Here is a 57258-nt window from a genome sequence, read left to right on the forward strand (position 1 = left end):
GCAGCGCGGCAACAACCGGCTCCTCGCCGCCGTCACCCCGCCGCGCCCCTGACCCCGCCCTGCTGGCCACCGCGGGTGCGGGCCAGGGCGAGGGCGGCGCCCACGAGGGCGAACAGCGCGGCCAGTGCGAAGATGGCCGGCGGGCCCCCCTGCTCGCCCGCGCCGCCCGCCACGGCGGCTCCGGCCGCTCCACCGCCCGCGACCGCCGTGGACAGCCAGCCGAACGCCTCCGCGCGGGACGCCGGGGCCAGTTCGTCCACCAGGAGCGATGTCGAGGTGAGCGCCGGGGTGAGCGTGAGGCCCGCGGCCAGCAGCAGGACCCCGGCGGGCAGCAGCGAATCGAGCAGGGCCAGCGGGGCCAGGGCCACCCCCATCCAGGCGAGCAGCCAGATCAGCCGGACCGCCGGTGGCGAGGTCCAGCTCCGCGCGCTGTACACCACGGTGCCGATGATCCCACCGGCCGACAGCATCGCGACCAGCACACCCGCCACGGCGGGCCGCCCCTGCGCCGACGCCAGCGCGGGCATCCCCACCTCCAGCGCGCCGATCGCGCCGCCCAGCAGCAGGACCACGCCGAGCAGGGTCGGCATGCCGGGCAGCCGCAGCACCCGGCCCCTGCCCTCGTCATGTGCGGCGGGCCGGGGCGATCGCAGCACCCGGGCCAGCGCCAGCGTGCCCGCCCCGGCCAGCGCGGCGACCCAGCCCAGCGCGACCGACGCCGACGCCGCCGCGACGAGCGCCCCGAACAGCAGCGGCCCGGTCAAGATCGCCAGTTCCTGCACCAGGAAGACCAGGCTGTAGGCGGCGGTACGGCCCTCCGGGCCGATCCGCGCGCCCCAGTCCATGCGCATGCTCACCGAGACCGGCGGCAGCCCGACCCCGGCCGCCAGCGCCAGGCCGACCAGCAGCCACCCGGGCGCGCCCCGCGCGGCCAGGAACACCAGCCCGAGCAGCGCGCCGAGGTGCAGCAGCGCGGTCACGACCAGCACGCCCCCGACGCCGCGCCGGTCGATGATCCGTCCCTGCACCGGCCGGGCCAGCCCCGCCCCGGCCGATATCGCGGCGGCGGCCAGCCCGCCCAGCGCCAGCGAGCCGGTGGACTCCTTGACCACGAGTACCACCCCGATCGGCCCGACCTGCTGGGTGACCTGGGCTAACAGCCCGCACACCGCCTGCGGGGCCACTCCGGGCAACCGCAGGAACGCCCGGACCGGGGAGGGGGAGGTCTCGTCGCTCACCCGTCGAGGGTAACGATCTTCCGTTCCCCGGGGCAGGATGGAGGGCGAGGTACCACTCCGGCATGCTCGGACGAGGCGCGATGTGACTGCTGACGGACCGGACGAGCGGATGCGCGCGATACTGGCCGAGGCGGGCGTCCGGTTCGGCGTCCCGGTCGGCGACGCCGAGCTTCTCTGGTCGCACAGCAACGCGCTGTACGCCGTCCCGGCGGAGTCCCTGGTGATCCGGATCGCCACGAACCCCCACGCGCTCCCCCGGGTGATCTCCTCGGTCGCGGTGACCCGGTGGCTCGACGGCCAGGGCTACCCGTGCGTGGTCCCCGCCGACCTCCCCGGTCACCCCCGCGTGATCAGGGGACACGTGGTGTCCTTATGGCGCTACGTGGAGACGGTCACCGCCCCGGAGCCGGGCGGGGACGACCTCGGGCGGCTCCTGCACCGCCTGCACCACCTCGACCCGCGGCCGGTGCGCGACCTGGGCGAGTTCACCGACCCGCTGGCCGGGGTCGCCGCCGCGGTCACCCGCTCTAACCTCCCCGGACGCGACCGGACCTGGCTGGAGGGCAGGATCGGCGACCTGCGGGCGGCCTGGAACGGCCTCGCGCCCCCGCATCCGCCGACGCTGATCCACGGGGACGCGCATCCGGCCAACCTGATGCGCGCCGCCTCCGGCCGGGTCATCCTCGGCGACTGGGATCACGTCGCCCTCGGCAGCCGCGAATGGGACCTCGCCCAGATCCACTACACCCGGCGCCGCTTCGACCACCCCGGCGCGGCCGAGGTGGAGGCGTTCACCCGCGCGTACCGGTGGGACGTACGGGAGTGGCCCGGCCTGGAGACCCTGATCGCCATACGTGAGATCAGCGGCCTCAGCGCCTTCATCCGCGCGGCGGCGGTCAGGGAGCCGGCCCGCCGGGAGGTGGCCCACCGCCTGGCCGCCCTGCGCGACGGCGACACCGAGGCCCGCTGGCACCCGCCCGGCGGCTGAGGTCAGGGCCTGGCCTTGCTGGGCTGGACCCGCTTGGGCTCGCCGGGCATCTTGGGGTAGTTCGGGGGGTAGGGCATGTCGCCGCGCTCGTCGGCGTGGAACCATTCGAGCAGTGGGGCCAGGGAGTACGCCTCGTCGTCCAGGCCGGCGTGGACGTCGCCGAGTTCGGCGTAGCGGGCCGGGACGGTGCGGATGTCGAAGGCGGCCGGGTCGACCTCGGAAAGTTCGTCCCAGGTGACCGGGGTGGAGACCGGGGCGTGCGGCCTGGCGCGGATGGAGTAGGCGGCGGCCACGGTGCGGTCCAGGGCGTTCTGGTTGAAGTCGATGAAGACGCGCTCGCCGCGTTCCTCCTTCCACCAGGCGGTGGTGGCGAGGTCGGGGGCGCGGCGTTCGACCTCGCGGGCCAGGGCGATGGCCGCGTACCGGACCTGGACGAAGTCCCATTCGGGGCGGACGCGCACGGCGATGTGGACGCCCCGGCTGCCGGAGGTCTTCGGAAAACCGGTGATGCCGAGTTCGCCGAGCACGTCGCGCACCACGAAGGCGACCTCGCGGGCCTGGCCGAAGCCGGTGCCCGGCTGCGGGTCGATGTCGATCCGCAGCTCGTCGGGGTGGGCGAGGTCGGCGGCACGGGCCTGCCAGGGGTGGAAGTCGATGGTGCCCAGGTTGGCGCACCAGGCGAGGTCGGCCACCTCGGTGACCAGCAGCGTCTCGGCGGTACGCCCGCTGGGGAAGCGCACGGTCACGCCCTGGACCCACTCGGGCCGCTTGGCGGGCAGCCGCTTCTGGTAGATGGCGTCGTTGAGCACGCCGTCCGGGTGGCGCTTGATGTACGTCGGCCGGTCGCGGAGCCCGCGCAGCGCGCCCTCGCCCACACTGACGTAGTACTCCACGAGTTCCCGCTTGGTCGCCCCGATCTCCGGGAAATACACCTTGTCGGGATTGGTGACTTTGACAGTGCGCTGCCCGACTTCGAGTTCTATGTACGGCGAGGCCATGCTCCCGACCGTACCCCCGCTGACCTGCCCGGGTGTAGGGCGGGCCCGTCCCGGAGCCGCCCGATGGCGGGATCGGGCGCTCGACGGGACGGACCACGACGACCATCCGCCGCGCCGGTGACTTCGCCGGGCGCTGGCGCATCGCCCGGCCGCCGGCGGCGGTCGGCCTCCCGGTCAGGGCGCCCAGCACGGGCGAGGGCCGGCGCCATCCGGGGCAGGCCGCGGACGGTCTCCCCATTCATCGATGGAAGGTGACACACCTCCCACACATACAAAGACGCCAAATCTCCCCCGAAAGGATGCTTCCACCCGCAACTCGCTCCGATGGAGCGTCCCGCGCGCCGCGATCGTAGGCTGGAGACATGGAAAAAGTGGTCAAGAGCGACGCCGAGTGGCGAGTGCAGCTCTCGCCCGAGGAGTTCAGGGTGCTGCGCCAGGCGGGCACCGAGCGCCCCTTCACCGGAGAGTACGTCGACACCAAGGCGATCGGCGTCTACTCCTGCCGCGCCTGCGGCGCGGAGTTGTTCCGCTCCGAAACCAAGTTCGACTCCCACTGCGGCTGGCCGTCCTTCTTCGAGCCGTCCGGCTCGGACGCCGTGGTGCTCATCGAGGACCGTTCGCTCGGCATGGTGCGCACCGAGGTCCGCTGCGCCCGGTGCGACTCCCACCTCGGACACGTGTTCCACGGTGAGGGCTACGCGACCCCGACGGATGACCGCTACTGCATCAATTCGATCGCCTTGCGACTGGAGCCCGCCCAGCAGCCCGCCAAATAGCCATATCCGGTCAGGTTTAGGTCTTGCGCGTCCCTTGCCACCGCCAGGAAGCTAATGGCGATCGGCGACAGAGGGGGCGCTCAATGCCAGGGGGAACGCGTGCCGGCGGATCGGAGGCGGACATCATCGGCGGCCCCGCCGGCGGGCGGGCGGCCGTCCTGACGCACATCGTGCCGGCACGCGGCCCGGGCTGAAGCGGGAGGGTCCGATCAGCGGCTTCCGGATGGCGAGGGCGGAGATCGTGCTGATGACGGCCCGATCCCTGCTACCGGTGTTGCGGGACCGCCTGCACCTGCGGCACAGGTGGCAGACCATCGAGACCATCGGCAGGGTGCTCACCCAGCGGTGCGTCAAGTGCGGCAAGACCAGGGTCCGGATCAGATGAGCCCGGCGGCCGTCAGTCCTTCGGCTTGGGATGGGTGACCCGGCAGTTGGCGTCGTCGGGGCCGAGGATGTTGGCGAGCACCGGGTTGCCGTTCTCCCCGAACTCCGCCTGCACGAAGACGATCGGGTCGGCGACGCCCTGCTCCTCGATCAGGTAGCGCAGGCCGCGCTGGCACAGTTCGAGCGCGGCGCGGGAGTTGTCCGCCGACTGCGGCAGGTCGGTGTAGATGCGCAGGTAGCCGCCGACCGAGCGGACGTCGGTGATGCGCTTGGCGGGCGCGTCCTTCTTGCTGCGGAGAAACTCCACCGCCCGCGTGTCGGTGTGCTCGGACGGGCCGGACGCGCGGTCGGCGGTCTTGCGCTCGCGCTTCTTGCCGTCGCTCTTCTTCTCGTCCGGCTTCTTGTCGCCCGGCTTCTCGCCGTCCGGCTTCTTGGGGTCCTCGGGCTTCTGCTCGGTCTTCCCGGCGTCCGCGGCGACGACCGGCCCCTCCGAGGGGACGCGGGCGGGTGCGGCGTACGGCGGGCCGCCGGTGGCCGCGGGCGCCGCGGTGCCCGAAGGCGCGGCGACGACCGCCGGAGCCTCGTCGCCCCTGGTCAGCGCGTATCCCGCCGCGACCGCTCCGAACACGCCGAGCGCGGCCAGATAGGCCACCGCCCGCCGCGCGCTCGTCCCGCCCTGCCCTCCGCGGCGATGCCGCCCGCCGCGACCACTGGAACGCGCCACCCCGTTACCGCCCGTTGCCACGCTTCGCCTCACTCAGCCGGAGAGATCTGCATTGAGTATGACAAATCATGGACGTGTCAGCCTACGCTTCGGCAAAGCGGATATTTCGCCCGTTACGGCAGGGCGGCGACCAGCTCGGTGACGGGCTTGCGCACCCCGGTGTAGAAGGGGATCTCCACGCGGGTGTGCCTGCGGGCCTTCGCGGCGCGCAGGTGGCGCATCAGGTCGACGATCCGGTGCAGCTCGTCCGCCTCGAACGCGAGCATCCACTCGTAGTCGTTCAGGGAGAAGCAGGCGACCGTGTTGGCCCGCACGTCGGGGTAGTCGCGCGCCATCTTGCCGTGCTCGGCCAGCATGCTCCGGCGCTCGGCGTCGTCCAGCAGGTACCACTCCAGCGAGCGGACGAACGGGTAGACGCTCACGTAGGCACGCGGCTCCTCCTCGGCGAGGAAGGCCGGAATGTGCGACTTGTTGAACTCCGCGGGCCGGTGCAGCGCCATCGCCGACCACTCCGGCGTGCAACGCCGCCCGAGCGCGGTGCGGCGGAAGCGGGAGTAGACCTCCTGGAGGTCCTCAGAGGTGGGGGCGTGCCACCAGAACATGAAATCGGCATCGGCGCGGAAACCGCTGACGTCGTAACAGCCCCTGGTCACCACGTCCTTGCCGGCCACCTGGGCGAGCAGGTCGGCGACCTCGGCGGCCATGTCCTTCCGCTCACCCTCGCACGACTCGCGCACCTTGAACACCGACCACATGGTGTAGCGGATCACGTTGTTGAGGTCGCGGGCCTTGGGCCGCGCGCCTTCCTGCGTCGTCATATCGGCACACCCTCTTCAAGCCGCCATGGAACCGCGCCGTGATCCCGCCTCACGCGGAACCGGCCGACTGCCATTCTCTCGCGGGGTCCAGGTGGTCTAGTACCCGGGCCGCCGCCGTACGGGCCGTGGCGACGCACGCGGGGACGCCCAGGCCGTCGTAGGCCGCGCCGCAGACCGCGAGGCCGGGGGCGGCGGCGACGGCCGCGCGGATGCGCGCCACGCGGTCGAGGTGGCCCACCTCGTACTGCGGCAGCGCGCCGCCCCACCGGGTGACGCGGCTGTCCAGCGGCAGCCCGCGCACGCCCATGACCTCCGACATCTCGGCCATGGCCAGGGCGACCAGCTCCCCGTCGTCGCGCTGCAGCACCCGCTCCTCCCCCAGGCGGCCGATCGAGCAGCGCAGCACGATCGTGTTGGGGTCGGCCTCGGCCAGGTGCGGCCACTTCACCGAGCTGAACGTGGCCGCCTTGACCGGGCGGCCCTCGACCGGCGGCACCAGGTAGCCGCTGCCGGAAGGCACCGTGGGGAAGGCGGCCCGGGGGTAGGCCAGGGTGACGATGGCCATGCTCGCGTACTCGATCGCGGCCAGCTCGGCGGCGGCCGCGGGGACCTCCTCCGCGAGCAGGCGTCCGGCCGGGGCGGCGGGCACGGCCAGCACCACCGCGTCGGCCTCCACGACCTCCGGCTCGGGCACCGGCCCGGTGACCAGCCGCCAGCCGCCGGGCGTACGGCGCAGCTCGCGAACTGTCACGCCGGTCCTGATGGTGGCGCCCGAACCGGCGGCCACGGCCTGGGGCAGGCCGCCCATGCCGCCGCGCAGTGTGGTGAACACCGGCCCCGCGCCCGCGGGGGCCTCGGCGACGATCTGCCGCGCGGCCCCGGCCAGCGAGCGGGCCGACCGCGCCACCGCCGCGACCCTCGGCATGGTCGCCGCGAGCGACAGCGCCTCCGCGCGCCCGGCGTACACGCCGCCCAGGATCGGCTCGATCAGCCGCTCGACCACCTCCGCGCCCATCCGCGCGCGGACGTAGGCGGCGACCGACACGTCCCCGGTGACCGGCGTGGCGGGCAGCACCTCGTCCAGCAGCGCGCGGGCCAGACCGGACGGCGTCAGCACGCCCGACCTGCCGAGCCCCGTCAGGTCCGAGGGCACGCCCATGACCTGCCCCGGCGGCATCGGCCGCAGCGCGCCCCTGGTCAGGATCGACGCCTGCGTCGTGCCGGGATAGACCAGCTCGTCACCGAGGCCGGCCATCCGGGCGAGCTCCTTGCCCTCGGGCCGCCTGGCCAGCATGGCCTCCGCGCCCGCGTCGACCGCGACGCCCGCCACCTCGCTCACGTGCAGCTTGCCGCCGATCCGCGGCGAACCCTCCAGCACGGTCACCCGGACCGCGTCACCCGCCTGCCGCCGCAGGAACCAGGCCGCGGCCAGACCCGCGATCCCGCCCCCGACGACCACCACATGCCGCCCGTCGCCCTTCATGTCTCCAGACGGTACCGGCACCCGAACGTGACTTCATCGTGACGCCCTCGGTTAAACCGCGCGATGGCCGCGGCCGTGAATGAGACCATGAGCAGAATTCAGCACGGCCTGCGACTGAGCGTGCCCTTGGCGGCCCTCCTGCTGCTCGGCACCGCGTGCGGCGGCAGTGGCGGCGGCACCGCGCAGAGCACCTCCGATCGCGCCGAGGCCCCCGCCATCGGCCTCACCGAGGAGGGCCGGTACAACAAGACCGAATCGGACGCGCAGGTCAAGCAGCCGCAGTCCGCCAGGGCAAAGATGTCCGGACGCGACACCTCGGCCGCGATCGAGCTGGTCAAGGACGAGCGGGCGATCATCTACGTCTCGGAGATGGGCGTCAAGGTCAAGGACGTGCCCGCGGCGAGCGAGAAGGCCAAGCAGATCGTCACCGCCGCGCAGGGCCATCTGTCCAAGGAGGAGAGCGACTCCTTCGGCAAGCGCGACGCGTCGGCCCGGCTGGAGTTCAAGGTGCCGCCCCCGGCCTACCCCGGGGTGCTCGCCCGGCTCGGCAAGGAGCTCGGCGACCGCGAATCACTGCGGCAGGGCACCGAGGACGTCACCGAGGAGGTCGCCGACGTCGAGAGCCGGCTGAAGTCCTCGAAGTCGGCCCTTGAGTCGCTGCGCGCGCTGCTCAAGCGGGCCGACACCATCGGTGAGGTCCTCCAGGTCGAACGGGAGATCAACGAGCGCGAGGCCGACCTGGAGTCGTTGCAGGCCAGGCAGAAGTCACTGGCCGAGCGGACCGGCATGGGCACCATCACGCTGAATCTGTTCGGGCCCTCCGCCGCGCCGAAGCGGACCGACGACTCCAGCGGGTTCGCCGCCGGGCTGCGTTCGGGCTGGCACGGGCTGGTGGACTTCGCGAAGGTCGTGCTGACCGTGGTGGGCGTGCTGGTGCCGTGGCTGATCCTGATCGTCCCGCTGACGGCCGGTCTGGTGTACCTCGTGCGGCGGGGCCGCAGGCGGCGCACCCCGCCCCCGGCCGCCGAGACGGGCGAACCGGCGGTCAGCTGACCGGGAAGGCGTGGACGAACTCGGTGAGCCGGGTGAGCGCGCCGGGATCGGTCGAGGGCAGCACCCCGTGCCCGAGGTTGAACACGTGGCCCTCGGCCGCGCGGCCGCGCTCCAGCGCGTCGCGGGCCCGCGACTCGATGACCTCCCACGGGGCGAGCAGCACCGCGGGGTCGAGGTTGCCCTGCACCGCGCGTCCCGGGCCGATCCGCTCGGCGGCCCGGTCGAGCGGCACCCGCCAGTCGACCCCCACCACATCGGCCCCGGCCTCGCCGAGCAGGCCCAGCAGCTCGCCGGTGCCGACGCCGAAGTGGATGCGCGGCACGTCGAGGTCGGCCAGCGCGGCGAAGATCCGGCTGGTGTGCGGCAGCACGAACGCCCGGTAGTCGTCGGGGGCCACGGCCCCCACCCAGGAGTCGAACAGCTGCAGGGCCGAGGCCCCGGCCTCGGCCTGGATGCGCAGGTAGCCGATGGTGATGTCGGTGAGGCGGTCCATCAGGTCGTGCCAGAGCGCGGGCTCGCCGTACATCATGGCCTTGGTGTGGTCGTGGTTCTTGGACGGCCCGCCCTCGATCAGGTAGGACGCGAGCGTGAACGGCGCCCCGGCGAAGCCGATCAGCGGCACCGGCCCCAGCTCCTTGACCAGCCCGCGCACGGCCTCGCCGACGTAGGGCACGTCGTCGGGCTCGATGGGGCGCAGCGCGCCGAGCGCGTCCGTCGACCTGATGGGGTCGGCCACCACCGGGCCGACGCCCGGCTTGATGTCCAGGTCCACGCCGATGGCCTTGAGCGGCACCACGATGTCGCTGAAGAAGATCGCCGCGTCCACGCCGTGGCGGCGCACCGGCTGCATCGTGATCTCCACGATCAGGTCGGGCGTGGCGCAGGCGGTGAGCATCGGCACGCCCTCGCGCAGCGCGCGGTACTCCGGCAGCGAGCGGCCCGCCTGGCGCATGTACCACACCGGGGTGTGCGGGACGGGCAGGCGCCGGCAGGCGCGGACGAACGGGGACTCGGCTGGATTCACCCTCACAGGGTGCCATGCGGCACCCGCGGTCCGCGCACGGACGCGGCGGCGCGATGAGGGGGAATGCGGCATGGCGCGGCCAAGCCGGTCTTTTGTGCCGGCCGTCACATGCCACCCTCACCAGGCGCGTCCGGGCGGCGGGCCGCCGCGCCACGAGCGCCCGGCGGCCATTGAATGCGGCTTGAACGCCGCATGAAGGGTACAGTGCGCGTTATGGGAGAGCCGTGACGAGCTATCGGCTGGTTCAAATGTTCGTCAAGTCACCGCGCGGCATCGATTCGGGTACCACTTTCGGGACACGCCGAGTGCGTTGCGCGGAATTGTCGGTCGGGCGTGCCAACGTTCGGAGCACGACCCGACGAAAGGCCCGTGAGATGACCGCGATGTGGAGTTCCCCCGAGCGCCGCACTGAGCGCTGTGCCTCGTGTGCCGAAGAGCGGGTCTTCGAGCAGCCGCCATGCCCCGACGGGCATGATCCCGGCGAGTGCCCGGAGTGGGCCTGCGTCCGGTGCGGGCACGCGCTGTTCATCGGCGGCCCGCTCCCCGCGGCTACGGCCCGCGAGCGGCGGATCCCGGTAGCGGCTTGATCGATTCCCATGGCTCCTACATCTACCCCCGTGGTCCCCATGCGCCTGACTTCGACCTACTCTTCGACTATGACCATCGGTGACACGCCCGACGCTCCCGCCGCCTTCCGGCGCGCGGTGGAGAGTCTGCGCGGCACGGAGGTCAGACCGGAGATCGAGCTGGAGGACATCCCGGCGCCGCAGCGGCTGGCCCCCTACTCCGCCGCGATCGGCGCGTCGGTCTACCGCGACGGCGACGAGCTGGCCATCGGCAGGCTGATCCTGCTCTACGACCCTGAACAACAGCGCGGCTGGGACGGCCCGTTCCGGCTGGTGGCCTACGTCCGGGCGGACATGGAGCCGGAGATCACCTCCGACCCGCTGCTCGGGCCGGTGGCCTGGAGCTGGCTGACCGACGCCCTTGAGGCCCACCAGGCCGGTTACGCCGAGGCCGGCGGCACGGTGACCCGGGCCGTGTCGGAGGGGTTCGGCAACAAGGCGGACGACCCCGTCACCACCGAGCTGGAACTTCGCGCCTCCTGGTCGCCCAGGGACGACGACCTTTCCGGCCATGTCGCCGCATGGTGCGATCTGATGTGCCTCGCGGCGGGTATGCCTCCGCTACCACCCGACGTGGCGTCCCTGTCGCCGCGCCGCCGCGAAGATCCGGAGTCCTTCAGGAAGTGACCGACGAGAAGACCATTCCGGAGCGGGAGGCCGTACCGCTACTGGAACCGCGCGAGGGCATCCCCGCGGTGATCGACGCCTCCGGCGAGCTGGCCGCGGCGGTGGCGGCGTTCGCCGCGGGACACGGACCGGTGGCGGTCGACGCGGAGCGCGCCTCGGGCTACCGCTACAGCGGCAGGGCCTACCTGGTCCAGTTGCGCCGGGCGGGCGCGGGCACCGTGCTCATCGACCCGGTCTGCTGCCCCGACCTGACCGCGCTCGACACGGCGCTGGCCGACGCCGAGATCGTGCTGCACGCCGCCTCCCAGGACCTCCCCTGCCTGGCCGAGCTGGGGCTGCGCCCCCGGCTGCTGTTCGACACCGAGCTGGCCGGCCGGCTGCTCGGCTATGAGCGGGTCGGGCTCGGCACCATGGTGGAGACCGTGCTCGGGCTGCGCCTGGAGAAGGGCCACTCCGCGGCCGACTGGTCCACCCGGCCGCTGCCGGAAGACTGGCTGCGCTACGCGGCGCTCGACGTCGAGGTGCTGGTGGAGCTGCGCGACGCGCTGCGCGGCGAGCTGGCCGAGGCGGGCAAGCTGGAGTGGGCCGAGGAGGAGTTCTCCGCGGTGCTCGCCACCCCGCTGCCGGTGCCGAGGGCCGACCCGTGGCGACGTACGTCGGGCATCCACAAGGTCCGCTCGCTGCGCGGCCTCGCCGTCGTACGCGAGCTGTGGACCCTCCGCGACCGGCTGGCCAGGGAGGCCGACCTCGCACCCGGGCGGGTGCTGCCCGACTCGGCCATCGTGACCGCCGCCCTGGAGATCCCGCGCACGACCAAGGGGCTCACCGAGATCGCGCCGTTCACCGGCCGCAGCGCCCGGCGGCACCTGCGCGAGTGGCTGGCCGCGATCGGCAGGGCCCGCGGGCTGCCGGAGACGCAGCTCCCACAGCCGAGCACGCCGGGCGACGGCCCGCCGCCCGCCAACCGCTGGGCCGACCGCGACCCGGCCGCCGCCCGGCGGCTCGCCGCGGCGCGCGCGGTGGTCGCGGCGCTGGCCGACGAGCATCGCATGCCGACGGAGAACCTGCTGCAGCCCGACGCGGTGCGCCGGTTGACCTGGGAGCCGCCGGAGGTGATCGATGACGAGTCGATCGCGGACCGGCTGCGCGGGCTCGGCGCCCGTTCCTGGCAGATCCGGCTGACCGCGCACCCGATGGCCAAGGCGTTAACCAGGTTGGAGACCAAGGGAGAAGTCTGACCGGTTTGCGCGGAAATATGATGCTTTAGAGCATTTTTTCGCTATTTACTGGCTGCTGACAGGACAAGTTATTGATTCACACCCTGGCCTCGTGATTCGCCGCGCACAGCCGGGTGAGCTTTCTGCGGTGCGCGCGATACGCGCGGGCGACATCGTCCAGGAAGTCGGTGTCGCTCTCCAGGTCGCCGCCGCCCGGCACCGCGGGCGCGTCGGCGGGGAGGCGGGGCCGCCGCCCGCGTTCCTTGTCCTGCATCGCGGCGGCGAGCATCGCCGCCTCGGCCAGGACCTCCACGTCCCGGCCGGTCATGCCCTTGCGCCCGGCCAGCTTGCGGGCCGCCGCCGCGACGTCCGGGTCGAAGTACGGCAGCAGCGCCAGCCGGGCGTCCCTGATCTCGATCACCCGCCGGTAGAGCCGCAGCCGCAGGTCCACCGGGGACAACTCGGAGAGCGCCGCCGCCGGGGGGACGAGCGCGATCTCCGGTACCGCGCGGTAGAGCGCCAGCCACAGCGGGCGCAGCCGGCGGTAGGCCAGGTACCGGCCGGACCACTCCAGCATCTCGGGGACCTTCAGCCGCGGCCCCCAGCCGGGCATGGTGGTGCCGATCACCAGCAGGAGCAGCGAGAGCGGCGGGAGCAGCGCGTCCAGGTTCAGAGGCACCGGCGGATAGGCGAACTCCAGCCGCCGCGCGGCGAAGTAGAGCGTCTTGTGGAGCTGGTACAGCGTGGCGATGGCGGCCCCGGCGACCACCAGGCGCAGCCCGGCCCGCAGGGTCGCCGTGGCGGCCAGGCGGGCGCAGCGCAGCGCCTCGCGGGTCACGCCGAGCAGGGCGGGCACGATGGCCGCCCCGTAGACGAGCCAGTATTCGAGGACCCACGGGCTCGCGCCGTACCTGGCCGCGAAGCGCACGTCATCGACGGGGGTGGGGGCGGCGGCGAACAGCACCGCCATGGCCACCAGGGCGGCGACCAGGTAGCAGGCGTAGCGCACGATGCCCGGACGGGGGTTCCTGCCGGGGTCGTCCATGAGGTGGAAGAACGCGTGGCCCGCCCAGGCCACGCCCAGCATCCCGGCGTGCCCGAGCAGCCTGGCGACGTTGGGGATGCCGGTCAGGTCGCCGATCAGGCCGTAGACGAGCGGCGTGTTGACGGTGGTGGAGACGGCCAGGCCGCTCAGCACCAGCCCGACCATGCGCCGCGACGGATCGGCCTGGCGGCGGCGGCCGTGCGGGGCGAGCAGGAGCAGGAGCCATGCGACGGCCGACGGCCCGTACATGCGGACCCACTCCGGCATCCGGTTCCCCCGTTCAAAAGGGCCGGGCGGGGGGGCCGCCCGGCGACCAGTCCAGCGCGGTCATGAGACGACGGGCCAGCGAGCCGGGGCGGACGCCCCGGCGGGGCCGGCGGGCGCGCTGCTGGATGAGCGTGGCCAGCAGCTCCGCCTCCTGTTCCTCGAAGGCCGTGTAGGAGGTGCGGCCGAGCATCCGGATCACCATGCCGGGGTCGAGGTCGGGCAGCAGCGCCCGGGCCAGCTCCGCCGCGGGGTCCGCGGCCCGGTAGTGATCGCACAGCAGGTGGCTCAGCTCGTGCAGGATGATGTGCTCTTGGTGCGGCGGCGTGGTCGCGTCCTCGTAGAAGATCACGTCGGCCGACTCCGTCGCCACCCACAGTCCCTGCAACCCGGGGTTGCCGGTCATCGGCAGCAGGTGGATCGGGCGGCCCCGCTCCTCGGCCAGCGTGGCGCACAGGGCGCGCACGTCGAAGGGCGTGGGGAGGGTGAGGACGTCCAGCCGGGCCTCGCAGCGCAGCCGGAGGCGTTTCAGCGACGCCCGTCCCGCCCTGCGGGGCCGATCACCGTCGCCGTGGCCCGGGTCAGGGGGCGGCGCCCCGCCGTGCGGTCCGTGCCGGGAGGAGTACGGCGGCCCGTCCGGCGCGGTCCGGCGGAGGCGAACGCGGCCGATCGCGGAGCGAATCCAGCGAAAACAGCGTGCGAGTGCGTGGACAGTTATTGCGAGGTCGCGCGGCATAGCGTCCCCGTCCCGAATTGAGCGGCCCCCCCGTAGGTCCGCCTGAGCAGATACTAGCGCGGGTGTCCAGCCCGCTTTCAAGGGTCTGCCCGTTTATTCAGGGCGCGCGCGATCGGTTTGTTCGCCGGTCTCGCCCAATCCTTCCAGTTCGCGGACGCGTTCCAGCATCTCGGTGATGGCGTCCAGGCTCTTTGTGGAAAGGCCGGACGCGCGCAGCGCGATCTGCCGGATCGAAGAATCGCGCAGTGCGGTGAGCAGCGCGAGTTCGGCGTCGATGCGCTCGGCCGCCGCGTCGTCGAAGAAGTAGGCGGGCGGCACGCCGAAGAAGCCGGCCAGCGCCTCCAGGTGGCGCATGGTGGGGTTGTCCCGCAGGCCCTTGCGGAGCTGCCAGATGTAGGTGCCGGAGATCGTGGGGCCGCCGCGCGCCTTCAGCGTGTCGGAGACCTCTTCAAAGGAGTATTCACCGCCGCCTTTCGGTCGCACGGTGCGAAACAGGTGGTCCAGCTTTGCGGCAAGGCTCTTCCCCGCCTGCCGCGGCGTGTCCGGCACCTCACACCCCCGGGTGGGCTGACCTCGGTGTGCTGCACATGGAGGCAGTCTACACGCATCAACTGGCGTAGAGGAGTTTAGGAAACTTTGTTTTCCACAGTTGACGAGGTGTGGGCGCCGGTTTATGTTCAACGCATATCCGCCGGCTGAGGCCGATAGACCGTTCCAGAGCGCGCCCGAGCAGCCCCTGCTTCTTTTCGCGGGGATTTCCACGAAGGCGATCGAAAGCATCCCGTCCCTCTGGAGGCCCGTTTCCTGGACCCCGGCCATCGCCACATGCGCACCCCGTACGCGACGCGGGGGGCAAGAGCCGCCCCCGGGCGGGAAGCGGCATCCCGTCCGGGGGCGCCCGCGTGCCGCGCGTGCCAGGCTTGTTACTCATGAGTAGCATGGAGGCGTAGCCAACCAGCCGCAAGGAGCGAGCCCGTGCCATCCACTCGTGACGTCGTGTTCGTCGACGGCGTGCGCACGCCGTTCGGCAAGTCAGGGCCCAACGGCCTGTACGCCGAGACCCGCGCGGACGACCTGGTCGTCCGGGTGATCCGCGAGTTGCTGCGCCGCAACCCCGGCCTGCCGCCCGAGCGCGTGGACGAGGTCGCCATCGCGGCCACCACGCAGACCGGCGACCAGGGCCTGACCATCGGCCGGTCCGCCGCCGTGCTGGCCGGGCTGCCGAAGAGCGTGCCGGGGTACGCGATCGACCGGATGTGCGCGGGCGCGATGACGGCCGTCACCACCGTCGCGGGCGGCATCGCGTTCGGCGCCTACGACGTCGCGGTCGCCGGAGGCGTGGAGCACATGGGCAGGCACCCGATGGGCGACGGCGTCGATCCCAACCCGCGCTTCCTGTCCGAGCGTCTGGTGGACCCCTCCGCACTGGTGATGGGCATGACCGCGGAGAACCTGCACGACCGCTACCCCGCGATCACCAGGCAGCGCGCCGACGCCTATGCGGTCGCCTCCCAGGACAAGGCCGCCAAGGCGTACGCGGACGAGAAGATCCAGCCCGACCTCGTCGAGATGGCCACCCGGTCGGCCGAGCGCGGCTGGGGGCTGGCCACCGCGGACGAGGCGCCCCGCCCCGGCACCACGCTGGACAAGCTGGGCACGCTGAAGACGCCGTTCCGCCCGCACGGGCGGGTCACCGCGGGCAACTCCTCCGGCATCAACGACGGCGCCACCGGCTGCCTGGTCGCCGCCGCCGACACCGCCGCCGAACTCGGCCTCCCGGCCAGGATGCGGCTGGTCTCCTACGCGTTCGCCGGGGTGGACCCCGAGGTGATGGGGATCGGCCCGATCCCGGCCACCGAGCGGGCGCTGCGGCTGGCCGATCTGTCCATCGGCGACATCGGCCTGTTCGAGATCAACGAGGCGTTCGCCGTGCAGGTCCTGGCGTTCCTCGACCACTACGGGATCGCCGACGACGACCCGCGCGTCAACCCCTACGGCGGGGCCATCGCCTACGGCCACCCGCTGGCGGCCTCGGGCGTGCGGCTGATGATCCAGCTCGCCCGGCGGTTCGCCGAGCGGCCCGACATCAGGTACGGCATGACCACCATGTGCGTCGGCCTGGGCATGGGCGGAACGGTGATCTGGGAGAACCTGAACGAGGAGGCCAAGTGAGCCTGTCCACCTGGCGGTCCGTGCTGCTCGCGCGGACCACCGACGAGATCGTCACCCAGGCGCTGGTGCGCGACGTGGCGCTGCCGTACGGCGCGGGCACCATGGCCCTGATCACGCTGGACAACGGCTTCGACCACACCAGGCCCAGCACCCTCGGCGCGCAGGGCCTGCTGGCGCTCAACGGGGCCCTGGACGGCATCGCCGCCCGGACCGACATCGCCGCGGTCGGCGTGACCGGCAAGCCGTTCATCTTCGCGGCGGGCGCCGACCTGAAGGGCGCCACCACCCTTTCGACCCGCGAGGAGGCCGGGGCCATCGCCGCGCTCGGCCACCACGTGATGCGCCGGCTGGGCGAGCTGGACGTGCCGTCGTTCGCGTTCGTCAACGGCGCGGCGCTCGGCGGCGGCCTGGAGATCGCGCTGCACTGCACGTACCGGACGGTCTCCTCCGGGGTCACCGCGATCGCGCTGCCTGAGTGCTTCCTCGGCCTGGTGCCCGGCTGGGGCGGCTCACAGCTCCTCCCCCGGCTGACCGGCCCGGACACCGCGGTGAAGCTGATCATCGAGAACCCGCTCGCCCAGAACCGGATGATCAAGGGGCCGGAGGCCGCCGCACTGGGCATCGCCGACGCGCTGCTGGAGCCCGCCGACTTCCTTGAGGAGTCGCTGCGCTGGGCGGCCCGCGTGCTGCGCGGCGAGGTCGTCCCGCCGCGTACCGATCACACCTCCGCCGACTGGGAACCGGCCCTGCGGCGGGCGCGCGACCTGGTGGCGCTGAAGGTGCGGGGCGCGGCCCCGGCTCCCTACCGGGCGCTGGACCTGATCGAGCTGGCCCGTACGGCCGGCCGCGACGAGGGCTTCGCCGCCGAGGACGCCGCGCTGACCGACCTGCTGACCGGCGAGGAGCTGCGCGCCGGGCTGTACGCCTTCGACCTGGTCCAGCACCGGGCCAAGCGGCCCGCGGGCGCCCCCGACAAGTCGCTGGCCAGGAAGATCGGCAAGGTCGGCGTCGTCGGGGCCGGGCTGATGGCCGCCCAGCTCGCGCTGCTGTTCGCCCGGCGGCTGGAGGTCCCGGTGGTGCTCACCGACCTGGACGCCGAGCGCCTGGACAAGGGCGTCGGCCACGCGCACGCCGAGATCGCCAAGCTGCGCGAGCGCGGCCGGGTGAGCGCCGACCAGGCCAACCGGCTCACCGGGCTGATCACCGGTTCGCTGGACAAGGCCGCGTTCGCCGACGCCGACCTGGTGATCGAGGCGGTCTTCGAGGATCTCGGCGTCAAGCAGAAGGTCCTCGCCGAGGTCGAGTCGGTCGTCACCGACGAGTGCGTGCTGGCCACCAACACCTCCTCGCTGTCGGTGAGCGAGATGGCCGCCGGGCTGCGCCACCCCGAGCGGGTGGTGGGCATCCACTTCTTCAACCCGGTCGCGGTGCTGCCGCTGGTGGAGGTGATCAGGGGCGAGCGTACCGACGACGCCACCCTGGCCACCGCGTTCGCGCTCGGCGCGGGGCTGCGCAAGAACTGCGTGCTGGTCAAGGACACGCCCGCGTTCGTGGTCAACCGGCTGCTGACCCGGTTCATGGGCGAGGTGGTCGCCGCCGTGGACGAGGGCACCCCGATCGAGGTGGCCGACCACGCGTTGGACGACCTGGGCCTGCCGATGACCCCGTTCACGCTGCTCCAGCTCGTCGGCCCGGCGGTCGGCCTGCACGTGGCCGAGACGCTGCACGCGGCCTTCCCCGGCCGCTTCGAGGTACCGGCCGGGCTGACCGCCCTGGTCGCGGCGGGCAAGCCCGGCGTCTACCGGCCGGACCTTTCGTTCGATCCGGAGGCCGTCGCGCTCTTCGCCGGTGGCGACGCGCCCTCGACGCCGGAGCAGGTCCGCGAGCGGGTGCTGCGCGCCCTGGCCGAGGAGATCCGGATCATGCTCGACGAGGGCGTGGTCGCCGACGCCAGGGACATCGACCTGTGCATGGTGCTCGGCGCGGGCTGGCCGTTCCACCTGGGCGGGATCACCCCGTACCTGGACCGCACCGGCCACGCCGAGCCGCGGTTCCTGGCCAGGGGCGTCGCCTCGATGCCCGCGGCCTGAGCGCTCAGCCCCTGGGCGCGTCCTGCGCGCCCAGGTGGCGTCGCGCGATCCGGCTGTGCCCCCTGCCGTACGCGAAGTAGACGACGATCCCGATCGCCATCCAGATCAGGAACCGCAGCCAGGTCTCGACCGGCAGGTTGGCCATCAGGTAGATGGACGCCAGCACGGCCAGGATCGGCACCAGCGGCATCAGCGGCGTACGGAAGGCCCGGGGCAGGTCGGGCCGGGTACGGCGGAGCACGATCACCGCGATGGACACCACCACGAACGCGAACAGCGTGCCGATGTTCACCAGCTCGGCGAGCGCCGACAGCGGGATGAACCCGGCGAGCAGCGCGGTGACCGTGCCGATGATGATCGTCACCCGGGCGGGCGTGCCGTATGTGGGATGGACCGTGGCGAGGGCCTTGGGCAGCAGGTTGTCGCGGCTCATCACGAACAGCACCCGGCTCTGCCCGAGCATCATGATCAGTACGACCGTGGTCAGCCCGGCGATCGCGCCGATGCTGATCACGGTCGCCAGCCAGGGCTGGCCGACCTCACGGAACGCGTCGGCCAGCGGCGCGGCCGAGCTGAGCCGGGAGTAGGGCACCATGCCGACCACGACCAGTGAGACCGCCACGTACAGCGTGGTGCAGACGACCAGCGAGCCGATGATGCCGATCGGCATGTCCCGCCGCGGGTTCCTCGTCTCCTCCGCGGCGGTGGCGACGATGTCGAACCCGATGTAGGCGAAGAAGACGATGGCGGCGGCCGAGAAGATGCCCGCCACGCCGTACGCGGTGGGGGTGACCCCGAAGAGCACCTGGATGAGCGGCGCGCCGAGCCCCGACACCTCGGGGGTGGCGCGGGCGGGCGGGATGAACGGCGTGTAGTTGGCGGCGCGTACGAAGAACAGGCCGGCCACGATGACCAGCAGCACGACCGCCACCTTGAGGATCACCAGCGCCAGGTTGGTGCGCGCGGAGACCTTGATCCCGGCGACCAGGATCGCGGTGAGGATCAGCACGATGACCATGGCCGGGATGTTGATCACGGCGTCCTCCCCGGCGAGCGCCGGGGGCAGGCCGATGCCCAGTGTGGACATCAGCGAGGCGAAGTAGCCCGACCAGCCGACCGACACCACCGCCGCGCCCAGCGCCAGCTCCAGCACCAGGTCCCAGCCGATCACCCAGGCCGGGAACTCGCCCAGGGTCGCGTAGGCGAAGGTGTAGGCCGATCCGGCCACGGGCACGGTGGAGGCGAACTCGGCGTAGCACAGCGCGGCCAGCCCGCACACGATCGCGGCCACCACGAACGACAGCGCCACGGCCGGGCCCGCGTTGTCGCGGGCGACCCGTCCGGTGAGCACGAAGATGCCGGTGCCGACGATCACGCCGACACCGAAGACGGTGAGATCGAGCGCGCTGAGCCGCTTTCGCAGCCGGTGTTCCGGCGCCTCGGTGTCGCGGATCGACTCCTCAACGGTCTTCGTGCGCGCCGTTTTCATCACGAACCCCCAGATCAACGCTGATCGAGGGGTCTGTTCCCCGCAAGTCCGCCATCATTCGCGCAGGGCGCGTTTCGCCCGGCCCATCGGGGACCGGGCGAAGGCGGCGGGCTGCTCTATCGGGTGGTGTGCGGGGCGAGCACCGGGCTGCGCTTGGCCACCGCCTCGGTGATCTCACGGGCCAGGCCCTGGGCGGTCAGCCCGGCCTCGGAAAGGATCTTGGCGCGCTTGGCGTGGGCGAGGAAGGTCTGCGGGACGCCGTACGTGCGCACCGGCACATCGACGTCGGCGTCGCGCAGCGCGCGGGCCACCGCGTCACCGACCGCGCCCACCCGGCCGTTGTCCTCCACCACCGCGACCAGCTTGTGCGCGGCGGCGGCCAGCGGCAGCGCGTCGTCCAGCGGCATGACCCAGCGGGGGTCGACGACCGTGGCGGAGATGCCCTGGGCGTCGAGCAGCCGGGCGGCCGCAAGGCAGGTCTCGGCCATGCAGCCGACCGCCACCAGCAGGACGTCGGGGTCGGCGGCGCGCAGGACGTCCATCTCGCCGAGCTTGCCGACCGCCTCGATGTCGGTGGCGACCGGCCCCTTGGGATAACGGACCACGGTCGGGCCGTCGGACACCTCGACCGCCTCGCTCAGCAGCTCGCGCAGCCGCGCGCCGTCGCGCGGCGCGGCCAACCTCAGCCCCGGCACGACCTGGAGGATCGACATGTCCCACATGCCGTTGTGGCTCGGCCCGTCGTCGCCGGTGACACCGGCCCGGTCGAGCACCACGGTGACCGGCAGCCGGTGCAGCGCGACGTCCATCAGCAACTGGTCGAAGGCGCGGTTGAGGAAGGTGGAGTAGACGGCCACCACCGGGTGCAGGCCGCCCAGGGCCAGCCCGGCCGCGGAGGTCAGCGCGTGCTGCTCGGCGATCCCCACGTCGTGGATGCGGTCGGGGTAGGCCTCGGCGAACGCGGCGAGGCCCACCGGGTGCAGCATGGCCGCGGTGATCGCCACGACGTCGGCGCGCTCGCCGCCGATGCGGACGATCTCCTCGCTGAACACGTCGGTCCAGCCGCGCGCCCGGGGCCGCTCCTCGCCGGTGGCCGGGTCGAACGGCTGCGGGGCGTGGAAGCAGTCCTCGTCGTGGTTCTCCGCGGGGCTGTAGCCGTGCCCCTTGTGGGTGATCACGTGCACGATGACCGGACCGCGGAAGCCGCGTGCCTTGCGCAGCGCGGTCTCCACGGCCTGCTCGTCGTGGCCGTCGATCGGCCCGACGTACTTCAGCCCAAGGTCCTCGAACATCGCCTGCGGCGCCAGGATGTCCTTCAGGCCCTTCTTGACGCCGTGCAGGGTCTCATAGAAGGGCGAGCCCAGGACCGGCACCTTGGACAGGGAGTCCTTCACGAACTCCAGCGCGTGCTCGTACCCCTGGGTCATCCGCAGCGAGCCCAGGTGCCTGGCCAGACCGCCGATGGTCGGCGAGTAGGACCGGCCGTTGTCGTTGACCACGATGATCAGCGGCAGGTCGCGCTCGGCGGCGATGTTGTTCAGCGCCTCCCAGGCCATGCCGCCGGTGAGCGCGCCGTCGCCGATCACCGCCACGACCGTGCGCTCGGCCTCGCCGCGCAGCCGGAACGCCTTGGCCAGCCCGTCGGCGTAGGACAGCGCGGTGGAGGCGTGCGAATTCTCGATCAGGTCGTGCTCGGACTCCTCCTGGCTCGGGTAGCCGGAGAGGCCGCCCTCCTGGCGCAGCGAGCCGAAGGCGTCGGCGCGGCCGGTGAGCATCTTGTGGACGTACGCCTGGTGCCCGGTGTCCCACAGCACCTTGTCGTGCGGGGAGTCGAAGACCCGGTGCAGCGCGATCGTGAGCTCCACCACCCCGAGGTTGGGGCCGAGGTGACCGCCGGCCTTCGACTCGGCCACCGAGTTGATCAGAAGGTCACGGATCTCCTCGGCGAGCCGGGGCAGGTCAGCCACCTCCACTTCCTTGAGGTCGCCAGGCCCCTCGATGGTCTTCAGGAGTCCAGGCCGCTCGCCCACGGAACCATCCCCTCTGTTCGCCCTCGCCGCCAATAGGACGAGTCTAGTTCGCTTGTCCGACCCCTCAGCCGAATCCTTCAAAGGATGCCGAAACTGCACCGATATACGACGGATTGGTCTAATCTCTGCATCATTATGAACACCCTCCCCATCAGGAAACTCTCGACCCTAGCCGCAGCGGCCACGGTGCTCGCGCTCTTCGGAACGGGCACCGCTCAGGCGACGGCACCCGCCGCGCCGGCCGCGGTCAAGGAGGCCAGTAAGGCGCAGCACTCCCAGGCGGCCGCGGCGGTGCCGTACGGCAAGCGCGCCGCCACGCACAACCCGCTCTACCGCACCGGGCGCATCAGCGTGTCCAACTGCTCTGCGGGCCAGATCCGCTCGGGCAGCGCGGCGTCGTACCGCAGGTTCATGACCAAGATCAACACCTGCCTGAACAACTCGTGGGCCCGCCAGTTCCGCAAGGCGCGCCTGCCGTACGCCAAGCCGCGGCTGCGCTTCGTCACCGGCAAGGTGAGCAGCCCGTGTGGAAGGTGGCCGACGGGGGCCGGCGGCTACTACTGCTCGTCGAACAAGACCATGTACATCGGGGTGACCAGGAAGGTCGTCCGTGACGCGTTCGAGCTGGGCTCGGCCCAGTTCATGGCGCACGAGTACGCCCACCACGTGCAGACGATCAGCAAGATCGGGCCGAACTACTACTTCCCCACGCACAACCGGTCGCGTGGGTCCGCCAAGCTGCTGCTGTCGCGGCGCTTCGAGCTGCAGGCCGACTGCCTGGCCTCGGCGTTCCTGCGCAGTGTGCAGAGCTCGCTGCCGGTCAACTCCATGGAGTGGCGCAGCATGAACGACTGGACCCGCAAGAACGGCCACAAGGCCTGGCCGACGAACGACCACGGCAAGGGTTACAGCCAGGCGTACTGGGCGCAGCGGGGCTTCGACTCCGGCGGTCCGGGCGGCTGCAACACCTGGGCCGCGTCCTCGGGCCGCGTCGCCTGACCCGAACGTTCCACCGACCCACCGCACGGCCGCGCCTCCGGCGCGGCCGTGCGTCTTTTCACGTTCGGTTTCACGTTCGGTCAGAAGAGACTCTGGACGATCAGCGCGAGCGCGGACACCGCGGCCAGTACCAGTACGCCCGCCCGCACCCGCCCCCGGTCCAGGAAGCGGCGCAGCGGGCCGGAGGCCAGGAAACCGGCGACCATGCACGGGACCAGCAGCGCGCCGAAGCGCAGCGAGTGCCAGGTCAGCTCGCCCGCCCACCACAGGAAGAACAACGACTGGGCCGCGCCGAGCGCGAAGAACATGGCCAGCGTCGCCCGGATCTGCGGGCCTCTGGCGCTCTGGAAGACCAACGCCATCGGCGGGCCGCCGATACCGGTCGCGGTACCGGCGACACCGGACACCAGGCCGGCCGTCACGACCGTGCCCGCGTTGCGCGGCACCTCTGCGGCCCGCCAGGTGAGCAACACGGCGATCAGCACCATCGCCCCGACGGCCAGACCCAGCGTGCTCGCCGACAGATAACCGACGACGATCGCCCCCACCGCACTGCCGGGGAACCGCCCGACGACCCCCCAGCCCACGCCCCGCCAGTCCACTTTGCGCCACTCCAACGCCACGGTGAACAGCGCCAGCGTGAGGTTCACCACATGCAAGGCCCCGGGAACCACTTCGGGCGCCATGATCGTCACCACGGGCGCGGCCACCAGCCCCAGCCCGAACCCCACTCCACCCTGCACAAGCGACCCGACAAATACGGCTAAAGCAGCAATTAGCAGCACCAAAGCCCCATGGTCCATGCGGGCGATCCAATCACGCCACCCCCACACCGCCCCCAAGGGGCCTCAAGCCCCCGAACCCCGCCAAAGGCACGATCCCTTCAACAGGCCACCGCCCCCCAATCGACCTCGCTCCGCTCGGACGCTCTTCCCCATGTCGGGCTCCGCCCGACGTACGGCAAGCCCACTCCCGCCCCCCACCGTGCTCAAGAACGGCCCGATCCCGGCCTTTCACATGCTGCATGGCACCTCGCCGTTCCAGCACCGGCTACCAAGGCACTTTCCAGATCATCGCGCCGCTTGTCGCTGTCCCCCTCGCCTGCGCCCCCAGCAGATCGATGCACGCCACACGCTCAAGCGACCTCGCTCCGCTCGGACGATCTCCCCATGTCGGGCTCCGGCCGACGTACGGCGAGCCACCTCTCGACGACCACCGTCGCCGGCCTCGGCCCAGGACCGGGCACTTCGGGAGCAATCCTGGCCTCGACCCCACAAGATCCACTGTTGTCGAGAGCCGCCCAGAACAGCCAGGCCGAAGTTCGCCATTCGGCGCCACGCATCGGCCGCGATCAGGTTAAGGCAAAAGAAGGAACAGAGGCTCGCTCGACCTTGGAATAATGCAACGAAGTGGGTCGGCTCAGCGGCATCTGAGCATGGCGCGTAACCAACTAGCGCGGGGAGAAACCGTTCACGGGCAGATCGCCTGTAAGTGCAGGCCACTTCCTGCCCGTAAATAAACAGCCGGCCCGGCCTTACCCCACGAGTGGCGTCACGACAAGCGGCCGGGATCGAGATTGCCAGCCTTTAGATCGCGTACGAAGGTGCTCCACTCGCTCGCAGAGAAAACCAACCTGGGTCCGTTAGGGTCCTTAGAGTCCCGGACCGCGATCGTCTCAGAGATATGGGCAACCTCTACACAATTGTCAGTGATCCCTCCGCTTCGCGAACTCTTACGCCATACGACGTCCATTGGTCCTCACCCCAGCCTGTCGACCATCTCAGATAGGTAGGATACCGACGCATCGGGCATGAGTGCCATAGCGCGAAGGTGGTTGAAAACCAGGGTATACCGGTCAACTTCCTCGCTCTTCTCCAAGTAGAGACCATCGGTACCGGTCTCGATGTGGACAAGGAGAGGATCCTCCGGAAACTCCATGAGGACGAACGGCCCGGCGACTCCCGGATGCATGCCGACGTTGAGCGGCATGACCTGGACAGTGACGTTGGGGAGGGACGCAGCGTTAATGATCGCTTGCAACTGGTCACGATGGGCGGCAACCGATCCCAAAGGGCGAATCAGGGCTGTCTCATCGATGATGGCATGGCACCGCAGTGGATCGTCTTTTGTAAGTAGGCGCTGCCGTTCCAAACGCAATTCGACCCTGCGCGAGATGTCGCTTGGATCTCGCGGGAGAGCTGTCCGCGTGACGGTTTCGATATAGGCGGCAGTCTGAAGCAGGCCGGGAACGATGAGCGGTTCATAGGTCCGGATGACCGAAGCCTCCGCTTCGAGATCCACGTAGCTGCCGGCGAGCACGTCCCTATAGGCGGTCCACCAGCCGCGCTGTCGAGAGTCCTTTGCGAGTTGGATCAGTGCGGCGCGCTGCACATCGTCCGTGACGCCGTAAAGGTCAAGGAGGTCTTGTACGTCGCGCGGGTTGGGGCGCTGCCACTGCGCGTTCTCGATGCGACTCAGCTTTCCACGCGACCATCCAAGGCTCTCAGCCACCTCGGTGGAGGTCATCCGAGCCTGGTCACGAAGACGGCGCAGTTCGGCCGACAGGCGACGACGGCGAACCGTTGGACTCTGTCTGTCACTGGTCATGGCGGGCCCAACGCTATCGGTTCCACACCCGGATGATCGCGCGAGAGCGGACATTCACTCCCTTAATGGAACAGTCAAGGTTTGACATTGCGAGATGGACTGTCAAGGCCCATCATAGGCGGTGGGTAACGCGAGTGGCGGGCTGGTCGCCCGCCACGGTGACCGGGAGGTCAAACATGCCTGTACTCGTTTACCTGCCGCCGGGGAGGGGCTGATGTCACGCTTCCTCGGCGCGGTGACGCTGCCAGGAATGGACACGTCGGTACCGCTGGTACGAGCGTTCGCGCGGGCACTGCTTTCCATCCACGGACACGCCGGGGACGCCTACCCGGTACTACTCGTGGTCAGCGAACTCGTCGGAAACTCGGTCCAGCACTCCGATTCCGGGCAAGTGCCGGACGGACGGCTGTGGGTCACCTTCGAGCTGGCCGGCCCGGTACTGCACGTCACCGTGACCGACCACGGCGCGAGAGTGAGCGTGCCGAGGATGCGTGATGCGGACGGCGACGGTGAGAACGGCCGGGGGCTGGCCCTGGTGGACGAGTACGCGGCCAAGTGGGGTGTGGAAGAGATCGCGGCGGGTCGTTCGGTGTGGGCCGACCTGGAGTTGAAGTGGCCGGCGTGAGCGGCACCGATGAAGGGCGTCGCTGGTGGTCGGAGGGTGAGGTCGCCGTTGAGTGGGCCGAGCCCGGTGATGGCGGGTGGCTGCTGGTGGGTGACACCTCGCCGGTGGGGACGGCGGTGTGGGTGAGCCGGGCCCGCTGGGATCTGTTTCTGGCGCGGGTGAAGTCGGGCGGGATCGTGCCGGAGGTGGCGGTCGATGGTACGGACCTGATCGCGGTGCGGGTCGGGGACGCGGTGCCGGGGGTGTGGCTGCCGGTACTGACGACCTGGGATCACTGGCGGAAGTTCGAGGACGCGGTCAGAGGCGGCCGCTTTGACCATCTGTAGTCGCGCTCGCGCGCGAGGCGGGAGGGAGGGGCATGGACGTGATGGGAGCGGGCCTGGAGGTGGAGCCGTCCAGGCTTGGCGCTGGATGGCTGCGGTTCCGGGAGAAGGCCGACAGCACCAGTTCCGGGGTACTGGTGTCCCGGCTGGAGTTCGCGGGGTTCGTCAGAGAGGTACGGGCCGGGCACCTGGTACCGGTGGCGCGCGGAGGGTTGATCATCTTGACGGTGGGCGATGCCGATCCGGAACGTCCCGGGCGGGTGGTGACCACACCGGACTCCTGGCGGGCCTTCCTCACCCGTGTGTACGCCGGGGACTTCGATCGATTCTGCCGAATGTGAGTCGGCCAGCGGGACGAGGCGCCTGCCAGGGAGGACGGGGTGTCGATAGGACTCATGCGGCCAGGTACACACCCCTTTGAGTCCACACCGACATGGCCCCCTACGGTGAGATCCGGCTGCGCACCGACCGGCGCCTGGACCTCACCGGCCTGCCGACTGGGGCATCGGCGATACTGGGAGCGTGGAGTACGTGTCCAGAGTGCCGCGACCGCCGCTGGACGAGCTGATCGACGACCTCTACTACCTGGAGGGCGCGCCGCCGTACGCCCGGCTGATGCTGCCGCCGATGCCGTCGGCGCTGCTCATCGTCAACCTCGGGGCACCGTTCCGCATCCGCGCCGGCACCGACATCCAGACGGCCGAGTACGCCGACGGCTGCGTGGTCACCACGCCCACCCGCGCCTTCGAGTTCGGCTACCCACCCCGGACCCGGTCCGTCGGCGTGCACTTCAAACCGTGGGGGCCGGCGCCGTTCCTGCCGATGCCCGTGGCCGAGCTGTGTGACCGGCCGGTGACGCTAGAGCAGGTCTGGGGGCGGCCCGCCATCGCCGAGTTGCGAGACCGGCTGGCCACGGCGGACGGACCGCACGAAATGCTGACCCTGCTCGAAGAGGAACTGATGCGACGGCTGCGTGAGACCGCCGGCCTGGGGCTGGTCCGCCACACGAGCACTGTCATCGCGGCGACCGGCGGGGCGGTGGCGATCGGCGACCTGAGCCAGGCGGCCGGTGTCAGCGGCACTCATCTGGCACAGCGGTTCAAGCAGCTCATCGGCGTCACCCCGAAGCGGCTGGCCCGCACCTACCGCTTCACCGCCACCGTGTTCGCGATCAACCCCGCCGGACCGGTCGACTGGGGCGACCTCGCCAGTGGCGCAGGCTACTTCGACCAGGCCCACTTCGGCCACGAGTTCCAGGCGTTCACCGGGCTCACGCCGACCCGGTACCTCGAAGTCCGGCGGCGGTTCCTGCGCGAACATCCCGGCCACGTGCTGGACGGCTGGCCACTGCCGGCCGATTGATTTCTTACAAGAGCCACAGCTCACGACACGCTATTTTGGGGCACCCCAAAACAGAGGAGAGCCCCATGGGCAAAGTGATCATGTACAGCTCGGTGTCGGTGGACGGCTTCATCGCCGACGATAATGACCGGCCCGGACCACTGTTCGACTGGTTGACCAGCGGTGACGTCCCGTTGGACGAGAGCGGCGTGCTGAAGGTGTCGCAGACGTCCTACGACCACACCCGGTCGTACTGGGACCAGATCGGAGTCACGATCGCCGGCCGCCACGTCTTCGACATGACGGACGGCTGGGACGGGAAGCCTCCGGGCGGGATCGACCACGTGGTCGTCGTGACGCACCGGCCGGCGCCCGAGGGCTGGGACGCCGAGGCACCGTTTCACTTCGTCGACGGCGTCGAGGCGGCCATGGCCAAGGCGCAGGAGCTCGCGGACGATCGCGTGGTCGAGGTCGCCGCCGGCGACGTCGGTGGCCAGGTGCTCGCCGCGGGCCTGGTCGACGAGGTGCGCATGGACGTCGTTCCCGTCGTGTTCGGGTCCGGCAAGCGCTACTTCGGGTCGGTGAACGCGCAGCACCTGTTGGAGGACCCTGACGTGGTGATTCAGGGCAACCGGGTGCTTCACCTGCGCTATCGGATGCGCCGTTGACCGAGTAGGCGAAGAAGTCCGCTGCGAACGGTGACACAAGATCGGGCCTCTCGGCTGCGTTTGCGCACCGCTGTCCCTTGACGAGGCAGCCGACGCCGATCCGCCCCGGCACCGCACCTACGGCAAGCTCAACTCAAGATCCCTGGCCGCCGGTTTCCGCCGTATCCCGGCCGATCCCCGAACGGACGTGGCCCGAGCGTGACCTCGGGACATCCATGGACCGCATGCACAGACCTGGAGTGCCCTGAAACCTCTGATCAGCCTTCGGGAGACATTCTCTGAGGCTTGGATGATCCAGGTACATCGTCGTTCCCGGCGCTGTGTCGGGCCCACGCGTGAATGGTCTGGGCCGACTCCGGGGTCAGGTCGCTGTCGTGTACGTCGGCCGGGTCGATCCAGCGATGGCCGGTGTGTTCGCCCGACAATGTGACTGCGCGATCGGGGGCGGCGACGGCAAAGGTGAGCTGGCGGGCGGCGCGGCCCGAGCCGCTGGTGTAATCGAAGCCGGCGACGAAGCCTGGCTCGATGGTCAGTGGGCGGCACCAGCCGATCTCTTCTGCCAGTTCGCGCGAGAGTGCCTGCAGCAGGCCCTCGCCGGGCTCGACGCCGCCGGACGGCAATTCCTCGATGCCGCCCATGAAGTCGCCCGCGCTGCGGCGCAGGATGAGGACCCGGCCGCTGGAGTGGACGACGGCGCCGACCACGAGCTTGTCGATCCCGTCGCGGTCGGCGTCATCGACCAACTGTTGCAGGTGGGTCACGATGCCAGCCTAGCCTCGGCGGTAGGCCCAGATGGTGCCGTTGCCGCCGGAGGGGGCTGTGCCGATTGCCCAGGCGAGGCCGCCGCTTTCGAGTTGGGTGGCGAGGTCGCGGACGGATGGGCGCTGGTTCGGTGGGGCCGGGAAGGTGCCAGGCTCGACGGTTTCGGGGCCGATGTGCAGGTAGGCGCTGCCTCCGGCCTTGGCGTCGTAGGCGATCCAGGCTCCGCCTCTGCCGTCGGGCTCCGCCTGGGCGCGCGGCTGGAGGCCGGGTTCGTTACGGACCTCGTACTTGAAGCTGCCCAGGTAGCCGGACAGCAGCAGCGTCTCACCGCAGAAGCGCTTCGCGCCGCCGCATGGCCAGGCGGCCCAGCCGACGGCCATGACCCGGCCGGTCTCGCCGTCCATCGCGACGTCCGTCAGTTCCGAGATCTGGCCCGGGCGCGTGGACGGAACCGCGGGGAGGGCGACCGTTCGCCAGGTCTTGCCGGTCCAGCGGGCCAGGGCCGCCGTGCCCCGTACCGAACCCGCCGCCCACATGCCGTCGAGCCCCTTGACCACGATCGGCGTGGGGACCTTGCGCCACTCCGACCCGGTCAGGCGCCGCAGCGTGGACCGCGCCTTCCACCCGGCCTTACCGGCCGACGGGAACGTGTTGGAGTTCTCGATGACCCACAGGTTCGCGCCGATGGAGTACGCCCGATCCACCCGGCCGTGCCGCCATGGCTTGACCTGCCAGCGCTTGCCGTTCCACCGGGCGTACCGGGACGCGCCGAACGCCCAGACCCGGGTGTCGGACGCCGACGCCAGCCGCTTCACCCGGAAGCCCGGCCCTGCGACGCGCTTGAACGCGGACCGCCCGCCCCTCAATAGGAACGACTCGGTACGCCTGGTCCCGGCGACCCAGACCGCCCCGCCCGGCGTCACCGTCAGCGCGTCGTAGGAGTCGCGGCGGTCGTTATGGACGACGCTCCACTGACCGCCCGGCGTCGCGGCATCGGCGGTGGCCGGCCCCGTGATGACGACGAAGGCGGCGACAGCGGCGATACCGCGAGACAATATGCCCATAAGGGTAAGACGCGCCTTTCGGAGGAAAAGTTGGCATGCCTGCGGACATGAGCCGACGAGATCCCCGCAAGTCCGCGCCGGCCAGGTTCGCCGCCGAGGATCGCGCTGGCGAGGTCGGTATCGGTCGGGTTCGCCTGGTCTAGGAGGGCAGACCAAGTACGCCGGAATAGTGAAAGGGGCCGGTGAGGCGACGTTCCGCGCGGGGGCGACGGCCCTTGGCCGGGTAAACCGGCCTGCGGGAATCCGGCGGCCGACGCCCGGCCTTTCGATGCCCGTGGCAGGGACGCCGAATCCTTGTACGGTCGAGTTCAGGCAGGTGCGACGACCTGTGCCTCGCAGGCGACGCACATCAGTGTGAGCTCCACCACCTGGCCCTGCTCGAACCGCTCACCCAACTCGACGGTGTACCCGTCGCACTCAGGGCACATCCAAGGGCCGCACTCGCCCTCCTTCGCCTCATCCATGATGTCGTTCCACTCATCGTCATTCATCCTGGGATCCTACGGCTCGGGGGCCTCGGCTGAGGCCGAGATGCCGACTCCCATGAGCGACGGCCTCATGTACGTCGATCTGGCGGGCGATCCCTGCGGTGGCGGGGCGGCAAGCCTGCCATGGGCTGCCATGGCCACCGCAGTACTCGCTTCCACGGCGGCCATCAGCCGCCTGGACCGGCATGACCGTCTCTCCCCGATCAGCCAGGTGTCCACCACCACGACCACTTGATTCGACCGGCACGGCTCAGCCCCGGAAAGGTGGCTGAGCCGTCGCCGACCACGAGCTTGAGGCCACATCGAGCCGGACAACAAGACCGCCGCTACGTGATCAACCGTCCGTGCGGCTGGCGAGTGCGCCCACTATCGTCCGGGAGCCGGCCCGCCTGCGTGCTTTTTCCAGGCTTTTCCGTCCTCCGAAAGGGATGACGTGGATCGCTCCATGAACTCAATACTATATATTGTTATTTCAGTGTTCTTCCACTTATCCGACTCAAGTCTGAGATAATCGTACGGCTCATGCTTGATCACATGCCAGCCGCGACTTTTCAGAAAGGCCACTACCTTGCTGAAGGATCGCACGGAGTCGGAGGCGTCCACCGCGATGGTGCGCGACTGGATCACGGTATTATAGTAGTCCCCGAAGGCGGCGTTGAGCGTTTTCTTTTGCAGGACCACCCCGATACTCTCCATATCCTTTATGACACCAGGCGCTACATGCAGATCCGGCATCATCAGGCAGGCGGATGTCAGGAGCGGCACTAAAAGTGCGGCGGCAAGGCGAACCGCAATTCTCGGCAAATCAGTCACGCTGTACACCATTTCTCCAGTAACTCCGGGATAAACGCTACAGCCGATCCACCAAGGCCCAGCACGGGTTCAGCGCAACCGCGGCCCCATCTCGGAGGCCGCCGCCATGGCCAGTACGTCCGCGCAGCGGAATTTCCATTCATCCTTGGATCGGCTGTCCCTTCATCCTCCGTTGTGGCGGTCGATCGTCGGTTTCGCTGAGCCGGCGCAGGCCCGGGATCGGGAGTACGGCGACGATCGAGATGGCCAGGGCGATACCGGCGAACCCGGCCAGCGTGGTGGTGCCGAGGTCGGCGAGCAGCCACCCTGCGACCACATAGCCGACCGGGCTCAGCCCGGCCGTGGCCAGTCCGTCTACGGAGAACACCCGGCCCAGGTAGCCGGCGGGTACCCCGGTCTGGAGGGCGGTCGTCCACAGTACGGCGAACACCGAGAGTCCGGCACCGGTCAGCGCCGAGGCCGCCAGGATCATCGGCGGATGCGCCTGCAGCATGAGGGTCACCGTCTGGGGCGCCTGCGCCAGCAGGGCGAGCATGGCGATCCAGCCCCGGGAGCGGGATCGGATGGTGGCCGCCAGACTCGCCCCCAGGAACGCGCCGGCGGCCTCCGCCGCCACGATCCAGCCGTACCACGCGCCCTCACGTCCGGTGAGCATCGGCAGGATCAGCGCGACCGGTGCGGCGACCAGTGCCATCTGGACGGTCCCCTGGATCATCACCGCGGCCATCCAGGGCCGCGACGAGACGTAACGCAGGCCGGCGGCGATCTCGGCGGCGAGCGACGGCCGGTGTTCCGGTGCCTCGTGTACCGCCTCGGACACTCGAACAAGCGTGAGGATGCTGACGGTGAAGGTCATGACGTTGACACCGAGCGCCCACTGCGGCGACGTCATCACCGACAGGGCGCCTCCGAGGGCGGCCCCGACCAGGGTCGTCAGCCGGTTCGTTATCGAGCGCAGCGCGTTGGCGCCGGACAACCGATCGGGCGGCACCAGGCTCGGCAGTACCGCCATGTACGCCGGGCGGTACAGGCCCATCCCGACGCCCAGCAGCCCGGACAGCGATCCCAGCAGCCACAGCGGCGCCAAGGGCCCGGCGACGAGGATCCCGGCGACGGCGGCGGCGCGCAGCAGGTCGGAGACGATGATAATTCGGGCCCGGCGGTGCCGGTCGGCCAGCGCGCCTCCCACGAGAATGGAGACGATCCCGCCGAGTGCGGCCATACCGAGCACCGTGCCCAGCGCACGGGGCGCGTCCTCGCGCGGTAGCAGCAACAGCGCCACCGATACTCCGTATGCGGCGTCCCCGGTCAGGTTCGTCGCCTGGCCTATCCACACCCACCGGAAGACGGGGATGGAGAGTGGGGCGAACATGGCCCTCATCGACCGTTCTCCTCCGACTCGGCGAAAACGCGGACCATCTCCCCGGGGTTCGTAAGGCCCTTCATTTCGTTCGCGTACACGCGCGGTGGCGCTGTTCCAGCACGCATGGACCCGGGACGCGGTTCGAGATTAGCGGTCAGCAGGTGCCGGAGAACTCCGCTACCGATAGCGGAGTTCCAGTCGGCATCCTCAAGAGCGGACCTGACCCGATGCGCCCCGACTGGCTATTGAGATACGGGTTCGTGGTGACGAGGCGCAACTCGGTTTGGACTGCATCAGCGGCGGGGCCATCGCGTTCGGCTCGGCCGGCAGGTTGATGAGGAGGTGGTGGTGGTGGTGTGGCTTCTACGGCCGCTTGCGGACGAACCATTGGCTGCGGACGGGGGCCGCCGGATCAGGCGGCGATCAGCACTGGCCCCAGATACCGTGCGCTGCGATGGGGGGCGATGGTGCGGTCATGGGTTTCGACGTTGTACTGGCGCATGAGGTATCTGGAATGGTTCGAGATCGGATGGGAAACGCGGCTGAGCGAAGCGAAGGCTTGGGGCATGCGGCAGCGCGCATCGCCTCGGAGGGGTGGCGGGTAGGTACGGTGACCCGCCTGGGCAACGGCGCAATGGGCTGGAAGGGCTTCCGTAGGAGCCGATGCTGGGCACGGTGAGAGAGCACGATTCTCGTTATCGCCGGACACAAAGGCGGTAGTAAGTGGAATGGGTAGGTGATCCACTTCTCCCAGCGTTTTCATATCGCCCCTGGAATGGCTCGGGATCGGGGTGCATGGAGGCCGGCCGATGGCGCAAGCGTCGGGCGGAGCCCGGCAGAGAAAACGGCTGAGCGAAGCGAAGGCCATTTGAGGGCGGGGCCGACGCGGACGACAGAAAAAACATGGCTGAGCGAAGCGAAGGCGATTGAGGGCCTGGCTTGCCGGACCTGAAGCGGGGATGGCGAAGGCCGCCCGCTGGCGGCGGGCGGCCTTGGGATGCCGGGGTTAGTTCTTGGCGAGCAGGGAGCGCAGGACGTACTGCATGATGCCGCCGTGGCGGTAGTAGTCGGCCTCGCCCGGGGTGTCGATGCGGACCACCGCGTCGAACTCGACGTCGCCCGCGCGGACCTTGACCGTGCGCGGGATGCCGCCCTCGTTCAGTTCCTCGACGCCGGTGATGTCGAAGGTCTCCTCGCCGGTGAGGCCGAGTGAGGCCACCGAGGCGCCCTCGGGGAACTGCAGGGGCAGCACGCCCATGCCGATCAGGTTGGAGCGGTGGATGCGCTCGTAGGACTCGGCGATGACCGCCCGTACCCCGAGCAGCGCGGTGCCCTTGGCCGCCCAGTCACGGGAGGAGCCCGAGCCGTACTCCTTGCCCGCCAGCACCACCAGCGGCACCCCGGCGGACTGGTAGTTGACCGAGGCGTCGTAGATGGTGGCGACCGGTCCGCCCTCGACGGTGAAGTCGCGGGTCCAGCCGCCCTCGGTGCCGGGGGCGAGCTGGTTGCGCAGGCGGATGTTGGCGAAGGTGCCGCGGATCATGACCTCGTGGTTGCCCCGGCGCGAGCCGTAGGAGTTGAAGTCCTTGACCGCCACGCCCTTGTCGCGGAGGTACTGTCCGGCCGGGGAGTCGGCCTTGATGGAACCGGCCGGGGAGATGTGGTCGGTGGTGACCGAGTCGCCGAGCAGGGCGAGCACCCGGGCGCCGGGGATGTCGGTGACCGGCGCGGGCTCCGGCGGCATGCCGTCGAAGTAGGGGGCCTTGCGCGCGTACGTCGACTCGGGGTCCCACTCGAAGGTGTCGCCGGTCGGGATCGGCAGCGAGCGCCACGTCTCGTCGCCCTTGAAGACGTCGGCGTAGTCGCGCTTGAACATGTCCTGGCCGATCGAGGAGTTGACGACCTCGGTCACCGCCTCGGGGCTCGGCCAGATGTCGGCGAGGTAGACCGGCTTGCCGTCGGTGCCGATGCCCAGCGGCTCGTTGTCGAGGTCGAGGTCCATCGTGCCGGCCAGCGCGTACGCGACCACCAGCGGCGGCGACGCCAGGTAGTTCATCTTGACGTCGGGGTTGATCCGGCCCTCGAAGTTGCGGTTGCCCGAGAGGACGGCGGTGACCGCGAGGTCGCCGGCCTGCACCGCGGCGGAGATCTCCTCCGGCAGCGGGCCGGAGTTGCCGATGCAGGTGGTGCAGCCGTAGCCGACCAGGTTGAAGCCCAGCTTGTCCAGGTACGGCTGGAGCCCGGACCGCTCGAAGTAGCCCGTCACCACCTGGGACCCGGGGGCGAGCGAGGTCTTCACCCACGGCTTGCTGGACAGGCCCGCGTCCACGGCGTTCTTGGCGAGCAGCGCCGCGGCGAGCATCACGTACGGGTTGGAGGTGTTGGTGCAGGAGGTGATCGCGGCGATCACCACGGCGCCGTGGTCGAGCTCGAAGGTGCCGCGCTCGGCGGACTCGACCGGCGTGGGCCTGTGCGGCCTGCGCCCGCCGTTGGCGACCGCGTTGGAGGCGGGGCTGTCGGAGGCGGGGAAGGACTCCTTGGACGCCTCGTCCACGCCGTCCTCGTCGGCCACGAAGGCGCGGACGTCACGCCGCCAGGTCTCCTTGGCGTCCGACAGCGCGATGCGGTCCTGCGGGCGCTTGGGGCCCGCGATGGACGGGACGACGGTGGAGAGGTCCAGCTCGATGTACTCGGAGTAGACCGGCTCGTTGGCGGGGTCGTGCCACAGGCCCTGCGCCTTGGCGTACGCCTCGACCAGGGCGATCTGCTCCTCGCTGCGGCCGGTCAGGGTGAGGTAGTCGATGGTCTGGCCGTCGATCGGGAAGATCGCGCAGGTGGAGCCGAACTCGGGGCTCATGTTGCCGATGGTGGCGCGGTTGGCCAGCGGCACGCTGGACACGCCCTCGCCGAAGAACTCCACGAACTTGCCGACCACGCCGTGCTTGCGCAGCATCTCGGTGATCGTCAGCACCAGGTCGGTGGCGGTCGCCCCGGCGGGGAGCCTGCCGGTGAGCTTGAAGCCGACGACCCTCGGGATCAGCATGGAGATCGGCTGGCCGAGCATGGCGGCCTCGGCCTCGATGCCGCCGACGCCCCAGCCGAGCACGCCGATGCCGTTCTCCATGGTGGTGTGGGAGTCGGTGCCCACACAGGTGTCGGGGTACGCCTTGCCGTCCCTGGTCATCACGACGCGGGCCAGGTGCTCGATGTTGACCTGGTGGACGATGCCGGTGCCCGGGGGCACCACCTTGAACTCGTCGAAGGCGGTCTGTCCCCAGCGCAGGAACTGGTAGCGCTCGCGGTTGCGCTCGTACTCCCGCTCGACGTTGCGGCGGAAGGAGTCGGAGCCGCCGAAGAAGTCGACGATCACCGAGTGGTCGATGACCAGCTCGGCGGGGGCGAGCGGGTTGATCCTCGCCGGGTCGCCGCCGAGGTCGCGCACCGCCTCGCGCATGGTCGCGAGGTCCACCACGCAGGGCACGCCGGTGAAGTCCTGCATGATCACGCGGGCGGGGGTGAACTGGATCTCCACGCCGGGGGCGGCCGACGGGTCCCAGCCGCCGAGTGCCCTGATGTGGTCGGCGGTGATGTTCGCACCGTCCTCGGTGCGCAGCAGGTTCTCCAGGAGAATCTTCAGGCTGTAGGGGAGGCGCGCCGATCCCTCGACAGCGTCCAGCCGATAGATCTCGTAGGCCGCCTCACCTACGCGGAGCGTGTCACGGCTGCCGAAGCTGTTCGCGGACACGATGGGTCGCCTCCTCCATTGCCGTTGGTCTCGTCTTCGGGCGGGCGATGGCCCCTCCCAAGGGGAATCCTCCCGCACGCGCGGAGCGAGCCCGCCAGTTAGGTCTACCTAACCCGGTCAGACCGGCCTAACCCAGCCCGACCAAGCGGACATCCTCCGGATGTCTCGATATCAAGATATCTTCCATGATATCTCGACATCAAGCTACAGCGGAGCCAACCGGAGATAGAGGAGCCCGACGACCGCCAGGGAGAGGATCGGGGCCAGGATCTTCTGCTCGAACGCGCGGCCGGTCTTCAGCCCGATCTTGTACGGCAGCACCCACCGCTGCCGCAGCGGCCAGAGCACCGGGCAGCCCTTCTCGGTGCAGCAGTCGCCCACCACATGGACCAGGCTGCCGATGCCGATCGCCAGCCCCAGCCAGGCGTATCCGACCTCCAGCGATCGGAACACCGCGTAGAGCCCCACCGTGAGGCCGATGTTGACCAGGGCAGAGCCGAGCTTCTTGCCCGGGATGCCGATCCCGATCGCGCGCAGCGCGAGCCCGATCATCAGCACGACCAGGATGTCGCGCCCGAGTGGGTAGCGCGTCGCCAGCATGTGCGCCCCCATGCCGACCGCCACGGCGAACACCAGGGAGTGCGTGGCCCCCCGGTGGCCGCCGCTGATCCATGCGACCGCCTTGCTGAGGGCCCAGGTGACCGGGCCGAACGTCTGCGCGATCGTCGCGCTGGGGTGGTCGAGGTCGGGCAGCATCGCGGCGCCCGCGCACACCAGCGCCCCCGCGATCAGCTCGGCCGGCGTCAGCGCGCCGGCCATGATGCCCACCTCGACGAACCGCGAGGACTCCTGGAGGTACGGCAGGGCGGCGAGACCGGGGGCCACCGCCAGCCAGGCCACCGCCCCGGTGAGGGCGTGCGTGTGCCCCATCATGACAAGATCACGGCTGACCAGCCTACGGCAATGGGCCGCCCGCGCCGAGTATCCGGCACGGTGACGACGACGTGTCGCCGGGAAACCACACAGGCCCCGAAAAACCGCCAGAAAAGACGACAGACGGGACCGTCCCTGGCCTCGAAAGCACCCCCCAGCCCTTCCGAGGTGGGAACGATCCCGTCTATGCCCTGACAACGCGTACGTCGCCAGGCTTTGTTCCCTGACCCTGTCGATTATTCCAGTGATCTGGCTCACGCGTTACGTCCACATGCGTCCACTTGCGAGCAGAACAGTAGCGATATATCGTAGAAGCATCGAGAGTGATCGTATTAGTACGTCCAGAGGAGGGCGAGACATGGCATCGGCACATGCGATGGGAGATGACTGGGCACACGGCGACCCGCACGAGATCCACCGGCAGTTCCGGCGGGCGGCGCGGTCGGCCGTGCGGGCGATGGCGTCCGCCTGGCACCACGGCGGGCCGCACGGTGGTCAACACGGTGGACAGCACGGCGGGCAGCACGGGCCGGACGAGGGCGGTCCGCACGAGCGCCGCCACCGGGGCCCCCGCGGGCCGTTCCCGTGGGACTTCAGGCGCGACTTCGGCCCGGGCTTCTTCGGCGGCTTCCCGCCGGGCGGGCGGCACTTCGGGCGTGGCCGCAAGGCCAAGCGCGGCGACGTCCGCGCGGCGATCCTGGCGCTGCTGGCCGAGGGGCCGCGCAACGGCTACCAGATCATCCAGGAGATCGCCGAGCGCAGCCGGGGCGGCTGGAAGCCCAGCCCGGGCGCGGTCTACCCGGCGCTGCAGCAGCTCGCCGACGAGGGCCTGGTCCGCGCCGAGGAGACCGACGGGCGCAAGACGTTCCAGCTCACCGAGCAGGGCAGGGCCTACGTCACCGAGCACCCCGAGGAGTTGCGCGCGCCGTGGGAGGAGATGACCCCCGACGTCGACGACAGCACCAGGGAGCTGATGGAGAGCGCCCGCCAGTCGGCGTTCGCGATGATGCAGATTCTCCAGACCGGAAGCGAGGCACAGATCCGGGAGGCGAGGCAGACTCTTATTGAGACCCGCCGCAAGCTCTACCAGATCTTGGCAGACGGTGACCCCTCGGAGGAGTGACCCGGATGACGTCTCGCGACCATCTCCGCATCGGCGACGCGGAGCGCGACGAAATGATGGCGGCCCTGCGTGAGCACTTCGCCCAGGGCCGCCTGACCCAGGAGGAGCTGGAGGAGCGCCTGGGCCTCACGCTCGGCGCGAAGACGGGAGGCGAGCTGGCCAAGATCGCCGAAGACCTCCCGGCTCCGGCCGGCCGCGCCCAGCCGCAGCCCCGCGACGACCAGGGCCCCTGGCCCGGACCATGGCAGCCCGGCACACCATGGCACGGACACGGGCATGGGCACGGGTACGGGCACGGACATGGGCACGGACATGGGCACGGCCCCTGGCGCGGGATGTACGGCCCGCCGCGCATGCGCCGCGGACGCGGGGGCCCGCCCGTGGCCCCGTTCGTCATTCTGTTCGCCCTCGTCCTGCTCGCCGGCGGCCTGGGGGCGCCGCTGATCATGATGATCGCGATGATCGCGTTCATGGGCGCCGGCATCGCCCGCCACCACCATCACCGCCGGTGACCAAGGGGCCGTACGGCTCAGCCCATCTCCTCCAGCCTGCGGCCCTTGGTCTCCCGCACGAAGAACAGCACGAACAGGAACGACAGCACGGCGAACGTGGCGTATCCGACGTAGGCCCCGGAAAGGTTCCACTCCGACAGGCTGGGGAAGGTCACGGTGATCAGCCAGTTGGAGATCCACTGGGCCGCCGCCGCGACCGACAGCGCGGTCGCGCGGATGCGGTTGGGGAACATCTCGCCCAGCAGTACCCAGACCACCACACCCCATGACAGGGCGAAGAACAGCACGAAGACGTGCGCCGCGATGAGCGCGACCATGCCCTGCAACGGGGGCAGCGCGACGTCCTCCCCGGCGCCGCCGGCCGCGCTGAACGCCCACGCCGCCGTGGCGAGGGCCACCGCCATGCCCACCGAACCGGTCATCAGCAGCGGCCTGCGCCCGAGCCGGTCCACCAGGGCGATGGCGATGAAGGTGCCGACGATGTTGATGATCGAGGTGGAGAAGCTGATCAGCAGCGACTGGGACTGCTCGATGCCCACCGACTGCCACAGCGCCGACGAGTAGTAGAAGATCACGTTGATGCCCACGAACTGCTGGAACATCGACAGCAGAATGCCGACCCAGACGATGCCCTGCAGCCCGAACTTCGGCCCGCGCAGGTCGCGCATGGTGGTCTTGCGCTCGCTCTGCAGCACCGAGCGGATCTCCCCCACCCGAGCCTCCACGTCGACGTCCTCGCCTTCGACCTCGCGAAGCACCCGGTGGGCCTCGGTGGTCCTGCCCACCGCCACGAGGAACCGCGGCGACTCGGGGATGATGGTCGCGAACAGCAGGAAGAGCAGCGCGGGGATCAGGCAGGCCCCCAGCATCCACTGCCACGCCTGCAAGGGGCCGAGCGGGTTGTTGACGTCGCCGCCGGCGAGCTGGGCGATGACGTAGTTGACGAGCTGGGAGGTCGCGATGCCGAGCACGATCGCCAGTTGCTGGAAGGAACCGAGCCTGCCTCGGTAGGCGGGCGGCGCGACCTCGGCGATGTAGGCGGGGCCGGTGACCGAGGCCATCCCGATGGCGATGCCGGCCACGACCCGCCAGATCGCGAGGTCCCAGATGGCGAACGGCAGGGCCTGCCCGATCGAGCTGACCGCGAACACGGTGGCGGCGATCTGCATGGTCCTGGTACGTCCGAGGCGGTCGGCCAGCCGTCCGGCGAACCACGCCCCGGCCGCGGAGCCGAGCAGCGCCGCGGCCACCGTCGTCCCGGTCTCCACGGGGCCGACCTGGAAGTGCCGCTGGATGCCGGTGACCGCCCCGTTGATCACCGCGCTGTCGTAGCCGAAGAGGAACCCGCCGATGGCGGCGGCGGCCGTGATGAAGACGATGTGCCCGAGATGTTCCTCGTGGGTGCGCGCCGTAGGTGTGGTTCCCATGCCGTTCCTTACCCGGAGTACGCCGCCGTAACGGTCCAGGCCGGCGACATGGGATACCTACCCAACGCACACGATCATTCACATATCGCTACAATCGCGGATCGACCGGCTCGCTCTCCAGCGCCAGCACGGCGAACACCGGCTCGTGCACCCGCCACAGCGGCTCGCCCTCGGCCAGCCGGTGCAGCGCCTCCAGGCCGAGCGCGTGCTCGCGCAGCGCGAGCGAGCGCTTGCGGCCCAGGAACCGCCCGCGCAGCAGGTCCAGGCTCTCGGTGTAGTCGGGCCCGTAGACGATCCGCAGGTACTCCCGGCCGCGCACCTTCACGCCCGGCTGGACCCTCCCCCGCGTGAAGGACGCCGGTTTGACGACCATGCCCTCGCCGCCCGCCTCGGTCAGCTCCGTCCACCACCGCGTCGCCGCGGCGCGGGACTCCTCGGCCGCGAGATCGACGACCACGTGCCTGGTCGGCGCGATCAGTTCGGACTCGGCGCGGGCCAGCAGCGCCAGGTGCCAGGCGTGCGGCTCCTCCACGGCGGGGACGCGTCCCTCGCAGGCCAGGATATGGAAGGGCGCCAGACGTACGCCGGACAGGCCGTCCACCGGGCCGCAGTAGCGGGCATAGGCGTCACGGAACAGGGCAGCGTTGGCCTGACGGCGCCGGGCGCGGTCCAGCGGCGTGCCCACATCCAGGCCGCGCCCGGCCGCCGCCGTCAGGGCCGCGACCGCCTCCGGCAGCGCGGCGCCCGCCGCCGCGCCGACCGACGCGTACTGCTCGCGGATCAGCCCGCCCGCCTTGGCCGACCAGGGCAGCAGCTCGCAGTCCAGGACCACCCAGTCGCCCAGCGTCTCCCACAGCGGCGCGAGATCCGCGCGCAGCCGCGTGACCAGCTCGTCCATCAGCACGGGGTCGGAGAAGAACGGGCGGCCGGTGCGCGTGTAGACCACGCCGGTCGTGCCGTCGTCCACGCCGAACCGCGCCGCGGCGGCCTCCGGCGTGCGGGCCAGCACGGCGACGGCGCGCGAGCCCATGTGCTTCTCCTCGCAGATCACCTCGCCGACGCCCGCGGCCTGGAACTCCGCGAACGCCTCGTCCGGGTGCTCCAGGTAGCCGTCCCTGGCGGAGGTCTCGCCCGGGGCCATGGTCGCCGGCAGGTACACCAGCCAGCGGGGATCGATGGCGAACCGGCTCATCACCTCCAGGGCGGCGGCGGAGTTCTCCTCGAAGATCTTGAGCCGCCCGCCGTACCGGGACTCGACGTACCGGGTGCCGGTCACGTCGCCGATGGCGAGCACGCCGGGGTCACGGCGGCCCGAGCCGCCGAGCGGGCGGACCGGCTCGTACCAGACCCGCTCGGCGGGCACCGAGACCACCTCCCGCGACGGGTAGCGCAGCGCGGTCAGCCGCCCGCCGAACACGCACCCGGTGTCCAGGCAGATGGTGTTGTTGACCCACTCGGTCTTCGGCACCGGGGTGTGGCCGTAGACGACCATGGCCCGCCCGCGGTACTCCTCGGCCCAGGGGTAGCGAACCGGGAGGCCGTACTCGTCGGTCTCGCCGGTGGTGTCGCCGTACAGGGCGAAGGAGCGCACCCGGCCGGACGCCCGCCCATGGTAGGGCTCCTTGAGCCCGGCGTGCGCCACCACCAGCCGCCCGCCGTCCAACTGGTAGTGGCTGATCAGGCCGTCGGTGAACCGCGCGGCCTCCGCGACGAACTCCGGCGGCTCGGCGCCGAGCTGCGTCAGTGACTCCTCCAGCCCGTGCGCGACCTTGACCTTGCGCCCGGCCAGCGCCCGGGACAGCTTCTGCTCGTGGTTGCCGGACACGCAGAGCGCGGTACCGGCCGCGACCATGCCCATCACCAGGCGCAGCACGCCCGGCGTGTCCGGGCCGCGGTCCACCAGGTCCCCGACGAACACCGCGGTGCGGCCCTCGGGGTGGCGCGCGCCCACCGCCCGCCCGCCGGACCGCTCGATCTCCCAGCCGAGCGTGCCGAGCAGCGTCTCCAGCTCCGATCGGCAGCCGTGGACGTCGCCGATGATGTCGAAAGGTCCGGTGAGGTGCCGTTTGTCGGTCCAGGCCGTCTCGCGGGTCACCGTGGCGGCGTCGATCTCGGCCACGCCGTGCAGTACGTGCACCCGCCGGAAGCCCTCCTTGGCGAGGCCGTTCATCGATCGGCGCAGCTCCTTGCGCTGCCGCACGATGACGTGGCGGCCGAAGTCGCGCTCCGGCCTGGCCTCGTTGCGCTCGGCCGCGACCTCCTCGGGCACGTCCAGGACGATCGCGTCCACCAGTACGTCGTGCGCCTTGGCCAGTTCGATCAGCGATCTGCGGTCGTTGCGCTGCACGCTGGTGGCGTCCACCACGGTGAGCAGGCCACGGCGCAGCCGGGTGGCGGCGATGTAGCGCAGCACGTCGAAGGCGTCGCGGCTGGCGGACTGGTCGTTCTCGTCGTCGGAGACCAGGCCCCGGCAGAAGTCGGAGGAGATCACCTCGGTCGGCGCGAAGTGGCGGGCGGCGAACGTGGACTTGCCACTGCCCGACACCCCGACCAGCACCACGAGCGACAGCTCCGGAACACTCACCTCGGCGCTCATCAACGCACCCCCTCCTGCTCGCGCCCCGCCCGGGCGAAGATCACCATCTGGGTCGGCGGCCCCACCTCGGGGTCCGGCTCGCCGACCGGCCGGAACGTGATGTCGTAGCCGTACCGCTCGGCGGCGGCGCGCGCCCAGACGGCGAACTCCGCGCGGCTCCATTCGAAGCGGTGGTCGCTGTGGCGGTGCCCGGTCAGCCACTCGTAGCGGACGTTGTACTCGGCGTTGGGCGTGGTCACGATCACGTGCCCGGGGCGGGCCTGGCCGAGCACGACCCGTTCCAGCGCGGCCAGCCTGGGCGGGTCGACGTGCTCGATGACCTCCATGAGCACCGCCGCGTCGAAACCGGCGATCCGGTCGTCCGTGTAGGTGAGCGCGCCCTGGAACAGCTCCAGCCGGCCGCGCTGGGCGTCGGGCATGCGGTCCAGGCCGAGCCGGCGCCGGGCCACCATGAGGGCGTGGGCCGACACGTCCATGGCCGCGATCCTGCCGAACTCCGGCCGCTTGAGCAGGTCGGCGACCAGCGCGCCGGAGCCGCAGCCGAGGTCGGCCACGCTGCGCGCGCCGACGTCCGTGAGCGCGGCGAGGACCGCCTCCCTGCGCAGCGCGCTGAGCGGCCTGACGGGTGGCGGCTCTTCGCCGGGCGGCTGGGGCTCGGCCTCCTCCTCGACGGGCGGGGCCAGGGTCTCCTCGACCTCGTCGCCGAGTTCGGCGAGCCTGGCCAGGGCGGTGCGCTGGAGCGCCCGGCGCCTGCCCAGGTAGCGGCGGGCGATCAGGGCGCGTTCGGGGTGCCCGGCCAGCCAGCCCTCCCCCGCGCGGATCAGCTTGTCCACCTCGTCGGCGGCGATCCAGTAGTGCTTGGCGTCGTCCAGGACCGGGAGCAGGACGTACAGGTGGTTCAGGGCGTCGGCCAGCCGTACCTCGCCGTGCAGGACCAGCCGCACGTAGCGGGAGTCGCCCCACTCGGGAAAGGCCGGGTCCAGCGGCACGGCCTGCGCCTCGACCCGCCAGCCCAGCGGCTCGAACAGGCTCCGGGCCAGTTCGGGCCCGCCGCGGCAGGGCAGCGCGGGCAGCGTGATCGTGAGCGGCAGCGGCCGGGCCGCGGCCTCGGGGCGGGCGTCGCAGCGGCCCGCGCGGGCGGTGCGGAAGACGTCGCCGAGGGCGACGGCGAGCAGCGAGGAGGCCGCGTACGGCCGGTCGTTGACGTACTGGCCGAGCGAGAAGTCCGGCGAGGTACGGCCGCGCGTGCGCGCCAGGCGCACCGGGTCGACGTCCAGCATCAACGCGGCAGTGCAGCGCTCCTCGTCCGCCTCGGGGTAGAACACCAGCGCGGTGCCGAAGGACTGCCCGAACTCCTGCACCCGGTCGGGATGCTTGTGCAGCAGGAATCCGAGGTCGGTGGCCGGGGGCGCGGTGGTCGAGATCGTGAGCAGCACGCTGGACAGTCTGGCGTACCGTGCGGAGGCCCCGCGACCGCATAAGACCCGGTATGGCCCGGGATATCAGCGTTTCGGGTGATTCGTGGTGAAAGGCCGGTACGGCGTTCCGTACCGGCCTTCCAGGCGTCACACGTGCGGCAGGACGTCCGACGCGATCAGCTCCAGGTGGTCCAGGTCGGCCATGTCGAGCACCTGGAGGTAGATCCGCTCGCACCCGGCGCCGGCGAACCCGCCGATCTTCTCGACCAGCTCCTCCGGCGTGCCGGCCAGGCCGTTCGTGCGCAGCTCGCCCACCTCGCGCCCGATGGCGGCGGCCCGGCGCTCGACCTCCCGCTCGTCCTTGCCGCAGCACACCACCTGGGCGGCGGAGTAGATCAGCCGATCCCGGCCGGCCTCCTCACACGCCGCCGTCACGCGGTCATAGGCGGCCTTGGTGTCGTCGAGCACGGCGAAGGGGACGTTGAACTCGTCGGCGAACGCGGCGGCCAGCCGTGGCGTCCTGCGCGGGCCCAGCCCGCCGACGATGATCGGCGGGCGCGGGTTCTGCACCGGCTTGGGCAGCGCGGGCGAGTCGGCCAGCCGGTAGTGGCTGCCGTCGAAGGAGTAGGACTCGCCGACCGGCGTGCCCCACAGGCCGGTCACGATCTCCAGCTGCTCCTCCAGCTTGGCGAAGCGCTCGCCGAACGGCGGGAACGGGATGCCGTAGGCGGTGTGCTCCGGGTCGTACCAGCCGGTGCCGAGCCCCAGCTCCACCCGCCCGCCGCTCATCTGGTCGACCTGCGCGACACTGATCGCCAGCACGCCGGGCAGCCGGAACGTCGCCGAGCTGACGAGCGTGCCGAGCCTGATCGTGGACGTCTCCCGGGCCAGGCCGGCGAGCGTCACCCACGAGTCGGTCGGCCCGGGCAGCGGGTCGGTGTCGCCCATGACCAGATAGTGGTCGGAACGGAAGAAGGCATCGAATCCCAGCCGCTCGGCGGCCCTGGCGACCTGGAGCTGGTCGTCGTAGGTGGCGCCCTGCTGCGGTTCGACGAAGATCCTCAATTTCATACGTCGATTATCCGTGCAAATGGACCGTATCCATGGAGTGACCCCCGTACCCGTACGAGTACTTGCTAACCTTCGACCTTGGTACACAGGGTAGCCGCTCGGGCACATGCGGCGACCGTCGCATGCCGGAAGGAGAGCACGTTGATGAGGGAGCGGCTGCCGGGCACCCCGCCGCGGCCCGTGGTCGCCCTGGCGTTCGTGCTGCTCTTCGCGACCACCGGCGCGGTTCTCGCGCTGCTGCCCGGCCCGCGCGCCGCCGCCGGTCTCGGGCCCTTCGGGGCGGGGGGCCTCCCGGTCACCTCGGCCGCTGAGGTGACCGGCATGGAGCGGCCCCGCAGGCTGGTCGTGCAGCCGATCCGCACCGGCCCAGAAGGATTCGTGGTGTTCGTGGACACCGCCCGTTACCCGGGGCTCGGCCTGTCCGCGGTGATGCGGCGCTCGGGCGCGCGGTGGTTCGCCCTCGGCCACCTCACCACGGGCGGGGCCGATCGGTGCCTGCCGCGCTGGGGCGGCGTACGCGACCTCGGCGACGCCCCGGTGGCCGACGCGCTCGCGCGGGTCAGGGCGCTGGGCGGCGACGCCGCGCCCTCCCTCGGCGGCCCCGGCGGCCCCGAGCCCGCCCTCACCTGCCCGCGGGTGGCCGACCTCACCGCCGCGTACCGGCGGGTCGTGGACACCCTCGACGCCACCCATCTCGACTTCGAGATCGACGGCGGCGATGACGAGGACGGGAAGGTCGCCGCCCGCCGGGCGCGGGCGCTGGCCGCGCTCAAGCGCGAGGCGGCCGGTGCGGGACGACGGCTGACCGTCGGGTTCTCGCTGCGCCTGACCGCCACCGGGCTGTCGGCGGCCGACCAGCGGCTGCTCGCCGCGTCCGGCCCGGTCGACACGGTCGACCTACTGGTGCCGTTCCGCCCGCGGCCGGGCGGGGAGCACCTGCGCGCGCTCGCCGCCTCGATCCGCCTGGCCCAGGCCCAGATCGCCACCGCGTTCGGCCTGCCCGCAGGAGAGGACGCCTGGCGGCGCATCGGGCTGACTCCCGTGCTGCGCGAGACCGCCGACCTCACCCTCATGGACGCCAGGAAGCTCGCCGGTTACGCGCGCCGCAGAGACCTCGCCTGGCTGTCGGTCCGCGGCGCCCGCCCCGCCCTCGACGTCGCCAGGGTCCTGGCCCACGCCCTGCGCTGACCTGCGGCGCGGGGTGCTACCGGCGGGTCAGGTGCGCCACGCACTCGACGTGGTGGGTCATCGGGAAGGCGTCGAAGGCGCGCAGGCCGGCCAGTTCGTAGCCGAGGCCGCCGAACAGCGCGATGTCCCTGGCCAGGGTGGCGGGGTCGCAGGAGACGTAGACGATCCGGGCGGGCGACAGCGCGGCGATGCCGCCGGTCACGCCCTGGCCCAGCCCGGTGCGCGGCGGATCGGCCACCACGAGGTCGGCCGCGTCCATCTTGCCGAGGGCGTGGTCCACGTTCGCCCGCTCGATCCGGACCTGGGGGAGGTCGCGCAGGTTGCGGCGGGCGTCGCGGACTGCGGCGGCGTCGGACTCCACGCCCGTCACCGCGCCCTCGTGGCCGACCGCCTCGGCCAGCGCGGCGGTGAACAGGCCCGCGCCGCAGTACAGGTCGATGACGCGCTCGCCGGGCCGCGCGGCGGCGAAGCCCAGGACCGCCTCGGACAGCGCGTCCGCGGCCCCCGGGTGCACCTGCCAGAACCCGCTGCCGGTCACCTCGAACTCTCGCCCACCGGCCCGCTCACGGACGCCGCCCCGGCCCCTGACGGCCTCGGTACGGCCCCGGCCGTGGTCCACCAGCACCGCCGCGGGCGCGTCGAGATCCGGTACGGCGACGCCCCTGCGGCCCTTCGGGGTGACCACCACGGCGCGGTCTCCGGCCGAGGAGGCGATCACCTCCACGGCCGACGCGCCGCGCCAGGACTTGGTCTCCACCCCGGCGGCCTCCGCCTCGGGGTGCGTGATCAGGCACGCGTCCACCGGCTCGACCGTGTGGGAGCGGTGCCTGCGCAGCCCCGCCACGCCGTCCTGGCGTACCGCGAACCGCACACGGGTGCGCCAGCCGAGGCCGCCGGGCGCGCCGGGCACCTCCTCCACGACGACCTCGCGCTCGATCCCGGCGAGCCGCTTGAGCTGTTCGGCGACCACCGCCGCCTTCAGCAGGCGCTGCGCGGGCAGCGCGGCGTGCTGCCAGTCGCACCCGCCGCAGCGGCCGGGACCGGCGTAGGGGCAGGGCGGGGTCACCCGGTCGGGCGAGGGCTCGACGATTTCCACGGCGTCGGCCCGCAGGAAGCGCGAGGTCTCCTCGGTCACCCGGGCGCGCACCCGCTCGCCGGGCAGCGCGTGCCGTACGAACACGACCCGGCCCTCGTGCCGCCCCACGCACCAGCCGCCGTGCGCCACACGTTCGACCTTCACGTCCAGAAGTTCTTCCATCACGATCCCGGTTGCTCATCGCGGGACGGCCCGTCCCAGGGGCGGCGCACCGCGCCGGCGGCGAAGGGCTCCGGCCTGCCCTTGAGGCGCAGTGAGGAGTGCAGTTGCCAGGGGACGCTGGTCACCATGACGCCCGGCATGAACAGCAGCCGGCCCTTCAGCCGCAGCGCGCTCTGGTTGTGCAGGACGTGCTCCCACCAGTGGCCGACGACGTATTCGGGAATATAGACGGTCACCACGTCGCGGGGCGAACGGCGGCGGAGGTCCTTGACGTACTGGAGGATGGGCCGGGTGATCTCCCGGTACGGCGAGTCGAGGATCTTCAGTGGCACCGGCACACCGAGCCGTTCCCACTCCTCGGCCAGGGCCTCGGACTCGCGGGCGTCCACGGCCACCGTGACCGCCTCCAGCGAGCTGGGCCGGGTGGCGCGGGCGTAGGCGACGGCCCGCAGCGTGGGCTTGTGGATCTTGGAGATCAGCACGATCACGTGGTTGCGGGCGGGCAGGGTCTGCTCGGTCACCTCGCCCTCGGCGGGCAGCGCGAGCTCCTGGGTGACGTGGTCGTAGTGGGTGCGGATGCTCTTCATGATCCCGAACAGCACCGGCATCGCGAGCACCACGATCCACGCGCCCAGCATGAACTTGGTGATCAGCACGACCACCAGCACCAGCCCGGTCAGGATGGCGCCGAAGCCGTTGATGAGCCGGGAGCGCTGCATGCGCCGCCGCGCGGGCAGCTCGGTCTCGGTGCGCAGCAGGCGGGTCCAGTGGATGACCATGCCGGTCTGGCTGAGCGTGAACGACACGAACACGCCGACGATGTACAGGTGGACCAGCGCGCTCGGGTTCGCGTCGAAGACGAAGATCAGCAGGCAGGCGAAGGCGGCGAGCAGGATGATCCCGTTGGAGAACGCCAGCCGGTCGCCCCGGGTGTGGAGCTGCCGGGGCAGGAAGCGGTCCTGGGCGAGGATGGAGCCGAGCACCGGGAAGCCGTTGAAGGCGGTGTTGGCGGCCAGGAAGAGGACCAGCGCGGTGATCGCGCTGATGTAGATGAACCCGGGCGAGCCCGGCCCGAAGACGGCCGAGGCCACCGAGGGCAGGATCGGGTCGTTGGTGTACCCGGGACCGGCGGGCCTGCCGTCGATGAGCAGGTGGGTCGGAGGGTTCTCGGCCGCCTTGACGCCGGAGGCCAGCGCGAGCGCCACCACGCCCGCGAACATCGACACCGCGATGAGGCCCATCATCAGCAGCGTGGTGGCCGCGTTGCGGCTCTTGGGCTTGCGGAACGCCGGTACGCCGTTGCTGATCGCCTCGACGCCGGTCAGCGCGGCGCAGCCGTTGGAGAAGGCGCGCAGCAGCATGAACGCGAGCGCCAGCCCGGCCAGGGGGCCGGTCTGCTCGGGGACCACGGTGTAGTCGGCGCTGGGCGCGCGCAGTTCCTCGCCGAGCACGCCGATCTGCAGCAGGCCCCAGGCGATCATGCCGAGCACGCCGATGACGAAGGCGTAGGTGGGGATGGCGAAGAACGTCCCGGACTCACGGATGCCGCGCAGGTTCATCACCGTCAGCAGGGTCACCATGGCGATGGCGATGGCGACCTTGTGCTCGGCCACGAACGGGATGGCCGACCCGATGTTGTCCACGCCGGAGGAGACCGACACCGCCACCGTCAGCACGTAGTCCACCAGCAGCGCGCTGGCGACGGTGATGCCCGCGTTCGGGCCGAGGTTGGTCATGGCGACCTCGTAGTCGCCGCCGCCGCTCGGGTAGGCGTGCACGGTCTGGCGGTAGGAGGCGACCACCGTGAACATCAGCACGACGATGGCCGCGGCGATCCAGGGAGAGTACAGGTAGGCCACGGCGCCGCCGACCGAGAGCGCGACCAGGATCTCCAGGGGGGCGTACGCGACCGACGACAGGGGGTCGCTCGCGAACACCGGCAGCGCGATGCGTTTGGGCAGCAACTGCTCGTGCAGCTGGGTGCTGCGCAGCGCCCGGCCGACGAGGAGCCGCTTGGCGGCATCGGTCACTTTAGACACGCCTGACGATGGTAGCCGGACCGGCTGACCGGCAGGTTGACCGGCAGGCCGCGAGGTGGGCGGGTTCTCGGCCGGACGGCGGGCTCCCGGCACTGCCGCGCCGCTCCCCGGACGGTCCATACTTGTCAGAGGCACGAATCGGTCCGCCTCAATCGAGCCAGCGGCGGGGGAGAATGCACATCGTGATCATGGGATGCGGGCGGGTGGGCTCCACCCTCGCCCACATCCTCGAAGACAACGGACACTCCGTCGCCATCGTCGACCGGGACCCGCAGGCGTTCCGGAGGTTGCGCGCGGGCTTTCGCGGCCGGCGGGTGACCGGCATCGGCTTCGACCGCGACGTCCTCGCCGAGGCCGGGATCGGCACGGCCGGGGCCTATGTCGCGGTCAGCAGCGGAGACAACTCCAACATCATCTCCGCCCGGGTGGCGCGCGAGACCTTCGGCGTGGAGAACGTCGTGGCCCGCATCTACGACCCGCGCAGGGCCGAGGTCTACCAGCGGCTGGGCATCCCCACGGTGGCCACCGTGCGCTGGACCGCCGACCAGATCCTGCGGCGCATCCTGCCCGAGGGCGCCGAGCCGTTGTGGCGCGACCCGACCGGCACGATCGTGCTCGCCGAGGTCGCCTGCAACCCCGGCTGGATCGGCACCCGCGCGGCGGCCGTGGAGGAGGCCACCGGCGTCCGGCTGGCCTTCGTCAACCGGATGGGCGAGGCACTGCTGCCCAAGGCCGACACCGTCGTCCAGGAGGGCGACATCCTGCACGTGCTGGCCGCGGAGAACGACATGGACCGGATCAACAAGGTGCTCGCCGGCGCACCAGAGGGAGAGCACTGATGCGCGTGGCCATCGCGGGCGCCGGGGCGGTGGGCCGGTCCATCGCGGCGGAGCTGCTGGAGAACGGCCACGAGGTGCTGCTCGTGGACAACGACCCCAAGGCCATCAAGATCGACAGTGTGCCGCGGGCCGAGTGGCTGCTCGCCGACGCCTGCGAGATCTCCTCACTGGACGAGGCCGGGCTCAACAACTGCCATGTGGTGATCGCGGCCAGCGGCGACGACAAGGTCAACCTGGTGGTCTCGCTGCTGGCCAAGACCGAGTACGGCGTGCCGCGCGTGGTCGCCAGGATCAACCACCCGAAGAACGAGTGGCTGTTCAACGAGTCGTGGGGGGTGGACGTCGCGGTGTCCACGCCGCGGCTGCTCTCCGCCCTGGTCGAGGAGGCGGTCAGTGTCGGCGATCTGGTCCGGCTGATGACGTTCCGGCAGGGGCAGGCCAACCTGGTCGAGCTGACCCTGCCCGACGACGCCCCGGTGGTCGGGCAGCGCTCCGGCTCGGTGCCCTGGCCGGCCGACTCGGCGCTGGTGGCCATCCTGCGCGAGGGCCGGGTGCTGGTGCCGAGCGCGGACGACCCGCTGGAGGCCGGCGACGAGCTGTTGTTCGTGGCCTCCCAGGAGGTCGAGCAGGAGCTGGCCCAGCTCCTGGCGCCGCACTGATCGGCCGATCGGCCGATCAGGCGGGCTTCTCGTCCTTCAGGGGCCCGAGGGGGGACGCGGGCTGGATGGGCGTGCGTCCCCTGGCCAGGACCAGCACCATCGCGCCCAGCGCGGCCACCTGGAGCGGCCAGCCCAGCGCGATCTTGGCCACCCCCATCGCGGCCACGCCGTCGTTGCCCCAGATGAGGTAGATGGGAAGCTGCACAATCACCCGGACCAGGCAGGGGATCATCAGCAGCCAGGTCAGCTTGGAGCACAGCCGGACGATGCCCGGGTCCTTGCGCCAGCCGGTCGGGTCGCCGGTGACCGAGCCGATCATGAAGCCGACCAGCGGCCAGCGGGTGACCACCGACAGCAGCATGGCCGCCGCGTAGCCGCCGTTGTAGAGGATGCCGGGAAGGTAGTAGTCCTTGGCCTCTCCGGTGCGGGCGGCGAAGAACGCGCCGATGGCGATGCCGATCAGGCTGTTGATCACGAACTGCGGGGTGGACCGCTGCACGATCCGCACCGCCAGCAGCAGCACCGCGAGCGCGATGCTGACGATGAGCGAGGTCCGCAGATCCTCCGAGAGGATCCAGCTCACGGTGAAGGCGATGGTCGGCAGCGCCGCCTCCACGATGCCGCGCTTGCCGCCCAGCGCCTTGGCGAGCTGAGCGCGGACCGCCGCCTCCACCGTCTCGTACGCGGTGCCACCGGAGGTCGCCTCGGCCGTACTCATCGTGTCGCTCACCACTCCAAGGTCACGCGCCGCCCGCAGGGCGAAGCTCGTATCTGGGGTTGAACATCACCTTGCGCCCATCCTGCAGGCTGACGAGCCCTTCCGCGCGGAGCATGCGGCCCGGCTCGATCCCGGCGATCTTCCGCCGGCCCAGCCAGACCAGGTCGATCACGTCGGAACCGTCATAGAGCTCGGCCTCCAGTGCTGGAGCGCCACCGCGCGGACGCAAGGTCACCGTCCGTAGCGTACCGGCAACGCAGAACCTGCGCCGCCCGCGACACCTGACGATCGGCGTCGCGCCGTGCCGGTCGAGGTCTTCCTGAAGCTCCTCGGCCTCAAGCTCGGCCTGACTCGTCGTCAGCCGCCGAAAGAACCCGCGAAGTCCCCTGGGTTTGTGGGGTTCTGCCGCACTCACGGCCTCTCATCCTCTCAACCATGCTGAATCAGCCTATGCGATGGTATGCGGGCGGCAGGGTCGTCCGGAACGGGCCGTCGTCAGCGGGTCTCGGTGATCTCGGGACCGCGCCGGAACGGATCGAGGTCGGGGCCTTCGCCCTCGGCGTCGTCGCCCGCCGGATGGGTCTCCGGCGGCTGCCGCAGCTCGATGGTGTCCTTGGGCGCCATCGGCCCCTCGCCGCGGACCACGACGACGTCACGGACGACCACCTCCAGCGGCTCGGCGGCGGCCTCGTCGGTCGCCGCGCGCCCGCTGAACACGGCGTGCAGCAGCCAGCGGGGGCCGTCCACGCCGACGTAGCGGACCGTCTGGGCGTCCTGTCCCTCGACCGGGATCCGGCCGATCAGCTCGGTCCCGAAGGAGCCCTCGCGCTCCTCGGTGGTGCCGCCCGCCTTCTTGACGCCCTCGGCCAGCTCGGCGCGCACCTCGTCCCACAGGCCCGAGGATCTGGGCGCGGCCAGGACGTGCAGTTGCAGCGCGCTCTCGTCCACCAGGACGGCGACGCCGACGATCTGCTCGGCCGGGGCGATCAGCCTGATGTCGGAGCCCTCGATGACCGGCAGCAGCAGGCCGCCGAGATCGACCCGGCCGCGCTCGGGGTAGGACTCGTCGGCGTCCCACGGCCCGGACTCCCTGGCCGGTGCGGGCGCCGGGGCCGGAGCGGCGGCGTCCGCCTCCGGCTCCGCATGACGGCGGCGACGTCGGAACACTTTCCTCACGCTCCTCGCAAACGTTTCAGCGACCGGTCGACCCGAATCCCCCGGTGCCCCGCACCGACTCGGGCAACCGCTCGACCTCCTGGAAATCCGCCCGCTCCACCCGCTGGAAGACGAGCTGGGCGATGCGGTCACCGCGCCGCAGCAGCACTGGCTCCTTGGCGTCGGTGTTGAGCAGTGTCACGCGTATCTCGCCACGGTATCCCGCGTCGATGGTCCCTGGCCCGTTGACCATCGCGACACCGTGCCTGGCGGCCAGCCCCGAGCGGGGGTGGACGAACGCCGCGTAACCCTCGGGCAGCGCGATGGCCAGGCCGGTGCCGATCACCGCCCGCTCCCCCGGTTGCAGCTCGACGTCGTGCGCGGCGTACAGGTCGGCGCCGGCGTCGCCGGGACGGGCGTAGGACGGCACGGGCAGGCCCTGGTCCAGCCGCTTGATCAGCACACCGATCATGCGGCGGCCTCACGCGGGACGCTCTTCACCATGGAACGGGTCACGCTGCGGAACACTACCGGCACCGGGCACTCGCTCGGGCTACTCCTGGCCGTTGTCGTGTCTTCCGCCGCCCGCGGGCTCCTTCGGCGGGGGCTCGCCGCCGTCGCCAGGGGCCGCGTCGGCGGGCTCAGCCGGGGGCTCCCCGGCCGGTTCGGTGGCCGGTTCGGTGGCCGGTTCGGTACGGCTCGCGGAAGGGGGCGGGAGCTCGGCGGGCGGGTCGCCGCGCAGCTCGGGCAGCGCCCGGTAGATCACCGCGGCGATCGGCACGGCCACCGCCGCGCCGGTGATCCCGGCCAGCACACCGCCGACGGCCAGCACCAGGATCACGGCCAGCGGGTGGAAGTTGACCGCCCGGCCGACGATCAGCGGCTGCAGCACGTGGTTTTCCAGTTGCTGCTCCACGACCAGGATGCCGACGAAGACCAGGGCCAGGAGGGGCCCCTGCGAGCCCAGGGTGACCAGCGTGGCCAGGCCGCCCGCGATGAAGATGCCGACGATCGGGATGAAGCTGGCGAAGAAGATGAGCACCGCCAGCGGCGCCCAGAGCGGCACTCCCATCCCGGCGAGCACGATGCCCATGATGACGCCGTGGACGGCGGCCACCGCCACCGTGCCCTGGACGTACTGGGAAAGGGTCTCCCAGGCGGCCCTGCCCGCCCGGTCCACGCGCGGGGCGACGCCGCCGAAGCCACGCAGCACCCACGCCCAGATCCGGTCACCGTCCTTGAGCAGGAAGAACGTCACGAACAGCAGCAGCACCAGGGACGCCAGCACCTCGACGGCCACCGTCGCGCCGGTCAGCACGGTGTTGCCGATCACCGCCTGCTGCGTGGTGATCAGGTCGGTGATCTGGTCGACCCACTTCTGGATCTGCGCCTGCTGGAGGTGCAGCGGCCCGGTGATCAGCCACTCCTGGACCTCCTCGACCGACTTCTTGAGCTGGGCGACCAGGCGGGGGAACTCCTCGTTGGCCCGGGCACCGACGATCCAGCCGGTGCCGACGAGGATGGCGAAGGCGAGCAGCATGGTCGCCCAGGTGGCCCAGATGGGCCGCAGCCCGGCCTTGCGCAGCCGCTTGGTGATGGGGAACAGCAGCGCCGCCAGCAGCAGCGCGATCGCCACCGGCAGGGCCACGAACCGGAGGGTCGCGACGGCCTGCGCGAAGTAGTGGACCACGACTCCCAGCAGGATGAGACACGCGCTCCACGCCGCCATCTTGGCCAGAACCGGGGGCACGAGACGTGTCAGTCGCCGTGGGTCGGAGATCACGCATTACAGCCTGGCACGTCTGGAACCGGAACGCGCGCCGGATTTCGCACGGGATGGCCACCGAGGGCGAGAGGTTGCTCACTCCCCGCCCCCGGCGGCGCACCCACGCCGGTCAGTCGGCGGCCAGGATCACCTCTACGGCGGGGGCGGAGTCCGGGTCCAGGACGAACTCCTCGACGTTGCCCGCGGCGCACAGGTCGTCCTGGGCGTGCCGGGCGAGGACGGCGGCCGGGCCGGTGACGGTGAGGCGGGCGACCTCGGACCGCATCGACCGCTTGGCCTCCGACTTGGCCTTGCGGACCTGGGCGAGGACGGCGGCCACGGCGGCCAGCACCTCGGGGTCACCGCCGGTGCCGGTGTCGGCGGGGACCGGCCAGTAGGAGCGGTGGACCGACCCGTCACGCCACCAGGACCAGACCTCCTCGGTGACGAACGGCATGAACGGCGCGAACAACCGCAACTGCACGTCGAGCGCCCGGCGCAGCGCGGCACGGGCGGACCCGGCTCCCGCGTCGGAGCCGTACGCCCGGCTCTTGACCAGCTCCAGGTAGTCGTCGCAGAACTCCCAGAAGAACCGCTCCGCGGCCTCCAGGGCGCGGGTGTGGTCATACCCCTCGAAGGCGGCGGTGGCCTCCTCGACCACGCCGCGCAGCCGGGCCAGCATCGAGAGGTCCAGCGGCTCGGTGATGGGGTCGTCGGTGGCGCCGCCGAACCCGAGCACGAACTTGGACGCGTTGAGGATCTTGACGGCCAGCCGCCGCCCGATCTTGAGCTGTCCCGCCTCGTACGCGGTGTCCACGCCGAGCCTGCCGCCCGCGGCCCAGTAGCGCACCGAGTCGGCGCCGTGCTGCTCGATCAGCGCGAGCGGCGTGACCACGTTGCCCTTGGACTTGGACATCTTCTTGCGGTCGGGGTCGAGCACCCAGCCGGAGATCGCAGCGTTGGACCACGGCAGCCGGTCGTGCTCCAGGTGCGACCTGACGGCGGTGGAGAACAGCCAGGTGCGGATGATCTCGTGCGCCTGCGCCCGCAGGTCCATCGGCGTGACCTGGTGGTACAGCGCGTCGTCCGCGCCCCAGCGGGCCGCGATCTCCGGCGTCAGCGACGAGGTGGCCCAGGTGTCCATGACGTCGGGGTCGCCGGTGAAGCCGCCCGCCTTGCCGCGCTGGTCCTCGGTGTAGCCGGGCGGCACGTCGTCGGCGGGGTCGATCGGCAGGGTGTCCTCGGCGGGCAGGATCGGCCGGTCGTGGATCGGGTGGCCCGCGTCGTCGAGGGGGTACCACACCGGGATGGGCACGCCGAAGAACCGCTGCCGGGAGATCAGCCAGTCGCCGGCCAGCCCCTCCACCCAGTTGTCGTAGCGGACCCGCATCCGCGGCGGGTGCCAGGCCAGCTCGGCTCCCCGGGCGAGCAGTGCCCGGCGCAGCTCGGGGTCGCGCCCGCCGTTGCGGATGTACCACTGCCGGGTGGTGACGATCTCCAGCGGCCGGTCGCCGCGCTCGTAGAACTTCACCGGCCGGGGCTCCCCGGTGAGGTCGCCGCTCTCGCGGAGCATGGCCACCATCCGCTCGCGCGCCGCGCCGACCGTGCGGCCCGCGACCTCCGAGTAGGGGCCCGCGGGCACGCCCTGCGGCGGCTCGGGCAGCAGCCTGCCGTCCCAGCCGATCACCGGGCGGGTGGGCAGATCCAGCTCGCGCCACCAGGTGACGTCGGTGATGTCGCCGAAGGTGCAGATCATCGCGATGCCCGAGCCCTTGTCCGGCTCGGCCAGGCGGTGCGCGACGACCGGGACCTGCACGCCGAACACCGGCGTGGTCACCGACCGGCCGAACAGCGGCCGGTAGCGCTCGTCGTCGGGATGGGCGACCAGCGCCACGCAGGCCGGCAGCAGCTCGGGGCGGGTCGTCTCGATCTCCACCCGGCCGCCGTCGGGCCGGTGGAAGGAGATCCGGTGGAAGG

General features: G+C 71.1%; 54 protein-coding genes (2 of these 54 running past the window's edge). 21 read left to right on the forward strand and 33 right to left on the reverse strand.

The genetic code is table 11. The features are described from left to right. A protein-coding gene (locus tag DP939_RS12735) for a class I SAM-dependent methyltransferase (protein ID WP_113980880.1) crosses the window boundary here: on the forward strand, positions 1–52 show its end. The gene continues 779 nt to the left of window position 1, outside the view; only the last 52 of its 831 coding nucleotides appear in the window; its start codon lies beyond the left edge, outside the window; it ends in the stop codon at positions 50–52. Here DP939_RS12735 and DP939_RS12740 read toward each other — a convergent pair. After that, positions 33–1238 carry an MFS transporter gene (locus tag DP939_RS12740; RefSeq protein WP_113980881.1) on the reverse strand — a complete coding sequence of 402 codons (1206 nt, stop codon included), beginning with the start codon at positions 1236–1238 and terminating at the stop codon, positions 33–35. The two genes, DP939_RS12735 and DP939_RS12740, sit on opposite strands and share 20 nt — an antisense overlap. Before the next feature lie 82 nt (positions 1239–1320). On the opposite strand from DP939_RS12740, the gene DP939_RS12745 reads away from it, so the two are divergent. Further along, positions 1321–2226, forward strand: a complete 906-nt coding sequence (locus tag DP939_RS12745; protein WP_158578552.1) for a phosphotransferase family protein — start codon at positions 1321–1323, stop codon at positions 2224–2226. A 2-nt stretch (positions 2227–2228) separates the two neighbouring features. On the opposite strand, the gene ligD is transcribed toward DP939_RS12745, so the two are convergent. Then, complete coding sequence (gene ligD / locus DP939_RS12750) at positions 2229–3224, reverse strand: non-homologous end-joining DNA ligase (protein ID WP_113980883.1); 996 nt, start codon at positions 3222–3224, stop codon at positions 2229–2231. Between the two features lie 362 nt (positions 3225–3586). On the opposite strand from ligD, the gene msrB reads away from it, so the two are divergent. Continuing rightward, entirely contained in the window at positions 3587–4000 is a 414-nt protein-coding gene (gene msrB, locus DP939_RS12755) for a peptide-methionine (R)-S-oxide reductase MsrB (protein ID WP_113980884.1), read from the forward strand. Between the two features lie 247 nt (positions 4001–4247). Further along, the gene (locus DP939_RS46165) at positions 4248–4385 is read left to right on the forward strand and encodes a hypothetical protein (protein ID WP_158578553.1); all 138 of its coding nucleotides are present in this window, start codon (positions 4248–4250) and stop codon (positions 4383–4385) included. Between the two features lie 12 nt (positions 4386–4397). Here DP939_RS46165 and DP939_RS12760 read toward each other — a convergent pair whose 3' ends face one another. From DP939_RS12760 to hemG, 3 genes are all read right to left on the reverse strand, one after another. Continuing rightward, complete coding sequence (locus tag DP939_RS12760) at positions 4398–5129, reverse strand: hypothetical protein (protein ID WP_147267969.1); 732 nt, start codon at positions 5127–5129, stop codon at positions 4398–4400. Positions 5130–5221: 92 nt separating this feature from the next. Beyond that, positions 5222–5926: a hydrogen peroxide-dependent heme synthase gene (gene hemQ / locus DP939_RS12765; protein ID WP_113980886.1), complete on the reverse strand. Its 705-nt coding sequence runs from the start codon at positions 5924–5926 to the stop codon at positions 5222–5224. A 49-nt stretch (positions 5927–5975) separates the two neighbouring features. Continuing rightward, a complete protein-coding gene (gene hemG, locus DP939_RS12770) occupies positions 5976–7409 on the reverse strand; it encodes a protoporphyrinogen oxidase (protein WP_113980887.1) in 1434 nt (477 codons plus the stop codon). Positions 7410–7496: 87 nt separating this feature from the next. Here hemG and DP939_RS12775 point away from each other — a divergent pair, with 87 nt between their 5' ends. After that, positions 7497–8462, forward strand: coding sequence for a DUF4349 domain-containing protein (locus tag DP939_RS12775; RefSeq protein ID WP_158578554.1), 966 nt, complete (start codon positions 7497–7499; stop codon positions 8460–8462). On the opposite strand, the gene hemE is transcribed toward DP939_RS12775, so the two are convergent. Then, entirely contained in the window at positions 8455–9486 is a 1032-nt protein-coding gene (gene hemE / locus DP939_RS12780; protein ID WP_225878212.1) for a uroporphyrinogen decarboxylase, read from the reverse strand. The genes DP939_RS12775 and hemE overlap by 8 nt on opposite strands. 656 nt (positions 9487–10142) lie before the next feature. Between hemE and DP939_RS12790 the strand changes: the two genes are divergently transcribed. Beyond that, positions 10143–10739, forward strand: a complete 597-nt coding sequence (locus DP939_RS12790; protein WP_113980890.1) for a DUF3000 domain-containing protein — start codon at positions 10143–10145, stop codon at positions 10737–10739. Beyond that, positions 10736–11977, forward strand: a complete 1242-nt coding sequence (locus DP939_RS12795; protein WP_225878213.1) for a ribonuclease D — start codon at positions 10736–10738, stop codon at positions 11975–11977. The genes DP939_RS12790 and DP939_RS12795 overlap by 4 nt, the downstream gene beginning before the upstream one ends. Before the next feature lie 76 nt (positions 11978–12053). On the opposite strand, the gene DP939_RS12800 is transcribed toward DP939_RS12795, so the two are convergent. The 3 genes from DP939_RS12800 to DP939_RS12810 all read right to left on the reverse strand — a co-directional run bounded on the left by DP939_RS12800 (position 12054) and on the right by DP939_RS12810 (position 14550). Beyond that, the gene (locus DP939_RS12800; RefSeq protein WP_113980892.1) at positions 12054–13268 is read right to left on the reverse strand and encodes an MAB_1171c family putative transporter; all 1215 of its coding nucleotides are present in this window, start codon (positions 13266–13268) and stop codon (positions 12054–12056) included. 13 nt (positions 13269–13281) lie between these two features. After that, positions 13282–14001 carry a hypothetical protein gene (locus tag DP939_RS46935; RefSeq protein ID WP_199565126.1) on the reverse strand — a complete coding sequence of 240 codons (720 nt, stop codon included), beginning with the start codon at positions 13999–14001 and terminating at the stop codon, positions 13282–13284. Between the two features lie 93 nt (positions 14002–14094). Next, on the reverse strand, positions 14095–14550 hold the full coding sequence (locus DP939_RS12810; protein ID WP_113980893.1) for an XRE family transcriptional regulator: 456 nt from the start codon (positions 14548–14550) through the stop codon (positions 14095–14097). A gap of 447 nt (positions 14551–14997) precedes the next feature. Between DP939_RS12810 and DP939_RS12815 the strand changes: the two genes are divergently transcribed. Together DP939_RS12815 and DP939_RS12820 are read left to right on the forward strand one after the other, a co-directional pair. Then, a complete protein-coding gene (locus DP939_RS12815) occupies positions 14998–16173 on the forward strand; it encodes a thiolase family protein (protein WP_404828586.1) in 1176 nt (391 codons plus the stop codon). After that, entirely contained in the window at positions 16170–18263 is a 2094-nt protein-coding gene (locus tag DP939_RS12820) for a 3-hydroxyacyl-CoA dehydrogenase NAD-binding domain-containing protein (protein ID WP_225878214.1), read from the forward strand. Before DP939_RS12815 ends, DP939_RS12820 begins: the two co-directional genes overlap by 4 nt. A gap of 4 nt (positions 18264–18267) precedes the next feature. Here DP939_RS12820 and DP939_RS12825 read toward each other — a convergent pair whose 3' ends face one another. Then, on the reverse strand, positions 18268–19752 hold the full coding sequence (locus tag DP939_RS12825) for an amino acid permease (protein WP_113981147.1): 1485 nt from the start codon (positions 19750–19752) through the stop codon (positions 18268–18270). A 116-nt stretch (positions 19753–19868) separates the two neighbouring features. After that, the gene (gene dxs / locus DP939_RS12830) at positions 19869–21782 is read right to left on the reverse strand and encodes a 1-deoxy-D-xylulose-5-phosphate synthase (protein ID WP_113980895.1); all 1914 of its coding nucleotides are present in this window, start codon (positions 21780–21782) and stop codon (positions 19869–19871) included. Positions 21783–21917: 135 nt separating this feature from the next. Between dxs and DP939_RS12835 the strand changes: the two genes are divergently transcribed. Next, positions 21918–22781 carry a neutral zinc metallopeptidase gene (locus tag DP939_RS12835; protein ID WP_158578555.1) on the forward strand — a complete coding sequence of 288 codons (864 nt, stop codon included), beginning with the start codon at positions 21918–21920 and terminating at the stop codon, positions 22779–22781. An 80-nt stretch (positions 22782–22861) separates the two neighbouring features. Here DP939_RS12835 and DP939_RS12840 read toward each other — a convergent pair whose 3' ends face one another. From DP939_RS12840 to DP939_RS12850, 3 genes are all read right to left on the reverse strand, one after another. Then, positions 22862–23584, reverse strand: coding sequence for a sulfite exporter TauE/SafE family protein (locus tag DP939_RS12840; protein ID WP_225878215.1), 723 nt, complete (start codon positions 23582–23584; stop codon positions 22862–22864). A 748-nt stretch (positions 23585–24332) separates the two neighbouring features. Continuing rightward, the gene (locus DP939_RS12845) at positions 24333–24533 is read right to left on the reverse strand and encodes a DUF397 domain-containing protein (RefSeq protein ID WP_113980897.1); all 201 of its coding nucleotides are present in this window, start codon (positions 24531–24533) and stop codon (positions 24333–24335) included. 6 nt (positions 24534–24539) lie between these two features. Continuing rightward, entirely contained in the window at positions 24540–25442 is a 903-nt protein-coding gene (locus DP939_RS12850) for a helix-turn-helix domain-containing protein (RefSeq protein WP_318656281.1), read from the reverse strand. A gap of 160 nt (positions 25443–25602) precedes the next feature. Between DP939_RS12850 and DP939_RS12855 the strand changes: the two genes are divergently transcribed. From DP939_RS12855 to DP939_RS12875, 5 genes are all read left to right on the forward strand, one after another. Further along, positions 25603–26013, forward strand: coding sequence for an ATP-binding protein (locus DP939_RS12855; protein WP_113980899.1), 411 nt, complete (start codon positions 25603–25605; stop codon positions 26011–26013). Beyond that, the gene (locus DP939_RS12860; RefSeq protein ID WP_147267970.1) at positions 26010–26339 is read left to right on the forward strand and encodes a hypothetical protein; all 330 of its coding nucleotides are present in this window, start codon (positions 26010–26012) and stop codon (positions 26337–26339) included. Before DP939_RS12855 ends, DP939_RS12860 begins: the two co-directional genes overlap by 4 nt. Positions 26340–26371: 32 nt before the next feature. Continuing rightward, positions 26372–26677, forward strand: coding sequence for a hypothetical protein (locus DP939_RS12865; RefSeq protein WP_113980901.1), 306 nt, complete (start codon positions 26372–26374; stop codon positions 26675–26677). 181 nt (positions 26678–26858) lie between these two features. After that, positions 26859–27698: an AraC family transcriptional regulator gene (locus tag DP939_RS12870; RefSeq protein WP_199565127.1), complete on the forward strand. Its 840-nt coding sequence runs from the start codon at positions 26859–26861 to the stop codon at positions 27696–27698. A gap of 65 nt (positions 27699–27763) precedes the next feature. Next, positions 27764–28345 (forward strand): dihydrofolate reductase family protein, encoded by a 582-nt coding sequence (locus tag DP939_RS12875; RefSeq protein ID WP_113980903.1) that lies wholly within the window; start codon positions 27764–27766, stop codon positions 28343–28345. Between the two features lie 257 nt (positions 28346–28602). Here DP939_RS12875 and DP939_RS12880 read toward each other — a convergent pair whose 3' ends face one another. The 3 genes from DP939_RS12880 to DP939_RS45405 all read right to left on the reverse strand — a co-directional run bounded on the left by DP939_RS12880 (position 28603) and on the right by DP939_RS45405 (position 30662). Beyond that, entirely contained in the window at positions 28603–29106 is a 504-nt protein-coding gene (locus DP939_RS12880; RefSeq protein ID WP_225878216.1) for an NUDIX domain-containing protein, read from the reverse strand. Positions 29107–29115: 9 nt separating this feature from the next. Next, positions 29116–30162: a hypothetical protein gene (locus DP939_RS12885; RefSeq protein WP_113980905.1), complete on the reverse strand. Its 1047-nt coding sequence runs from the start codon at positions 30160–30162 to the stop codon at positions 29116–29118. Positions 30163–30479: 317 nt separating this feature from the next. Further along, positions 30480–30662 (reverse strand): hypothetical protein, encoded by a 183-nt coding sequence (locus DP939_RS45405; RefSeq protein WP_147267971.1) that lies wholly within the window; start codon positions 30660–30662, stop codon positions 30480–30482. Between the two features lie 52 nt (positions 30663–30714). Here DP939_RS45405 and DP939_RS12890 point away from each other — a divergent pair, with 52 nt between their 5' ends. Next, positions 30715–30894: a hypothetical protein gene (locus DP939_RS12890; RefSeq protein ID WP_147267972.1), complete on the forward strand. Its 180-nt coding sequence runs from the start codon at positions 30715–30717 to the stop codon at positions 30892–30894. 131 nt (positions 30895–31025) lie between these two features. Here DP939_RS12890 and DP939_RS45410 read toward each other — a convergent pair whose 3' ends face one another. From DP939_RS45410 to DP939_RS12905, 4 genes are all read right to left on the reverse strand, one after another. Then, complete coding sequence (locus DP939_RS45410; RefSeq protein WP_147267973.1) at positions 31026–31472, reverse strand: hypothetical protein; 447 nt, start codon at positions 31470–31472, stop codon at positions 31026–31028. A gap of 139 nt (positions 31473–31611) precedes the next feature. Beyond that, complete coding sequence (locus DP939_RS12895; RefSeq protein WP_199565128.1) at positions 31612–32853, reverse strand: MFS transporter; 1242 nt, start codon at positions 32851–32853, stop codon at positions 31612–31614. Positions 32854–33841: 988 nt separating this feature from the next. Continuing rightward, positions 33842–36580: an aconitate hydratase AcnA gene (gene acnA / locus DP939_RS12900; RefSeq protein ID WP_113980907.1), complete on the reverse strand. Its 2739-nt coding sequence runs from the start codon at positions 36578–36580 to the stop codon at positions 33842–33844. A gap of 204 nt (positions 36581–36784) precedes the next feature. Beyond that, positions 36785–37513 (reverse strand): metal-dependent hydrolase, encoded by a 729-nt coding sequence (locus DP939_RS12905; protein ID WP_113980908.1) that lies wholly within the window; start codon positions 37511–37513, stop codon positions 36785–36787. Between the two features lie 358 nt (positions 37514–37871). Here DP939_RS12905 and DP939_RS12910 point away from each other — a divergent pair, with 358 nt between their 5' ends. Together DP939_RS12910 and DP939_RS46940 are read left to right on the forward strand one after the other, a co-directional pair. Continuing rightward, positions 37872–38636 carry a PadR family transcriptional regulator gene (locus DP939_RS12910; RefSeq protein WP_113980909.1) on the forward strand — a complete coding sequence of 255 codons (765 nt, stop codon included), beginning with the start codon at positions 37872–37874 and terminating at the stop codon, positions 38634–38636. A 5-nt stretch (positions 38637–38641) separates the two neighbouring features. Then, the gene (locus DP939_RS46940; protein WP_199565129.1) at positions 38642–39148 is read left to right on the forward strand and encodes a DUF1707 SHOCT-like domain-containing protein; all 507 of its coding nucleotides are present in this window, start codon (positions 38642–38644) and stop codon (positions 39146–39148) included. Positions 39149–39165: 17 nt separating this feature from the next. Here DP939_RS46940 and DP939_RS12920 read toward each other — a convergent pair whose 3' ends face one another. From DP939_RS12920 to DP939_RS12935, 4 genes are all read right to left on the reverse strand, one after another. Continuing rightward, positions 39166–40575: a sugar porter family MFS transporter gene (locus DP939_RS12920; protein ID WP_113980910.1), complete on the reverse strand. Its 1410-nt coding sequence runs from the start codon at positions 40573–40575 to the stop codon at positions 39166–39168. Positions 40576–40663: 88 nt separating this feature from the next. Continuing rightward, positions 40664–43171 (reverse strand): polynucleotide kinase-phosphatase, encoded by a 2508-nt coding sequence (locus DP939_RS12925; RefSeq protein ID WP_113980911.1) that lies wholly within the window; start codon positions 43169–43171, stop codon positions 40664–40666. Continuing rightward, the gene (locus tag DP939_RS12930) at positions 43171–44607 is read right to left on the reverse strand and encodes a 3' terminal RNA ribose 2'-O-methyltransferase Hen1 (RefSeq protein WP_113980912.1); all 1437 of its coding nucleotides are present in this window, start codon (positions 44605–44607) and stop codon (positions 43171–43173) included. Before DP939_RS12930 ends, DP939_RS12925 begins: the two co-directional genes overlap by 1 nt. A 129-nt stretch (positions 44608–44736) precedes the next feature. Then, positions 44737–45660, reverse strand: coding sequence for an LLM class F420-dependent oxidoreductase (locus DP939_RS12935; RefSeq protein ID WP_113980913.1), 924 nt, complete (start codon positions 45658–45660; stop codon positions 44737–44739). A 144-nt stretch (positions 45661–45804) separates the two neighbouring features. On the opposite strand from DP939_RS12935, the gene DP939_RS12940 reads away from it, so the two are divergent. Then, a complete protein-coding gene (locus DP939_RS12940; protein WP_113980914.1) occupies positions 45805–46848 on the forward strand; it encodes a glycoside hydrolase family 18 protein in 1044 nt (347 codons plus the stop codon). Positions 46849–46864: 16 nt separating this feature from the next. Here DP939_RS12940 and DP939_RS12945 read toward each other — a convergent pair whose 3' ends face one another. Next, on the reverse strand, positions 46865–48106 hold the full coding sequence (locus DP939_RS12945) for a class I SAM-dependent RNA methyltransferase (RefSeq protein WP_113980915.1): 1242 nt from the start codon (positions 48104–48106) through the stop codon (positions 46865–46867). Then, positions 48106–50145, reverse strand: a complete 2040-nt coding sequence (locus tag DP939_RS12950; protein WP_113980916.1) for an APC family permease — start codon at positions 50143–50145, stop codon at positions 48106–48108. The genes DP939_RS12945 and DP939_RS12950 overlap by 1 nt, the downstream gene beginning before the upstream one ends. 173 nt (positions 50146–50318) lie before the next feature. Here DP939_RS12950 and DP939_RS12955 point away from each other — a divergent pair, with 173 nt between their 5' ends. Continuing rightward, the gene (locus DP939_RS12955) at positions 50319–50984 is read left to right on the forward strand and encodes a potassium channel family protein (RefSeq protein ID WP_113980917.1); all 666 of its coding nucleotides are present in this window, start codon (positions 50319–50321) and stop codon (positions 50982–50984) included. After that, positions 50984–51643 (forward strand): potassium channel family protein, encoded by a 660-nt coding sequence (locus DP939_RS12960; RefSeq protein ID WP_111168176.1) that lies wholly within the window; start codon positions 50984–50986, stop codon positions 51641–51643. The genes DP939_RS12955 and DP939_RS12960 overlap by 1 nt, the downstream gene beginning before the upstream one ends. Before the next feature lie 16 nt (positions 51644–51659). Here the strand turns inward: DP939_RS12960 and DP939_RS12965 are convergent, their stop codons facing one another. From DP939_RS12965 to valS, 6 genes are all read right to left on the reverse strand, one after another. Then, on the reverse strand, positions 51660–52361 hold the full coding sequence (locus DP939_RS12965; RefSeq protein ID WP_113980918.1) for a DUF3159 domain-containing protein: 702 nt from the start codon (positions 52359–52361) through the stop codon (positions 51660–51662). A gap of 22 nt (positions 52362–52383) precedes the next feature. Continuing rightward, complete coding sequence (locus DP939_RS12970; protein ID WP_111168174.1) at positions 52384–52776, reverse strand: OB-fold nucleic acid binding domain-containing protein; 393 nt, start codon at positions 52774–52776, stop codon at positions 52384–52386. Positions 52777–52856: 80 nt separating this feature from the next. Next, complete coding sequence (locus tag DP939_RS12975; protein WP_113980919.1) at positions 52857–53528, reverse strand: DUF3710 domain-containing protein; 672 nt, start codon at positions 53526–53528, stop codon at positions 52857–52859. A gap of 25 nt (positions 53529–53553) precedes the next feature. Continuing rightward, the gene (dut, locus tag DP939_RS12980; protein WP_111168172.1) at positions 53554–53988 is read right to left on the reverse strand and encodes a dUTP diphosphatase; all 435 of its coding nucleotides are present in this window, start codon (positions 53986–53988) and stop codon (positions 53554–53556) included. Between the two features lie 81 nt (positions 53989–54069). Continuing rightward, positions 54070–55266, reverse strand: coding sequence for an AI-2E family transporter (locus DP939_RS12985; RefSeq protein ID WP_225878217.1), 1197 nt, complete (start codon positions 55264–55266; stop codon positions 54070–54072). Positions 55267–55411: 145 nt separating this feature from the next. Then, positions 55412–57258 carry the 3' portion of a valine--tRNA ligase gene (gene valS, locus DP939_RS12990; protein ID WP_113980920.1) on the reverse strand. It continues 667 nt past the right edge of the window, so 1847 of the gene's 2514 nt are visible here — the last part of the coding sequence; its start codon lies off the right edge, out of view; the stop codon is at positions 55412–55414.

Origin of the sequence: Spongiactinospora rosea (assembly GCF_003315795.1) — a bacterium.
Lineage (GTDB): Bacteria > Actinomycetota > Actinomycetes > Streptosporangiales > Streptosporangiaceae > Spongiactinospora > Spongiactinospora rosea.

Bases quoted from the DNA above. Each gene is read 5' to 3' on its own strand.
- ligD (WP_113980883.1), bottom strand. From the start codon at position 3,224: ATGGCCTCGCCGTACATAGAACTCGAAGTCGGGCAGCGCACTGTCAAA.
- msrB (WP_113980884.1), top strand. From the start codon at position 3,587: ATGGAAAAAGTGGTCAAGAGCGACGCCGAGTGGCGAGTGCAGCTCTCG.
- DP939_RS46165 (WP_158578553.1), top strand. From the start codon at position 4,248: ATGACGGCCCGATCCCTGCTACCGGTGTTGCGGGACCGCCTGCACCTG.
- hemQ (WP_113980886.1), bottom strand. From the start codon at position 5,926: ATGACGACGCAGGAAGGCGCGCGGCCCAAGGCCCGCGACCTCAACAAC.
- hemG (WP_113980887.1), bottom strand. From the start codon at position 7,409: ATGAAGGGCGACGGGCGGCATGTGGTGGTCGTCGGGGGCGGGATCGCG.
- DP939_RS12775 (WP_158578554.1), top strand. From the start codon at position 7,497: ATGAGCAGAATTCAGCACGGCCTGCGACTGAGCGTGCCCTTGGCGGCC.
- DP939_RS12790 (WP_113980890.1), top strand. From the start codon at position 10,143: ATGACCATCGGTGACACGCCCGACGCTCCCGCCGCCTTCCGGCGCGCG.
- DP939_RS12800 (WP_113980892.1), bottom strand. From the start codon at position 13,268: ATGCCGGAGTGGGTCCGCATGTACGGGCCGTCGGCCGTCGCATGGCTC.
- DP939_RS46935 (WP_199565126.1), bottom strand. From the start codon at position 14,001: ATGCCGCGCGACCTCGCAATAACTGTCCACGCACTCGCACGCTGTTTT.
- DP939_RS12825 (WP_113981147.1), bottom strand. From the start codon at position 19,752: ATGAAAACGGCGCGCACGAAGACCGTTGAGGAGTCGATCCGCGACACC.
- DP939_RS12835 (WP_158578555.1), top strand. From the start codon at position 21,918: ATGAACACCCTCCCCATCAGGAAACTCTCGACCCTAGCCGCAGCGGCC.
- DP939_RS12840 (WP_225878215.1), bottom strand. From the start codon at position 23,584: ATGGACCATGGGGCTTTGGTGCTGCTAATTGCTGCTTTAGCCGTATTT.
- DP939_RS12845 (WP_113980897.1), bottom strand. From the start codon at position 24,533: ATGGACGTCGTATGGCGTAAGAGTTCGCGAAGCGGAGGGATCACTGAC.
- DP939_RS12850 (WP_318656281.1), bottom strand. From the start codon at position 25,442: ATGTCCGCTCTCGCGCGATCATCCGGGTGTGGAACCGATAGCGTTGGG.
- DP939_RS12855 (WP_113980899.1), top strand. From the start codon at position 25,603: ATGTCACGCTTCCTCGGCGCGGTGACGCTGCCAGGAATGGACACGTCG.
- DP939_RS12865 (WP_113980901.1), top strand. From the start codon at position 26,372: ATGGACGTGATGGGAGCGGGCCTGGAGGTGGAGCCGTCCAGGCTTGGC.
- DP939_RS12875 (WP_113980903.1), top strand. From the start codon at position 27,764: ATGGGCAAAGTGATCATGTACAGCTCGGTGTCGGTGGACGGCTTCATC.
- DP939_RS45405 (WP_147267971.1), bottom strand. From the start codon at position 30,662: ATGAATGACGATGAGTGGAACGACATCATGGATGAGGCGAAGGAGGGC.
- DP939_RS12890 (WP_147267972.1), top strand. From the start codon at position 30,715: ATGAGCGACGGCCTCATGTACGTCGATCTGGCGGGCGATCCCTGCGGT.
- DP939_RS12895 (WP_199565128.1), bottom strand. From the start codon at position 32,853: ATGAGGGCCATGTTCGCCCCACTCTCCATCCCCGTCTTCCGGTGGGTG.
- DP939_RS12905 (WP_113980908.1), bottom strand. From the start codon at position 37,513: ATGATGGGGCACACGCACGCCCTCACCGGGGCGGTGGCCTGGCTGGCG.
- DP939_RS12910 (WP_113980909.1), top strand. From the start codon at position 37,872: ATGGCATCGGCACATGCGATGGGAGATGACTGGGCACACGGCGACCCG.
- DP939_RS46940 (WP_199565129.1), top strand. From the start codon at position 38,642: ATGACGTCTCGCGACCATCTCCGCATCGGCGACGCGGAGCGCGACGAA.
- DP939_RS12920 (WP_113980910.1), bottom strand. From the start codon at position 40,575: ATGGGAACCACACCTACGGCGCGCACCCACGAGGAACATCTCGGGCAC.
- DP939_RS12925 (WP_113980911.1), bottom strand. From the start codon at position 43,171: ATGAGCGCCGAGGTGAGTGTTCCGGAGCTGTCGCTCGTGGTGCTGGTC.
- DP939_RS12935 (WP_113980913.1), bottom strand. From the start codon at position 45,660: ATGAAATTGAGGATCTTCGTCGAACCGCAGCAGGGCGCCACCTACGAC.
- DP939_RS12940 (WP_113980914.1), top strand. From the start codon at position 45,805: ATGAGGGAGCGGCTGCCGGGCACCCCGCCGCGGCCCGTGGTCGCCCTG.
- DP939_RS12945 (WP_113980915.1), bottom strand. From the start codon at position 48,106: ATGGAAGAACTTCTGGACGTGAAGGTCGAACGTGTGGCGCACGGCGGC.
- DP939_RS12955 (WP_113980917.1), top strand. From the start codon at position 50,319: ATGCACATCGTGATCATGGGATGCGGGCGGGTGGGCTCCACCCTCGCC.
- DP939_RS12960 (WP_111168176.1), top strand. From the start codon at position 50,984: ATGCGCGTGGCCATCGCGGGCGCCGGGGCGGTGGGCCGGTCCATCGCG.
- DP939_RS12965 (WP_113980918.1), bottom strand. From the start codon at position 52,361: ATGAGTACGGCCGAGGCGACCTCCGGTGGCACCGCGTACGAGACGGTG.
- dut (WP_111168172.1), bottom strand. From the start codon at position 53,988: ATGATCGGTGTGCTGATCAAGCGGCTGGACCAGGGCCTGCCCGTGCCG.